The organism is Rhodococcus sp. T2V, from assembly GCF_029269925.1.
Lineage (GTDB): Bacteria > Actinomycetota > Actinomycetes > Mycobacteriales > Mycobacteriaceae > Rhodococcus_F > Rhodococcus_F koreensis.
Window position 1 is genome coordinate 56,754 of the sequence record NZ_JARJBD010000024.1, and the last position, 55,666, is coordinate 112,419.

Annotated in this window: 57 protein-coding genes, 2 pseudogenes and 1 riboswitch (1 of these 60 running past the window's edge); of the genes and pseudogenes, 29 read left to right on the forward strand and 30 right to left on the reverse strand. The window is 65.4% G+C overall.

Going from position 1 to position 55,666, the window contains the following annotated elements; translation table 11 throughout:
• The first annotated feature begins 35 nt into the window (after positions 1-35).
• Together P3H15_RS21050 and P3H15_RS21055 are read left to right on the forward strand one after the other, a co-directional pair.
• Positions 36-986, forward strand: a complete 951-nt coding sequence (locus P3H15_RS21050; RefSeq protein WP_276139035.1) for a YafY family protein — start codon at positions 36-38, stop codon at positions 984-986.
• Positions 987-1,025: 39 nt separating this feature from the next.
• On the forward strand, positions 1,026-1,463 hold the full coding sequence (locus P3H15_RS21055; protein ID WP_005244949.1) for an OsmC family protein: 438 nt from the start codon (positions 1,026-1,028) through the stop codon (positions 1,461-1,463).
• Between the two features lie 7 nt (positions 1,464-1,470).
• Here the strand turns inward: P3H15_RS21055 and P3H15_RS21060 are convergent, their stop codons facing one another.
• The 5 genes from P3H15_RS21060 to P3H15_RS21075 are packed head-to-tail and all read right to left on the reverse strand — an operon-like array spanning position 1,471 to position 3,445.
• Complete coding sequence (locus P3H15_RS21060) at positions 1,471-1,806, reverse strand: SH3-like domain-containing protein (protein WP_276139036.1); 336 nt, start codon at positions 1,804-1,806, stop codon at positions 1,471-1,473.
• Positions 1,803-2,492 carry a thiocyanate hydrolase subunit gamma gene (gene scnC / locus P3H15_RS21065; RefSeq protein ID WP_276139037.1) on the reverse strand — a complete coding sequence of 230 codons (690 nt, stop codon included), beginning with the start codon at positions 2,490-2,492 and terminating at the stop codon, positions 1,803-1,805. Before scnC ends, P3H15_RS21060 begins: the two co-directional genes overlap by 4 nt.
• Entirely contained in the window at positions 2,489-2,788 is a 300-nt protein-coding gene (locus P3H15_RS55520) for an SH3-like domain-containing protein (protein WP_095863001.1), read from the reverse strand. The genes scnC and P3H15_RS55520 overlap by 4 nt, the downstream gene beginning before the upstream one ends.
• Positions 2,785-3,228 carry a hypothetical protein gene (locus P3H15_RS55525; protein ID WP_346348791.1) on the reverse strand — a complete coding sequence of 148 codons (444 nt, stop codon included), beginning with the start codon at positions 3,226-3,228 and terminating at the stop codon, positions 2,785-2,787. The genes P3H15_RS55520 and P3H15_RS55525 overlap by 4 nt, the downstream gene beginning before the upstream one ends.
• 22 nt (positions 3,229-3,250) lie before the next feature.
• Complete coding sequence (locus tag P3H15_RS21075; protein WP_072947372.1) at positions 3,251-3,445, reverse strand: CbtB domain-containing protein; 195 nt, start codon at positions 3,443-3,445, stop codon at positions 3,251-3,253.
• A 236-nt stretch (positions 3,446-3,681) separates the two neighbouring features.
• On the opposite strand from P3H15_RS21075, the gene P3H15_RS21080 reads away from it, so the two are divergent.
• Positions 3,682-4,347, forward strand: coding sequence for a DsbA family protein (locus P3H15_RS21080; protein WP_276139038.1), 666 nt, complete (start codon positions 3,682-3,684; stop codon positions 4,345-4,347).
• Between the two features lie 71 nt (positions 4,348-4,418).
• Positions 4,419-5,363, forward strand: coding sequence for a DUF5996 family protein (locus tag P3H15_RS21085; protein ID WP_276139039.1), 945 nt, complete (start codon positions 4,419-4,421; stop codon positions 5,361-5,363).
• Between the two features lie 40 nt (positions 5,364-5,403).
• Here the strand turns inward: P3H15_RS21085 and P3H15_RS21090 are convergent, their stop codons facing one another.
• From P3H15_RS21090 to P3H15_RS21100, 3 genes are all read right to left on the reverse strand, one after another.
• A complete protein-coding gene (locus P3H15_RS21090; protein WP_276139040.1) occupies positions 5,404-6,198 on the reverse strand; it encodes a CbtA family protein in 795 nt (264 codons plus the stop codon).
• On the reverse strand, positions 6,189-6,383 hold the full coding sequence (locus tag P3H15_RS21095) for a CbtB domain-containing protein (protein WP_005244930.1): 195 nt from the start codon (positions 6,381-6,383) through the stop codon (positions 6,189-6,191). The genes P3H15_RS21090 and P3H15_RS21095 overlap by 10 nt, the downstream gene beginning before the upstream one ends.
• Positions 6,384-6,405: 22 nt before the next feature.
• A riboswitch (cobalamin riboswitch) is annotated at positions 6,406-6,539 on the reverse strand.
• Positions 6,540-6,589: 50 nt separating this feature from the next.
• Complete coding sequence (locus P3H15_RS21100; RefSeq protein ID WP_012691525.1) at positions 6,590-6,904, reverse strand: antibiotic biosynthesis monooxygenase; 315 nt, start codon at positions 6,902-6,904, stop codon at positions 6,590-6,592.
• A gap of 32 nt (positions 6,905-6,936) precedes the next feature.
• Here P3H15_RS21100 and P3H15_RS21105 point away from each other — a divergent pair, with 32 nt between their 5' ends.
• The 5 genes from P3H15_RS21105 to P3H15_RS21125 all read left to right on the forward strand — a co-directional run bounded on the left by P3H15_RS21105 (position 6,937) and on the right by P3H15_RS21125 (position 11,821).
• Positions 6,937-7,692, forward strand: a complete 756-nt coding sequence (locus P3H15_RS21105; RefSeq protein ID WP_276139041.1) for an alpha/beta fold hydrolase — start codon at positions 6,937-6,939, stop codon at positions 7,690-7,692.
• 62 nt (positions 7,693-7,754) lie between these two features.
• Positions 7,755-8,213, forward strand: a complete 459-nt coding sequence (locus P3H15_RS21110) for a helix-turn-helix domain-containing protein (protein WP_276139042.1) — start codon at positions 7,755-7,757, stop codon at positions 8,211-8,213.
• Positions 8,214-8,232: 19 nt separating this feature from the next.
• Positions 8,233-9,423 carry a PIN domain-containing protein gene (locus tag P3H15_RS21115; protein WP_276139043.1) on the forward strand — a complete coding sequence of 397 codons (1,191 nt, stop codon included), beginning with the start codon at positions 8,233-8,235 and terminating at the stop codon, positions 9,421-9,423.
• Positions 9,424-9,549: 126 nt separating this feature from the next.
• Positions 9,550-10,569 (forward strand): methyltransferase, encoded by a 1,020-nt coding sequence (locus tag P3H15_RS21120; RefSeq protein WP_276139044.1) that lies wholly within the window; start codon positions 9,550-9,552, stop codon positions 10,567-10,569.
• 58 nt (positions 10,570-10,627) lie between these two features.
• Entirely contained in the window at positions 10,628-11,821 is a 1,194-nt protein-coding gene (locus P3H15_RS21125; RefSeq protein WP_276139045.1) for an ATP-grasp domain-containing protein, read from the forward strand.
• A gap of 38 nt (positions 11,822-11,859) precedes the next feature.
• On the opposite strand, the gene P3H15_RS21130 is transcribed toward P3H15_RS21125, so the two are convergent.
• From P3H15_RS21130 to P3H15_RS21150, 5 genes are all read right to left on the reverse strand, one after another.
• Entirely contained in the window at positions 11,860-13,104 is a 1,245-nt protein-coding gene (locus P3H15_RS21130; protein WP_276139046.1) for an acetyl-CoA carboxylase biotin carboxylase subunit family protein, read from the reverse strand.
• 125 nt (positions 13,105-13,229) lie between these two features.
• Positions 13,230-14,084 (reverse strand): aminotransferase class IV, encoded by an 855-nt coding sequence (locus P3H15_RS21135; RefSeq protein ID WP_276139047.1) that lies wholly within the window; start codon positions 14,082-14,084, stop codon positions 13,230-13,232.
• A 1-nt stretch (position 14,085) separates the two neighbouring features.
• Positions 14,086-15,012 (reverse strand): hypothetical protein, encoded by a 927-nt coding sequence (locus P3H15_RS21140; RefSeq protein ID WP_276139048.1) that lies wholly within the window; start codon positions 15,010-15,012, stop codon positions 14,086-14,088.
• Positions 14,978-18,421, reverse strand: coding sequence for an ATP-binding cassette domain-containing protein (locus P3H15_RS21145; protein WP_346348792.1), 3,444 nt, complete (start codon positions 18,419-18,421; stop codon positions 14,978-14,980). Before P3H15_RS21145 ends, P3H15_RS21140 begins: the two co-directional genes overlap by 35 nt.
• Positions 18,415-19,467: a cupin domain-containing protein gene (locus tag P3H15_RS21150; RefSeq protein WP_276139050.1), complete on the reverse strand. Its 1,053-nt coding sequence runs from the start codon at positions 19,465-19,467 to the stop codon at positions 18,415-18,417. Before P3H15_RS21150 ends, P3H15_RS21145 begins: the two co-directional genes overlap by 7 nt.
• Before the next feature lie 217 nt (positions 19,468-19,684).
• Between P3H15_RS21150 and P3H15_RS21155 the strand changes: the two genes are divergently transcribed.
• The gene (locus P3H15_RS21155) at positions 19,685-20,941 is read left to right on the forward strand and encodes a hypothetical protein (protein ID WP_276139051.1); all 1,257 of its coding nucleotides are present in this window, start codon (positions 19,685-19,687) and stop codon (positions 20,939-20,941) included.
• A gap of 65 nt (positions 20,942-21,006) precedes the next feature.
• On the opposite strand, the gene P3H15_RS21160 is transcribed toward P3H15_RS21155, so the two are convergent.
• Positions 21,007-21,225, reverse strand: a complete 219-nt coding sequence (locus P3H15_RS21160) for a hypothetical protein (RefSeq protein ID WP_276139052.1) — start codon at positions 21,223-21,225, stop codon at positions 21,007-21,009.
• A 12-nt stretch (positions 21,226-21,237) separates the two neighbouring features.
• Here P3H15_RS21160 and P3H15_RS21165 point away from each other — a divergent pair, with 12 nt between their 5' ends.
• Positions 21,238-21,939, forward strand: a complete 702-nt coding sequence (locus P3H15_RS21165; RefSeq protein WP_276139053.1) for a methyltransferase — start codon at positions 21,238-21,240, stop codon at positions 21,937-21,939.
• 255 nt (positions 21,940-22,194) lie between these two features.
• Here the strand turns inward: P3H15_RS21165 and P3H15_RS21170 are convergent, their stop codons facing one another.
• The 7 genes from P3H15_RS21170 to P3H15_RS21200 are packed head-to-tail and all read right to left on the reverse strand — an operon-like array spanning position 22,195 to position 27,294.
• Positions 22,195-22,833 (reverse strand): 3,4-dihydroxy-2-butanone-4-phosphate synthase, encoded by a 639-nt coding sequence (locus P3H15_RS21170; protein WP_276139054.1) that lies wholly within the window; start codon positions 22,831-22,833, stop codon positions 22,195-22,197.
• The gene (locus tag P3H15_RS21175) at positions 22,830-23,219 is read right to left on the reverse strand and encodes a Dabb family protein (RefSeq protein ID WP_276139055.1); all 390 of its coding nucleotides are present in this window, start codon (positions 23,217-23,219) and stop codon (positions 22,830-22,832) included. The genes P3H15_RS21170 and P3H15_RS21175 overlap by 4 nt, the downstream gene beginning before the upstream one ends.
• Positions 23,216-24,322, reverse strand: coding sequence for a maleylacetate reductase (locus P3H15_RS21180; protein WP_276139056.1), 1,107 nt, complete (start codon positions 24,320-24,322; stop codon positions 23,216-23,218). The genes P3H15_RS21175 and P3H15_RS21180 overlap by 4 nt, the downstream gene beginning before the upstream one ends.
• Positions 24,312-25,211 carry a dioxygenase gene (locus P3H15_RS21185; protein ID WP_276139057.1) on the reverse strand — a complete coding sequence of 300 codons (900 nt, stop codon included), beginning with the start codon at positions 25,209-25,211 and terminating at the stop codon, positions 24,312-24,314. Before P3H15_RS21185 ends, P3H15_RS21180 begins: the two co-directional genes overlap by 11 nt.
• Positions 25,208-25,501, reverse strand: coding sequence for an antibiotic biosynthesis monooxygenase (locus tag P3H15_RS21190; protein WP_276139058.1), 294 nt, complete (start codon positions 25,499-25,501; stop codon positions 25,208-25,210). Before P3H15_RS21190 ends, P3H15_RS21185 begins: the two co-directional genes overlap by 4 nt.
• Positions 25,502-25,546: 45 nt before the next feature.
• The gene (locus tag P3H15_RS21195; RefSeq protein ID WP_276139059.1) at positions 25,547-26,065 is read right to left on the reverse strand and encodes a flavin reductase family protein; all 519 of its coding nucleotides are present in this window, start codon (positions 26,063-26,065) and stop codon (positions 25,547-25,549) included.
• A gap of 2 nt (positions 26,066-26,067) precedes the next feature.
• A complete protein-coding gene (locus tag P3H15_RS21200; RefSeq protein WP_276139060.1) occupies positions 26,068-27,294 on the reverse strand; it encodes an acyl-CoA dehydrogenase family protein in 1,227 nt (408 codons plus the stop codon).
• A 167-nt stretch (positions 27,295-27,461) separates the two neighbouring features.
• Between P3H15_RS21200 and P3H15_RS21205 the strand changes: the two genes are divergently transcribed.
• The 8 genes from P3H15_RS21205 to P3H15_RS21240 all read left to right on the forward strand — a co-directional run bounded on the left by P3H15_RS21205 (position 27,462) and on the right by P3H15_RS21240 (position 38,467).
• Positions 27,462-28,508, forward strand: a complete 1,047-nt coding sequence (locus P3H15_RS21205) for an AraC family transcriptional regulator (RefSeq protein WP_276139061.1) — start codon at positions 27,462-27,464, stop codon at positions 28,506-28,508.
• A 290-nt stretch (positions 28,509-28,798) separates the two neighbouring features.
• Positions 28,799-29,128, forward strand: a complete 330-nt coding sequence (locus tag P3H15_RS21210) for a WhiB family transcriptional regulator (protein ID WP_276139062.1) — start codon at positions 28,799-28,801, stop codon at positions 29,126-29,128.
• Positions 29,129-29,235: 107 nt separating this feature from the next.
• Complete coding sequence (locus P3H15_RS21215; protein ID WP_276139098.1) at positions 29,236-30,348, forward strand: NADP-dependent malic enzyme; 1,113 nt, start codon at positions 29,236-29,238, stop codon at positions 30,346-30,348.
• A 421-nt stretch (positions 30,349-30,769) separates the two neighbouring features.
• Positions 30,770-34,162, forward strand: coding sequence for a serine/threonine-protein kinase (locus P3H15_RS21220; protein ID WP_276139063.1), 3,393 nt, complete (start codon positions 30,770-30,772; stop codon positions 34,160-34,162).
• A gap of 249 nt (positions 34,163-34,411) precedes the next feature.
• Entirely contained in the window at positions 34,412-35,368 is a 957-nt protein-coding gene (locus P3H15_RS21225) for an AraC family transcriptional regulator (RefSeq protein ID WP_276139064.1), read from the forward strand.
• 302 nt (positions 35,369-35,670) lie between these two features.
• Positions 35,671-36,642, forward strand: coding sequence for a 2Fe-2S iron-sulfur cluster-binding protein (locus tag P3H15_RS21230; RefSeq protein WP_276139065.1), 972 nt, complete (start codon positions 35,671-35,673; stop codon positions 36,640-36,642).
• A gap of 82 nt (positions 36,643-36,724) precedes the next feature.
• Positions 36,725-38,044: a cytochrome P450 gene (locus tag P3H15_RS21235; RefSeq protein ID WP_276139066.1), complete on the forward strand. Its 1,320-nt coding sequence runs from the start codon at positions 36,725-36,727 to the stop codon at positions 38,042-38,044.
• Between the two features lie 117 nt (positions 38,045-38,161).
• Positions 38,162-38,467, forward strand: coding sequence for an EthD family reductase (locus tag P3H15_RS21240; protein ID WP_276139067.1), 306 nt, complete (start codon positions 38,162-38,164; stop codon positions 38,465-38,467).
• Positions 38,468-38,785: 318 nt separating this feature from the next.
• Here P3H15_RS21240 and P3H15_RS21245 read toward each other — a convergent pair.
• Positions 38,786-39,812 (reverse strand): annotated as a pseudogene (locus tag P3H15_RS21245) (NAD(P)-dependent alcohol dehydrogenase).
• A gap of 119 nt (positions 39,813-39,931) precedes the next feature.
• Here P3H15_RS21245 and P3H15_RS21250 point away from each other — a divergent pair.
• Complete coding sequence (locus P3H15_RS21250; RefSeq protein WP_276139068.1) at positions 39,932-40,231, forward strand: hypothetical protein; 300 nt, start codon at positions 39,932-39,934, stop codon at positions 40,229-40,231.
• A 30-nt stretch (positions 40,232-40,261) separates the two neighbouring features.
• Here P3H15_RS21250 and P3H15_RS21255 read toward each other — a convergent pair.
• Positions 40,262-40,342, reverse strand: a pseudogene (locus P3H15_RS21255) (MerR family DNA-binding transcriptional regulator); the annotation flags it as partial.
• Positions 40,343-40,449: 107 nt separating this feature from the next.
• Positions 40,450-41,328, reverse strand: a complete 879-nt coding sequence (locus tag P3H15_RS21260) for an A/G-specific adenine glycosylase (RefSeq protein ID WP_276139069.1) — start codon at positions 41,326-41,328, stop codon at positions 40,450-40,452.
• A 100-nt stretch (positions 41,329-41,428) separates the two neighbouring features.
• On the opposite strand from P3H15_RS21260, the gene P3H15_RS21265 reads away from it, so the two are divergent.
• Both P3H15_RS21265 and P3H15_RS21270 read left to right on the forward strand, forming a co-directional pair.
• Entirely contained in the window at positions 41,429-42,055 is a 627-nt protein-coding gene (locus P3H15_RS21265; protein ID WP_276139070.1) for a carbonic anhydrase, read from the forward strand.
• A 59-nt stretch (positions 42,056-42,114) separates the two neighbouring features.
• A complete protein-coding gene (locus P3H15_RS21270; RefSeq protein WP_276139071.1) occupies positions 42,115-42,882 on the forward strand; it encodes a hypothetical protein in 768 nt (255 codons plus the stop codon).
• Here the strand turns inward: P3H15_RS21270 and P3H15_RS21275 are convergent.
• From P3H15_RS21275 to P3H15_RS21285, 3 genes are read right to left on the reverse strand one after another with little or no spacing between them, the layout of a single operon-like run.
• A complete protein-coding gene (locus tag P3H15_RS21275) occupies positions 42,875-43,834 on the reverse strand; it encodes an asparaginase (protein WP_276139072.1) in 960 nt (319 codons plus the stop codon). The genes P3H15_RS21270 and P3H15_RS21275 overlap by 8 nt on opposite strands.
• Before the next feature lie 14 nt (positions 43,835-43,848).
• Complete coding sequence (locus P3H15_RS21280; RefSeq protein WP_276139073.1) at positions 43,849-45,291, reverse strand: amino acid permease; 1,443 nt, start codon at positions 45,289-45,291, stop codon at positions 43,849-43,851.
• Positions 45,288-46,736, reverse strand: coding sequence for an aspartate ammonia-lyase (locus P3H15_RS21285; RefSeq protein ID WP_276139074.1), 1,449 nt, complete (start codon positions 46,734-46,736; stop codon positions 45,288-45,290). The genes P3H15_RS21280 and P3H15_RS21285 overlap by 4 nt, the downstream gene beginning before the upstream one ends.
• Positions 46,737-46,955: 219 nt before the next feature.
• On the opposite strand from P3H15_RS21285, the gene P3H15_RS21290 reads away from it, so the two are divergent.
• The gene (locus P3H15_RS21290) at positions 46,956-47,675 is read left to right on the forward strand and encodes a FadR/GntR family transcriptional regulator (RefSeq protein ID WP_276139075.1); all 720 of its coding nucleotides are present in this window, start codon (positions 46,956-46,958) and stop codon (positions 47,673-47,675) included.
• Positions 47,676-47,692: 17 nt separating this feature from the next.
• Here P3H15_RS21290 and disA read toward each other — a convergent pair whose 3' ends face one another.
• Positions 47,693-48,778: a DNA integrity scanning diadenylate cyclase DisA gene (gene disA, locus P3H15_RS21295; protein WP_012691546.1), complete on the reverse strand. Its 1,086-nt coding sequence runs from the start codon at positions 48,776-48,778 to the stop codon at positions 47,693-47,695.
• Between the two features lie 85 nt (positions 48,779-48,863).
• Between disA and P3H15_RS21300 the strand changes: the two genes are divergently transcribed.
• Positions 48,864-49,427, forward strand: a complete 564-nt coding sequence (locus P3H15_RS21300; protein WP_276139076.1) for a PaaI family thioesterase — start codon at positions 48,864-48,866, stop codon at positions 49,425-49,427.
• 3 nt (positions 49,428-49,430) lie between these two features.
• Here the strand turns inward: P3H15_RS21300 and radA are convergent, their stop codons facing one another.
• Both radA and P3H15_RS21310 read right to left on the reverse strand, forming a co-directional pair.
• Positions 49,431-50,813: a DNA repair protein RadA gene (gene radA, locus P3H15_RS21305; RefSeq protein ID WP_276139077.1), complete on the reverse strand. Its 1,383-nt coding sequence runs from the start codon at positions 50,811-50,813 to the stop codon at positions 49,431-49,433.
• 46 nt (positions 50,814-50,859) lie between these two features.
• A complete protein-coding gene (locus P3H15_RS21310) occupies positions 50,860-51,492 on the reverse strand; it encodes a hypothetical protein (protein WP_276139078.1) in 633 nt (210 codons plus the stop codon).
• Between the two features lie 263 nt (positions 51,493-51,755).
• Between P3H15_RS21310 and carD the strand changes: the two genes are divergently transcribed.
• The 5 genes in view from carD to rlmB are tightly spaced (at most 18 nt apart) and all read left to right on the forward strand, a layout consistent with a single transcriptional unit that may run on beyond the window.
• Entirely contained in the window at positions 51,756-52,244 is a 489-nt protein-coding gene (carD, locus tag P3H15_RS21315) for an RNA polymerase-binding transcription factor CarD (RefSeq protein ID WP_005262216.1), read from the forward strand.
• An 18-nt stretch (positions 52,245-52,262) separates the two neighbouring features.
• Complete coding sequence (gene ispD, locus P3H15_RS21320) at positions 52,263-52,943, forward strand: 2-C-methyl-D-erythritol 4-phosphate cytidylyltransferase (protein WP_276139079.1); 681 nt, start codon at positions 52,263-52,265, stop codon at positions 52,941-52,943.
• A complete protein-coding gene (gene ispF, locus P3H15_RS21325; protein WP_276139080.1) occupies positions 52,943-53,419 on the forward strand; it encodes a 2-C-methyl-D-erythritol 2,4-cyclodiphosphate synthase in 477 nt (158 codons plus the stop codon). Before ispD ends, ispF begins: the two co-directional genes overlap by 1 nt.
• A gap of 11 nt (positions 53,420-53,430) precedes the next feature.
• A complete protein-coding gene (gene cysS, locus P3H15_RS21330; RefSeq protein WP_276139081.1) occupies positions 53,431-54,825 on the forward strand; it encodes a cysteine--tRNA ligase in 1,395 nt (464 codons plus the stop codon).
• 2 nt (positions 54,826-54,827) lie between these two features.
• Positions 54,828-55,666, forward strand: the 5' portion of a protein-coding gene (rlmB, locus tag P3H15_RS21335; protein WP_276139082.1) for a 23S rRNA (guanosine(2251)-2'-O)-methyltransferase RlmB. It continues 130 nt past the right edge of the window; 839 of the gene's 969 nt are visible here — the first part of the coding sequence; it begins with the start codon at positions 54,828-54,830; its stop codon lies off the right edge, out of view.

The following is a 55,666-nucleotide window of genomic DNA, read 5'->3' on the forward strand; positions in this document are numbered from 1 at the left end:
CATCCTCTGTCGTATATTTCTGACAGACTTTCCGCATGCGCGCCGACCGTCTGCTCTCGCTCGTCCTCCTGCTCCGCAACCGTGGGCGGATGTCGGCTGCGGCGCTGGCCCGCGAACTCGAGGTGTCGCCGCGCACCGTGCTGCGAGACATCGATGCGCTGTCGACGGCGGGGATCCCGGTGTACGCCGAACGCGGCCGGGACGGCGGTTTCGAGCTGCTTCCGGGATTCACCACCGACCTCACGGGCCTGACCGTCGACGAGGCCAAGGCCCTGCTGGCCGCGGGCTCCGCGGTGACCTCGGAGTCGCTGGGCATGGCGCCGGCGTTCGCGTCGGCGATGCGCAAGGTGGTCGCGGCGATGCCGGACGCGCACCGGGCTGCGGCGACGAAGGTGGCGGAGCGGGTGTTCGTCACCCAGGGTTCGTGGCTGACCGATCCGGAACCGGCCGACGACCACCTCGGCCTGATCCAGCAGGCGGTGTTCGTGGGCAGGCGCCTGAGCATCCTCTACCCGTCGCGGGGCAGCGAACCGGTGTGGCGCGTCATCGACCCGCAGGGTCTCATCCACGCGGGGGGACGGTGGTACCTGGTGGCGACGGACGCCGGCCGCGACCGGACGTACCGGCTCGAGCGGATCGAGGACGTCCGCGAACTCGACGAACCGGCGCAGCGACCGGCCGACATCGACCTCGCCGCGATCTGGGAGCGCCGCCGTTCGGCGTTCCGGGCGCGCGGCACACCGGTGGTCGTCGACGTTCTCGTCCGGCGGGAGCGCCGCGACGTTCTGGCGGAGCGTGCCTACGCCGTCCGGTCCGAGCAGCCCGCCGACGGCGACCGGGTGCGCCTGGAAGTGGTGTTCGGCGACGACTCCCACGCGAGCGGGGTGCTGTGGTCGCTCGGCGAGGACGCGGAAGTGCTGGCGCCGGACGATCTGCGGGCCGCCCTGCGTTCCCGGGCGCTGCGGATGTGCGCCAGGTACGAGTAGGTTCGACACGTAAACCGAAGAACCACGAGAGGATGTGGCATGCCGACACGTACCGCACGGACCGCTTGGAACGGATCACTCGAACAGGGAAGCGGCCAGGTGGAACTCACCAGTTCCGGTGTCGCGACCTTCGACGTCTCGTTCCCGAAGCGCGCGGCGGAGGAGGCGGGTGGAACCACCAGCCCGGAGGAGCTGATCGCGGCGGCGCATTCGTCCTGCTACGCGATGCAGCTGTCCGCACTCATCGCGGAGGCAGGCGGAACCCCGCAGAGCCTCGAGGTGAAGGCCGATGTCTCACTCGGGCCGGACAACCCGGGTTTCAAGCTCACCGGCATCAAGCTGACGGTCCGCGGTGAGGTGGACGGGCTCGACGCCGACGGCTTCGCCAAGGCCGCTCAGGCCGCGAAGGAGTCGTGCCCGGTGAGCAAGGCGCTCACCGGCGTCGAGATCACGTTGGACGCGGCACTCGAATCCTGAGTGCCGGCTACCGACGGTTGAACCGTGCGCGTATTTCCTCCATCTTCGCCTGGAGTTCGTCCGGGCTGATGACGCCCTTGTCCATCAGCGCGTGCGCGGTGGCGACGACGGACCGGGAGCGGACGGGGAAGTCGCGGTAGATGGTTTCGCCCAGCTGGTCCTCGGTGTGGCGCCTGTCGAGATTGTCCCAGGCGCCACGCCAGGACAGGCATTCCGCGGTGGCCTGCATGCTCGATTCCCACGGGTCGGGCTTGCGGTCGAGGTCCGGGAGCGTCACGTCGTCGCGAGTTGTCTCCGGCGTCAACGTGTTCAGGATGACGTCGTAGCCCCTGTCTGCCATCATCGTGCGGCTCCGCCGTTGTCCGAGGGGGGTGTGGTCGCCGTCCAGTCGACCTGCGGGACGGCGACGCCGATCATGGTGTCGCGGGTGACGATCGACGCCAGCTGTTCCTCGCTCCACCCCTCGGTGCCCTCGGGGCGCATCGGCATCACCATGAATCGCGATTTCTGATTCGAATCATGCACGCGCACTTCGACGTCCGACGGGAAGTGCAGGCCGAACTCCGCGATCACCTCACGGGGCCAGCGCACGAGCCGGCGGCGGTAGTTGGGTGTGCGGTACCAGTCCGGGGACATGCCGAGGACGGGCCGCGGATAGCACGAACACAACGTGCAGACGATGACGTTGTGCACTTTCGGGGTGTTCTCCAGCACGTAGAAGTACGTGTAGTCGCTCGGCGTGCCCGACCCGGTGGGGTCGCGCCAGTCGATCCCCACCTCCTTGCAGGTCTCGGTGCCGTCGGCCAGCAGGCGCTTCTTGAATTCCGGATCCACCCACGCCTTCGCCACCAACTTCGAACCACCCGACGGCCCTACCGATTCGGCCCATTCCGAGAACCGCCGGTGATCCTCGCGGGAGAACAGTCCGTGTTCGATGGACAGTTCCCGGATGGCGGTTTCCAGGATCTCGAATTCGCTGACCTCGTCCGAGGCCTGGATCGGGGCGTGATCGTCGTGCGAATGCGTCATGTGTCGGCCTCTCCTGCCGGCTCGAGCCAGCGCTCGGAGCACTCGGTTTCCAAGGTGTCGATCTCGTATCCGGTGTAGCGGGGCCAGAGGTCGGTCTGCTGGAAGCGGACGACGTAGAACGGCTCGGTCCGTCCGTCGTCGACGCGTCCCCACGCCTCGTCCTCGGGGATCACCCACTCCGGGCGGTGTTCGACGACGACGCCGGTGTGTCCGCGGATGAATGCCTGCGTGCGGGTGTGGAACATCGACGTCGCGTCCTTGACGGTGACGCGGTCGCCGATCTCGAACTTCGTCATGACAGGCCTCCAGTCGCTGTCCCGCCGGCGGTCCGGGCCCGCACTTCGTCGATCTTGGCGGAGAGTTCGTCCGGCGTGATCAGGCCCTTGTTGATGAGTGTCTTGGCGGCCACCGTGATCCACCGCGCGTAGTACGGCAATCCGAAGTAGAGCGTGGCACCCAGGTCGTTCTCGGCGCGGCGGCGTTCCTCCGAGTTCCACACCCCCCGCCAGCCGAGGCATTCGCACGTGACGTACGTGCTCATCTCCCAGTCCTCTTCGACCTTCTCCTCGTACGCGACGGGAAGGGCGGGCTGGCCGCCGACATCGTGCAGCACGTGCCGCAGCGCGTCGAACGCGGAATTGGGCAGGTAGTACGGCGAATCCATCTCTTCGTGATGGAGAGGGCCGTACCCCGCCACTCTGTTCGCCTGTGCTTCGAATTCTGCTGGAGAGTTCATCGCGCGCTCCGTAGGGGTGGAACTAGTGACAGGGAACTCCCAGGAGATGGCGTCCGTCGTGCATCAATTCGTGCAGGTACATGCCACTTCGGGAGATCGCACCCTGGTCGAAGCCGACCAGGTAGAGGGTGAGAAGTGAGAGCAGGACGACTCCGACGGCGATCAGCACGATTCCGACTGATTCGACGGACTTGCTCGGTGAAGAGACGTAAACCATGGCTACTCCTGGAGGAGTTCGGGTTCCGCAACAATCGGCCGTCGATAGTCCGGGCATCGCGACGAGCGCCCCTCGTTCAGCGGCACGATCGATACGACGTTACTCTCGCCGTGTCGACACCCTCACCGTACCGTTCGGTCGAATTCGGCGGGCGTAAATGCACCACGGCGAGCCAAGACACTCTCGGCGCGGAACGAGCCGGAACAGAATCCGGCACCGATCTGTTCCACTGAACTGTGACGACACAGCAGAAGCACGACGGCGACATCGAGATCGAGATCTGGTCCGACGTGGCCTGCCCCTGGTGCTACATCGGCAAGCGCCGTTTCCTGTCGGCCCTCGACGAGTTCGAGGGGCGCGACCGGGTCAGCGTGACGTGGCGGTCGTACCAGCTGTCCCCGGACACCCCGGTCGGGGAGCGGCGCACCGAACTCGACGCCCTGGTGGAGAGCAAGGGGCTGTCGGTCGAGCAGGTCCGTCAGATGTTCGGGCACGTTGCGCAGACGGCGGCCGACGAGGGTCTGCGACTGGACTTCGACACGGTCGTCGCCGCCAACACCTTCGACGCGCACCGGCTGATCCACCTCGCGGACGACAGGCGAGATGCCGTGGTGGAGGGACTGTTCCGCGCCCACTTCGGTGAGGGCGCCGTGATCGACGACCGCGAGGTGCTCGTCGACATCGCGGCGCGGGCCGGGCTCGACGCCGACACGGTCAGGGCCGCCCTCGAATCGGATGCCGGTGCGGACGCGGTCCGGGCCGATCTCGACACCGCTCGTGCGTTGCAGGTGTCGGGGGTGCCGTTCTTCGTCGCCAACCGCCGCGTCGCGGTGTCCGGTGCGCAGCCGAAGGACGTGTTCCTGCAGCTCCTGACGCAGGCGAGCGCGGCGCCGGTCTCCTGACCACCGGCATCGCTTGCCATCGCCCCCGACGGGGAGCACATTGAAAAGCACGTCGTCGGCAGGGAGGCACTGTGCGCGAGCAGACACGATCCGGAGATGCATGGCCGGCGTTGAAGGTGGACGAGTGGACGTCGACGAGGGACACCCTGCACATGTGGACGCAGATCGTCGGGAAGATCCGCCTGGCCCACGCACCGCTGATCAACCACTGGTGGCAGGTGCCGCTGTACGTGAGCCCCCGCGGTCTCACCACGTCGACCGTCCCGTACGGCGCCGAGTGTTTCGACATCGAATTCGACTTCGTCGACCATCGGCTGGTGATCCGCACGAGCGCGGGCGGCACCGGGACGGTTGCGCTCGAACCGAAGTCGGTGGCCGATTTCTATGCGGAGACGATGGACACGCTGGCCGAACTGGGCGTGACGACGACCATCCTGGCCAGGCCCAACGAGGTGGAGACGGCTGTCCCGTTCGCCGAGGACACGCGGCACTGCTCGTACGACGGTGAGTCGGTGCACCGGTTCTGGCGGCAGCTCGTGCAGGCGGATCGTGTGCTGCACGAGTTCCGTGCCCACTTCATCGGGAAGGTCAGTCCCGTGCACTTCTTCTGGGGTGCACTCGACCTGGCCTGTACCCGGTTCTCCGGTCGAAGCGCGCCCACTCACCCTGGCGGAGCGCCGAACTGCGGCGACTGGGTGATGGTCGAGGGCTACTCACACGAGCTGAGCAGCTGCGGATTCTGGCCCGGCGGCGGCGTCGAAGGCGCGTTCTACGCGTACGCCTATCCGGAACCGGACGGCTTCGCCGACTACCCGGTCGGGCCGGACGGCGCGTTCTACAGCGCGGAGTTCCGGCAATTCCTGCTGCCGTACGAGACGGTCCGCACCGCGGACGATCCCGATGCGGCCCTGCTGAAGTTCCTGCACAGCACGTACGATGCGGCCGCCGAGCGGGGCGGCTGGGACCGGGCTGCCCTGGAGACGGACCCGGCCCGTTGGGACGCCCACCCCATGTGAGTGGCACGGTGTGCTCCAGCACACCGTGCCACTCACATGGTCAGGCGGCGTTCGCCGACGCGGGCGCCGTGGCCCGGGTGGCACGCTCCGTGAGGAACGCGAACACGAGTCCGAGAACCAGCCACAGCGTGGCCTGCGTCGCGAGGGACGACAGCCGGAACTGCCACAGCAGCACCGCGGGGAAGTCGTCACCCACTTCGTTGATCGTGGGCAGCACGAGGTATCCGATGGTCGCCACCACGAGGAAAGCGACAACCGGCGCCGCGATCCGCACCGACAGGAACTCCTGCGCGGCGACGGCCTTCGCCGCGAAGACGGACGCCACCACGGCGAGCAGGCCCAGCGCGACTGCGGCAAGCCACAGCCAGGTGCGCTGGTTGATCGTCTCGGGGTCTCCGACAGCCGGCGGGTTGGCCGGGTACTTGAAGAACGGCACCGCCTCGATTGCCAGCCAGCCGAAGGCGGCCAGGCTCAGGCCGAGCAAGGGTCCCGACAGCGTCGTCACCCGACGTGCGTAATTCGCGACGACGGCAAAGATCGCTCCGAGAGCCAGTCCGGCGAGGGACGTGGCGAGGAACAGCCCGAAGCGCTGCCCGTCGCGGCTGACCAGTGCGTCTTCCTCGTCGTGCGAGTGCCCGGCAGGCTCGTCCGCCGCGGCGGCGTCGTGCGAGTGGCCCTCGGGTTCGGCGGCGCTGTGCGATTCCTCGATCGCGATGGCCGCGTCGATGTGCGACTCACCGAGAACGAACGCGACGCCACCGGCCAGGATGCCTGCGATGAGGCCGGCCAGCAGACCGCGGATGAGGAGTTTCGTGAAGGAATCGGTCAGTGGCATGGGAGACCCAGGAGGTGGCGGCCGTCGTGCATCAATTCATGCATGTACATGCCACTGCGCGAGATCGCGCCCTGGTCGAATCCCACGAGATAGAGGGCGAGCATCGCGAACAGAACGATCGCGAAAGAGATGACGGCGAGACGGGTCGTGTCGACCGACGAGCCGGGTGCGTAGGCGAGTGCCATAGTTCCTCCTGGGATTTCGCGTCCCCTAGGTCCAGGCGATGGCCGCAGTATCTGGCTGTCGAGGTGGTTCCCGTGCGGGACTACTCCGATTTACAGTGGCGCGACCGCTCCGGGATTGCACCGGATTCCTGCCGAACCATCGCATTGTCCTGCGAACTTTTGCACCCGGCGGGCCGTCGTGTCAATCCTCGGCCCGCCCCTGCCGCTCAGCTCTTGTTCGCCGCCGCGACGTCGAGTACGACCTCGAACTCCAGCAGCGACGCCCCGGATGCCACCGGCTTCTTCCGCTCGCCCGCGTGTGCCTCCCGGGCCGGACCGTCGCGCCACGCCGCGAATGCCTCTTCGCTCTCCCACTGCGTGACGACGAAGTAGCGGTTCTCGCCCTGCACCGGACGCAGGAGCTGGAAGCCGAGGAAGCCGGGAGAGTTCTCCACGGCATGCGCGCGCGCCGCGAAGCGCTTCTCGAGTTCGGGCCCCGCACCCTCGGGGATTTCGATTGCGTTGATCTTCACCACTGCCATGCGGGCGAGGTTACTCCGCTAGCGTCGGAGTGGTGGCGGGTGAGAGTGCGTTGCACGACGAGGGTGGGACGGGACAGCCGATTCTGCTGCTGCACGGACTGATGGGCAGTGCCCGGACTTGGGGACGGCACGTGCCGTGGCTGCGCGAGCACGGCCACGTCTTCACGTTCGACGCCGCGGGCCACGGCAGGCCTGCGCCGTCGCGGTTGACGACGGAAGCGTTCGTCGCCGACCTGTCCGCGGCGCTCGCGCCCTTCGCCGGGCCGTGGGTGGTGATCGGCCATTCGATGGGCGCCCTGCACGCCTGGTGCCTGGCGGCGGAGCACCCGGAGAAGGTGTCGGCGCTCGTCCTCGAAGACATGGCCCCCGACTTCCGTGGCCGCACCGCCGACGACTGGGCGGCGATGATCTCGAACTGGCCGCAGCCGTTCGCCACCAGGGAGGATGTGTTCGAGTTCTTCGGTCCGGTTGCCGGACAGTACTTCCTGGATTCGTTCGAGAAGCGCGCCGACGGCTGGTACCTGCACGGGGAGGTCGACACGTTCCGCGACATCTCGGCGGAGTGGGGTGACAGGCACTTCTGGGACCAGTGGGCGTCGATCACGGTTCCGGCTCTGCTGATCGAGGGGGAGTTCACCATCACCCCGGACGGCCAGATGCGGACCATGGCGGAGCGGCATCCCGGCGCCGAGTACGTCCGCATCGCGCAGGCCGGGCACCTCGTCCACGACGACCAGCCGGAGCAGTACCGGAAAGTGGTCGAAGAGTTCCTCGACGGGCTGGGCTGAGAGCCACCTCGTCCGCTGCGCACGACATTGTGTGTTCGTTTTTTTCGTTTTATGGTTGAGGTATGGCCGCTCTGATGAACCACACGGTGCTGCCGCCGGGCGCCGACGATCGGGACCTTCTCACCGCGTTGAAGTATGTTCTCGCTGGTCAGGTCGATGTGACGATCTCGACCCCGGTGGGTTCGGCGCCGTTGCCGGACAGTGTCCGGGGGTTGCTCGTCGACGCGGTCACGGCTCTGGATCGGGGGCAGGCGGTGACGGTGGAGCCGCATCGGACGGTGTTGACGACGCAGGAGGCCGCCGAACTGCTGGGCATTACCCGGCCGACGTTGGTGCGGTTGCTGGAGGCCGGGAAGATTCCGTACTCGTCGCCGGGCAGGCATCGGCGGGTGGAGTTGACGGATGTGCTGGCCTTTCGACAACACGAGCGCGCGCGGCGCGGTCAGGTGTTCGAGGAGATGGCAAACGAGGAAACCCCGGACCCCGGCGACGCCGCTGACGGCTTCGTCTCGACCCGCTGATCGAGGGGCAGGGCAACCGGTGGCTGCCTTTCGGGTGGTTCTCGACGCGTGCGTCCTGCTTCCGCAGGCTCTGAACAACCTGCTGCTCACCCTGGCCGATGCCGAGTTGTTCCGGCCGGTGTGGACGCCGGATCTGCTCGACGAGGTGGAGCGCAACCTGGCCGGGGAGAGGTTCGGCAAGTCGCCGGAGCAGGCGGCGCGGCGGATCCAGCAGATGCGCAGAACGTTCCCGTTCGCGGAGGAGGAGTCACGCGGGTACCGCGAGTTGATTCCCGCGATGACCAACGATCCGAAGGACCGGCACGTCCTGGCCGCGGCGGTACGGTCCGGTGCGGCATTGATCGTGACCGCGAATCCGAAGGACTTCCCGCCTGCGGCCCTCGACCCATTCGACGTCGAGGCGATCCACCCCGACGAATTCCTCTGCGATCAGCTCGATCTCGACTCGGAAACGGTGTTCGAGCGGATACACCTGCTGGTAGCCCGGAATGCGCTCCCGCCGCGCACGGTGGGGGAGCTGCTCGAGTTACTCGACCGGCTGACCCCACGGTTCGTCGACGCGGTCCGGGCATTGCTGGTCGGCCGGGACGACGCCTCGGACCGCGATGCGGTGCCGGCGGTGTCCGCCCTTCCGGAGCTGACCGACGAGCAGATCGACTCGTTGCCGCCCGAGGTGCGGCAGACGTACCGGCAGCTTCGTGCGGTGGACCCGGCCGAACTGGTGCGGTTTCTCGGGCACACAGATCTGGTGAATGCGGCGTGGGCATTCCTTATGCCGGTGTGTGTGGACGGGGATCTGCTGTCGGTATGGCCGAACGTGGATCCCGACTTCCGGGCGGTACTCGCGCAGAAGTGGGTGCGTGACAACCACTATCAGATGACTGTTGACGGTTGGGACGGTGAGGCGGTCGAGGCGGCCCTTGCCGGGCCGGTGCCGGATCATCCGCTGTGGGTGCATTTCGAGCGCGTGCATCTGCGCTCGTTCCGGGCGATGCTGCCGGATCCGGCGACGTGGGGAATCGGATCAGCCACCAGGATGGTCGCCCCGGGGGTCGAGGCGCTCTACGTACTCGACGCCTCGGCGCTGGAGGGCGGCCTGTGGCAGCCTCACGATTCCCGGTATGTGTGCCCGGTCCTCATGCATCTCGTCGACGGGCGTTGGCTGGTGCGAAATCTGGGGTCGGAGTCGGACCCCGCGACTACCACCTGAACCTATGTCGGTGCGGGCGGGGGTGGCGGGGGTGAATGGTTGCCAGCCCCTGGGTAGCTATCGCGCGACGCGGTGAAGCCTCACGATGGTCGAAGGCGTACTCCACAACCTATTCGAAGGCGCACAATGTATTTCGATTTCCGCGACAAGCCCGACCGTCTCTGTGTCAAAGAAATGGTTCACGGCTACAACATATCCAGCTGCCTGTTCGTAGCCGTCGAGCTGGAGCTCGCCGATCTGCTGGCGGGAGGCCCACTGGCGCTTGTCGATCTCGCCCGACGAAGCGGAACTGATCCCGATGCGCTGAAGCGGATCCTCCGCCTACTCATGAGCGCGGGGATCTTCTCCGTGGACGAGCAGGACAGATGGGCACTCACGCCGCGAGCCGAATTCTTGCGCAGGGACAATCCGGAATCGATCGCAAGCGAGGTGGAGCTCTTCGCCGGCGCAGAAACGTACCTGGCCTGGAGTGAGCTGCTCCAATGCGCTCGTACGGGACAGACGGGATTCGGCCAGTTCTTCGGCAAATCCCTCTTCGAGTACCTGGCCGAGCACCCCGACTCCGCCCAGCGCTTCCATCTGGGCTGGCACGAGATCTCGATCCGCGCCGGTCTCGAGACCGCGGAGGCGATCGATTTCGCGGACAATCGGCACGTCGTCGATGTCGGCGGTGGTTACGGCATCGTGACCGCCCAGCTGTTGCGCAAATACGATCATCTGCGGGGCACGATTTACGACCTGGAGTTCTCGCTGGCCAGGGCCGGTCACACCTTGCGGGAATACGGCGTCGATGAGCGGTGTGGCATCGTGCCCGGCGACGGTTTCACAGTGGTGCCTGGCGGGGGCGACGTCCACCTGCTCAAGAGCGTTCTTCACACGATGAACGACGACGACTCGGTACGTGTCCTCACCAATTGCGCGAACGCACTCGAGCCCGGCGGCAGGATCCTGGTGCTGGAGCGGGTGATCAGCGAGGACGGCGGATATGTCTGGGGAAATGTGGTGGACGTCGCCATGCTGGTCATGACGGGCGGCCGGGAGCGAACGATTCAGGACTACGCGCGCCTCTACGAGCGCGCAGGCCTCGGACTCACCGGCAGTACGCTCCTGCCCTGCGGCTTCAGCGTGATCGAGGGCCGGAAGTGAGACCGGCCGGACGAGCGCGACCTCCGGGAATCAGCGGACCTCGAGGAGCTGGGTCGGCATGGCTCACATCTTGATCGTCGGCGGACATGACGAGACTTTCCGAATGATCGAGGATCTACCGGTCGAGCTGTCTGTGTTTCAGAATTCCGAATCGGTCACCGCGCAGCAGTCCAGGCGCGCCCACCGGCTGTGCGTATTCGACTACCGCAACCAGGCAGAGGCGCTCAGCATGGCGCGGGAGCTGCACGAGGTCACACCCGTCGATGCCGTCGTGTCATTCACCGAGCACGGCCTCCTGCCGGCCGCCGTGATCAAGGAGGCATTGCGCATCAAGGGCAATGCGCTGGAAGCCGTCCGGTTGACCCGCGACAAGATCGCCATGCGCGATCACCTCGCCGGCCGTGATCTCGGAGCTGTGCTGACCCGGAGCTGCCGTTCGGCCGCCGACGTACGGAGCTTTCTTCAGTCAGTGGGCGGCCCGATCATCGTCAAGCCGGCTGAAGGCGCCGGCAGCTCCGGTGTTCTTCGCGTCTCCAGCCTTGACCAGATCGAATCCGCATTCGCCTGCTCGCGCGGCGAGTACCCCGGGCCGACCCTCGTCGAAGAGTTCATCGACGGCCCCGAATACAGCGTCGAATCCTTCACTATGGATGGCCGGCACGACATCATCGCGGTGACCGCCAAAACCACCACTGGCCCGCCACGGTATATCGAAACCGGTCATCTGATGCCGGCCGTGCTCGCGGCATCGGCCCTTGCCGAGCTCCGCGGTCTCGTCACCGATTTCCTCGGTTCGATCGGTCATTCCTTCGGGCCGGCCCATACCGAAGTGCGCTTCGGTTCGGCCGGGCCCCGGATCATCGAGGGCAATACCCGTCCGGGAGGCGATTTCATTTGGGAGCTGGTGCACCGTGCGATGGGGCGCGATCTGGTCCGGGAGTCGATCTGTCATCTTGCCGGGCTGCCGCCGCAATCGCGAACACCCGGGAGCGGGGCGGGTTGCGTCGCATTCTTTGCCTACGAGAATGTGGTGATCGAACGGGTGCAGGGCATCGAGGCCGCGCGTCAGGCCGAGGGGATAATCCGGTTGCAGTGTTCTCTCGAACCAGGGCAACGCCTCGGCCCGCTCCGATCCTCCGCGGATCGTCAAGGTGTCATTGTCGCGGTCGGCACCGATCTCGTGGATGCCGAGCGCCGGTTGGCTGACGCGCAGGCTCGGATTGTGGTGGAGACGAGCCCGCTCCCGCACTGACAGGGCGGGAGCGGGCTCCCCGGTCGGTCAGATGTCGGTCATTGCATGGGCTCCTCGACGGGCACTACTTGCACCGTCGTCAAGATTTCGCGAATGAGTGAAGTCACGTCAGAACTCGACCGCCCGGCGACGATGCCGCTGACGGGCAATTCGAAGTCGAAATAACTCACAGTCTCCGGAAGAGAAGCGCCCGCGTCCAGCTCCTTCCATCGAACCACATCGGGGTGGCCTTGGAATCGTTCTCCACCCGATATCGCGCAGTACCGCGACGCAAGCAGGTGACCCGGGAACATGAAATCCCCGTAGACCGTGCTGCTCGCCGTCCTCTCGAACCACCGTTTCAGTGGATTGACGTCGAGAGGTGACCAATCGAGGTTGCAGGCCAAACCGGCCGCGACCAAGTCGATGCCTGTGGCAAGCCGGAACGTCTCCTTGATATGTCCGCCGCCGGGGCGGGCGCCGACCTCCAGGAAAACCATTCCATCCGCGGCCTCGATCATTTCGAGATGAAATGGGCCATTGTCGATACCCACGGCCCGAAGGTACTCGACCGCTACCGTGCAACGCCCGCCGTCGTCGTCGACCTGAATCGATCCCTGCGGAACTCCCTGGGCGAACTCGAGACAAGTGCCCAGATATCTGCTGGCGACGATCGCCACCGGCGCACCGGCAAGCATCACGCCATCGAAGTGGAAGATCGGCCCCTCCACATATTCTTCGAGCTGGAAGCGTTCCGGATCCCAGTCCTCCAGACCTTCAGGGTGATTGAGAATCGCAGTGCCGGCGTCAGCGTAGGTGGCGAAAACGAAAACATCCTTGCTGGCGGTTCCATCGAGTGGTTTGAGCACCGTCTTCCCAGCCCAAGGAGTGACATCGGCGGACGAAGCGGTGAGCGCCTCGTCGCAGCGAACGAATCTGGGCACGCGAAGTCCGCATCCTTCGACTGCGGCTTTCATCGCTACCTTGTCGTTCACGATGTGGACCTGCTCCGGTGATACTCCTTCTACTCCGAGGCTCCGTCTTATCTGCGCCGCCTCCATCATCTCGTATTGGGAGACGCTGATGACCCGGTCGAAGGAATCGTCGGGGGAGAACAGGGTGCGAACCTCCTCGGCCAGACCTGCTCGACCCGGGCGTTCAACCCTCGTGCAGGGAAGGTTGGGCGGCAGGGTCGCAAGTTGCGCACTCGTGCCCACGTAGACGACATCATGGATTCCATGATCGATGACACGATGGTATTCGATGAAGGAATACGGAACGCGATGGAGGATGAGCAGTTTCATTCGGAAGACCCCGCTGGATGGAATACCGTTCGGCAAATTGGACTTTCACCTTCCCGAATTATCCCAAGCCGACGGCAGCGAAGCCAGGAACCCTGGGGGGAACGATCGCCCACCTTCCGCGGTCGTCATCGGATCGCGGACCGGCCGTTGGTCAAGTGCCGATACTCGGTCGCAATCGCATCGACCACTGCGGACTTCGCATACCGGATCTCGTCGATGCCGGAAACCCCCATGATTTCGATCGCAGTGCCACACAGAAATGCGGCGTCGAACGATCCGATCTCGCCGTAGGCGATATCGCGTTCCGTCACCGAGAGCTTCAGCCGCGGACACAACTCATCGATGACCACCCTCCGGGTAATCCCGTCGAGGGCCAATTCGGCAGTGGGCGTGAACAATGCGTCTCCCTTGACGAAGAACACATTCGAGCCGCTCGACTCGCACACAGTGTCGGCTGTCGAGAGGAAGAGCACGTCATCGTAGCCGTCGGCCCGCCCGCGGTGGCTCAAGTAGCTCAACGCGTAGGTAGACGACGTTTTCGCCTGATACGGGTGGCACGAGGCGGGTGCACGCCGCCACGTGGCCGTCGAGAGCCGATAGTGCTCCGCGGCCGAATTCGAAGGAAAGGGCAGGGCAAACAGGACCACCTTGCTGGAAGAGCCCTGTGCCTTGAAACTCACATCGGTGTCGTCATAGAAGACCAGGCACTTGATGTATGCATCGGCCAGATCGTTGGCCCTCACCAGTTCGCGGCACGCGTCGGCCAAGTCCGCATCCGAATAGTGCACGGTGTGCCCGAACAACTCGGCGGACCGCCGCAACCTCGCTATGTGGCCGTCACATTTGAAGATGTTTCCGCCGTACGTGCGGATACCGTCGAACACCGACGTGCCATACGACAACCCGTGGGTGGCAGGCGACAGGAGCACCTCGTCGAATCGCACGCATCGCCCATCTGCCCAAGCTATTTCGCTGATCATCTCAGTCTCCGTGTCGCGATCTCGCGTAGTCCTGCATCGCCTGTGTGCGCCGCGTGTTGACCGGAATCAGCCAGTTGTCCAGGTCGGCAATGTGAATTGCGCCTACCCGGACCTTCGCGTCGATGGCACCTCGGCCGAGACAGATGTCCGCGAAACCCAGCCGATCCGCGAAATGATACATGTGGTAGTAGTCGGCGATATACAGATTCAATCCGCGCGGAATTCGGTCATGGTCCAGTCCCCGAACGAGTTTCGTAAACACGCCACGGTGATCGTCGGCGTAGCTCAGTGATCCGGCCAACGGAGTATTCGAATACTTGTCGTAGTCCAGCTTCACGAAGTATTTCTCACCTTCGGACGAGCGTGCCAGCATATGCAGCACATCGCTCGTATAGAGGTTCTTGGCGTGTCCGTATTTGGCCACATTCAAGGCCTGAAGGCAGGCGAAATCGCGCAGGACCCGATTGTCTTCTGCCACGTCCGAGAGACGGTGTATCTCGGTAGTGCACGCCGCCTCGGCCTTCCTCGTGATCCTGACGATCGACTTGTATTGACTGGCTCCTACCGCTGTGCGCAGGGCGAGGTCCACACTTCGCGAAGACCGGAAGAATGCCGCCTTCATGAAGGGAACTGCAATGACGTCGGCGCGCCGTCGGCGATCGGATCTGCGAAGGGAAGGGACCAGCAACCAGTCGGCGGTTGACGCCAGGCTCGACAACTCCGCCAGCGTCGAATCGTCGGGTTCGTCGCACACGGGCATGTAGAAGTATCCGGGTGCGACGTACGCCCGCTCGTGATGCAGGGCGTCATCGCTGCTCACGCTGCCTTGGAGCACCGCGTTCCAGTGCGCGATGTTCCTCAGCGGAAGTTGTGGCCGTGGAACGTTGTGACTGTTACAGAACGCATCGCGTTGGGGCAGCCATTCCATGGTCTTCCTCCTTTCCGTTCCAGTTCCGATCGGCTGTCGTGTGCGACTGGCCGGAATTCTCGAGGAGGCGTCGCTCGCCGTTGAAGTGGAAGACTCGGCTGGCGAGTTCGGTCAGCCCGGGATTGTGCGTGATGATGAAGAAGAGCGTGTCCGGCAAGGCCGAGATCACGGCCTGCAATATCGAGAGCTCCGCTGCTGTACTCAACTCGGACGTTGCTTCGTCGAGAATTGCGACCGCCGGGCGATCGATCAACAGGTCGAGAAGCGCCAGCCGCTGCAGTTCCGTCTTGCTCAGATTCAATTGACCGGTGGCGGGAACGAGCTCGTCGAATCCGGACGGTAGTCGCTCGACAACGTCTGCCACGTCGAGATAGTCGACGACGCGAGCCAAGTCGAGCGGTGACGGGCTGTTGAAGTGTTCGATCAATCTGCCTGGCTTGAAGATCGGACTCGACGTCAGGAGGAGGATGTCTTCGGCGTGGGAATTCGAGACGTATCCCGTCGTCCGGCCCAATGTCGAGAGGACGCCTGTTGTCGGCTGCAGACTGCCCACAACCAGCTTCGCAAATGTCGACTTACCGACCCCGCTCGGGCCCATGATGACCACGACGTCTCGGCTGGCAAAGGACTCGGAAAGCTCTTCCAGCAGCACCGCCCCGGTGTGCGGCGCGACGTACGTTACCTCCGAAAACGACACGAGCGCTGCGTCGTCACCCGCTGAGCCGGTCCAGCACGGCGCCGGGCCGGCCGGAGGCGTGAGGAGGCGATCCGCGCTGTCGAGAACCTGTCTGAGGTCCACCAGGCAACGGCCCACTCGGGCGAAAACAGCGATGAGGCTGTACGAGAGACTGAGCGCGAGAACACCGCTGAGGCCGGGTCCGCCGCCGACCTGGACAAACACGGTGGAACCGATGACGACCGACAGGAAGAGCACACCCATCAAATCGAGCTTGTAATTGAACCAGCGGCGCGCGCCCGCATTGTCCATCGAAGCGAAGGCGCGATTCATCAGACTCTTGTTCAGCCATGTGACCAGGGCCGAGTTGTCGCGTGCCAAGTCGAATCTCGCGGAGCTCCAGGTAATGGCCTCGACCCGCTCCAACACGGTCGACGTCGTACCGATCTCTCTCTCGTTGAAGTCCTGCAGTCGCCTTCCCGATCGCTTCGAACTGTGCCAGTAGGCGAAGCACATCGCGGCAAGGGGCAGCAGGACGAAAATGTTCTTGCTCAATACGAACGCGGCGGTCGTGAGCAGCAATGTCACCGCACCCAGCGTGTTCAGAAGTACTTCTGGCAGAAGTTCGTCGATACGTCGTTGATCCCATGTCAGTTTGCTCTGATAGTCCAGGTCGGCCTCGTCGAAGGCCGACCTGGAGGGCTTGGGACTCATGACGGTCGAGAAATAGTTCCGGCATTTTCGGGATGCCGCCATGATGCTGCGTTTGACTATGAACAGGGAGGTGAACATCGACAGGAGTGCCCCGGCGGACAGTGCGGCGATGAGGATTGTCGCTGCTGTCCGCGCATTCGTGGTCGAAATTCCGCTGGCAGCTGTGTAGTCACCGACAATCGTCAGAACGTCGCGGCACGCAAACAGGACGCATGCGACAACCGCGACCTTCGCGACGCCCAGGCTCATCAGACTGCGGCGAGACGAGGTCGAGATTTCCGGTCGGTCCACGCCCTGGGGACGGCGAGCGATCGACCGATCCTCGTGAGCGAGTGCCCTTTTGCGGTCTCGAACAGGATTCGCCGTACGCGGTGTGAGGTTTTGCATCACCTCCACGACCTCGCCTCCGGCCACTACCCATATCTCGTCTGCGGCATCTTTCTCATCGGGCTTGTCCGTTGCATAAATGACCGTGGTGTCGTGCCACGGCCCGCGCAGAAGGGCGGCCAGCAGCCCATTCGCCAGGTCGTCGTCCAGCCCCGCTGTCGGCTGATCCAGGTACACGAACTTCGGTTCGGCCAATATTGCCCGTGCGAGTTCCAGTCGCTTTCCCTGCCCGCGGGACACGTTCCAGCCCTCGGTCCGGTCGCGTGACTTGCTCGCGAGGTAGTCGCCGTAGAAGGTTTCGGGAAGTCGGGACAGTGTCAAGGCTCGACGGGCCTCGTCGTCGGTGAATTCGCTTCGATAGAGACACAGATTCTCGTAGAGCCCGCCAGGGAATATCCACGGTTCGTCCGGTACGAAGAACGTTTTGCTGTTCACCTGGCTGCTGTGGCGTGCACCGATTTTCAGAACGGATGTCTTGCCACTGCCTGCGGCGCCGACGACGGCGATGTGCTTCGCCGTTGTTGCCGGTAGGCGCGTTGCGGTCGCATCGGTGTCCAGCGGGTGTGGACTGGACAGATACTTCGCAACGTTGGTGTGCCCGACAATGCCCTGGGACAGGCTCTGAACAATGAAGGGGATATTGTTGGCGACGGATTTCAAGCCTCCGACCAGCGCCATTGTGGACAATAGGCCTGCTGGATCGACGTAACCAAGGTGGGCCAGCTGGGTGAACACCGCGGCGAGCATGGCAACGATCGGAGTGAGCGTCGATATGAGGTTGATCCGCGCGATGAGACGCGCCGCTTTCAGGAGCGCGCGCTCCTCTCCATCTCGCTTGTCGGCATAGCGCCGAGACAGTTCGTCGTTCCAGTTCTTGAGCCACGCGAGCAGGCGATGGTTCAGCGAGAACAGGCCGACTTCGATGCGATCTGCCGCCGTCGCCGACAGTGCAGCGTGCGCGGCATTCAATTGTTTGGCGTTCCAGTAGATCACCGCGGAACTGACGAGAATCACCGACAGTGCCGCCAGAGCGCTCAGTCCCAACGCCACGAAGAAGTACGCGGACGTAAAGGTGATTGTTGCGAGTGCCAGAATGATGAAAATGAGCCCTGACCACGCGTTTTCGATGCGTGCTGCCTCCCGGTCCAGCAGCGTGACCAGGTCGGCCGGTTGGTCGGAAGGGGCAATGCTGCGCTTCTTGTGCAGCAGCCTTTGTTCGATGTATGTCCGGGCTCCGATTCCTACCACGTCGGCTTGCATGAAGGTGTGATTCAAGGCAAGCCACGCCAAGTAGGTCAGCACGATGCAGGTGATACCGAGCGTGAGGTTCGTCGTGAGTGTTGAATCGCCGGTGACGAGGTGCTGGATCAGCGATTTCAGCGTGATCGCAGCACCGAAGGCGCATCCTGCGTTGATCGCGATGGCCACGAGCCCGAGCATGATGTCACGACGAAGTCCGCCGAAGACGGATCTGCTCAGTCGCTCGCCTCGGGGCGCGTTCACGCTGTCCCGCTGCGCCGCGTCACACCACCGCTGCCATCTGGCAAGGTGCGAGGCGTTGGGCACAGGGTCGAGTCGAGTTCGGGGTGTGGGAGCCTCGAACCAGACGACTTTCCTGAGGACGCTCAGCATGTGGAGTACGTGGGGACCGCCGTGTCGGCCAGGGCGATCGACGCGATTCTGTCGCACAATTGCGTGATCATCTTCCATCCCTCGGCAAGTGCTTCGCGGAGTTCTCGGATCTCGGCCGGCGTTGCTCGATCGAGCAGATCGATCCCCATACTCACGTGCGCGCCGTCGTCTTCTCCGTGTTCTTGGAAGTGCGGAATTGCCGGAAACGCTCGCGCCGCTTCCCGGTGCCAGATTTCACCACTACCTTCCAGCACCACATGCATCAGCAGAGTGCGCACCATGTCGCTTCGGTACAGCATTTGATGCCTGAACCATTCCATTGTCGATACGAACGTCTCATCGGTGACCGGCGCGTGCGCTGATCCCCGTTGGTTGCGCAGGTTGTCGTTGTGGCCCAGTTCCTCGACCAGATGGTCGAGCGCTACCTGCTTGTGCGCCGTATCGGTAGTCATCGCGACACGCAGGTGCAGCAGGTCCTGAAACACGTCCGACCAGGTCTGCTGACAGTCGAGCAGCCGTTCCCGAACGTGGGGGTTGTCGAACGAGGGGTCGTCGATCAGCCGCAACAGGTTGCTGGTTCCGAATTGCTGCAGGTACTTCTCGTTGTCCGCCAGGAGCACAGCCGCCCGATTCGGTACCTCGCCTGCAAACACCGCGTTGGGCTTCTCGGCGTCCTCGTAGAGTGCCTTGCCGTTGAACTGGATCGAGAGCGCCCAGAAACCGTCCCGGGTTCCTGCGAAACCGTGCCAGGAGTCGCCGGGGACGAGGATCATGTCTCCCGCACCGACCTCCTGCTCTGCACTGCCCATCGTTCGTCCGGAACCCTCGCAGATCAGGATCAGGCTGGGCTCGGGGTGCTTGTGCACCGCAAGTTCCTCACCGCACTCCAACCTGACCCAGCTGATCGCCACATTGCTGGAAGCAGGAATGAATTGCGCCAACTGAGGGTGTTGGCTGAATATCTTGACGACACCCAGGTTGTGGACGCTCCCGCCGACAACGGCTTCGTTGATCGTCTCGAGTGCGCTTCTGGCGATTATGTGCATAGATTTCTTCCTTCTGTGGGATCGACCTGCCTCGAGTTCTGTATCGCTCCCAATCCTGGGCACGTGTCTGCGGGCGGAACAGGCACCCCAGGGTTGAAAACGTCACCCCTCCAGCGGAAAGGGTGTCGAGAAGTCTCCCTAGGGTGTGTATCCGCATTCGCCGCGCGCCCTCGAAGATTGCTTGACACGGCAATAAGGATGAGAGGCGAGTTTCGCGTTGATTTCCGAAACGTTGCTCGAAGCCGAGCAGAAATTTGTTGGTTCCGGCGTGATCGGCGTCGGGGGTGCGTGTCTTCAGGCTGCTGAAGCGACGACCGATGAATTGTCCGGCCGCAATATCGAGAATGCGCTCAGGCAATGGGAGGCGGGACACGCGGAGTTTCCCCATGCGGCTGTCGCGGCCCATTATCAGACGGTCGGGCGTAACGGGGTCCGGCCCCACCTGGTCGCCATGCTGCAAAACTTCCATGACAACAACCGTGGGCATCATGTTCTCGGTGCCTGGCTACCGATGACGTTCGATGCGCAGAATGGCGACTATCTGTCATATGTCGGGCTCGACTATTTCGACCAGGTCGTCCGGTCCGACGACGCGCAGCGCGTGGACGCATTCGTTGCTGCCGCGGCCATGGACCTCGCGTTGCTGGAGGCGCGAGCACTCGGGAGGTCGGCACACGCACCCCAGGTGGTCCGGACGCGCGCAGTGACACGGGTCGTGACCCAACTCGACAGGCTCGCACCCGATTTCTCGCTCGATCCTTCCGTCGCTGCGACCGGTCTTGCGGCGCTGGCTCAGCCGGGCGCCGACTACAGTTCGTTTGCCTCAGTCGCCGCGCCGGCGCTGAACGGTGTCCCCGAAGAGATCGGGAGTGCAGTTCGGCTGACGTTGCTGCCGACGACGCGCCTGCACGACGAGCAGATGTTCATCCGCTGCATCCAGATCTTCGAAGGTCTGTATCGGCAAGTCGCGACAGCGATTTCGACGGCGATCCGCGACCTGCGCCACGGCCTGGCCGCAGCGGCAACGGATCGCCTGGACCGGGCGTCGATCCGCCTCGAAGCGGTGCCTGCGCTCTTCCGGGTTCTCACGACGATGCCGGTCGACGCCTTCTCGATCATTCGCGGCTTCACGCATGGGCGGAGCGCGGTGCAGTCGCGGGCGTTTCGTGAGGTCGAGTTCGCGTGCGCTCCAAATGATTCCCGTGGCTTCGAGCACGTTGGGAAAATCGATGTGGGGGAGGATACGTTGCAGGACGTCTATCTCGCGATGCGCAAGACACATCCGGATGCACGCGTTCTCGAGGAGGCGATGCGGCGCCTGGACCGTGCGTGGGTTGCGATGAAGCGCGGCCACTGGGGCATCACCCTGAAAGTCATCGGAACGGTGCCGGGTACCGGCGGGACGGCAGGCGCGTCGTATTTGAAGAAAGCTGCCGAGATGTCGCTCTTCCCGCGGCTGTCGGAGGTGGCGTGAACATGAGCGATATCAACCACCGAGTGAGAAAACAGATCATGGGGTACATCGTGTCCCAATCCATTTCAGCCGTTTGCGAACTGGGCGTGCCCGACAGATTGGCGGACGATGCGTGCTTGCTCGGCGATCTCGCGGCGAGCGTGGGCGCCGACGCCGACGCCCTCGGTCGATTCCTGCGGGTACTCGTCGCGGAAGGCTTGTTTGCGGAAGACGGTGGCGGACGATTTGCGTTGACGGAGGCCGGTGAGCTTCTGCGGGCGGACACTCCGGGCTCGCTTCGTCATTTGGTCGGCTTGATGTCGAACGAGGCCTACCACGTGTGGGGGCACGCAGCGCATTCGATCCGAACGGGGAAGGAATCGTTTTCAGCGGCCTTCGGCAAACCGTACTTCGAATGGTTGTCCGACAATCCGTCGGCAGCCGATGAGTTCGCACAGGGTCAAGCAGGGCTGGTCGAGCTGCGTTTGCTGCCTTTGCTCGACCACGACTGGTCTGACGTGGGAACGGTCGTCGACGTCGGTGGCGGGACCGGCGCGCTGATCACCCGGTTGCTCGAACGGCACCCGCATCTACGCGGAATTCTGTTCGATCTGCCCCATGTGGTCGCGGAAGCGCCGTCGACGTTCGGTTCGGCCGGCATCGGTGAACGAACGACAGTCGTGGGGGGAAGTTTCTTCGAAAACGTCCCCGGGAATGGTGACGTGTACGTGCTGTCTCAGATTCTGCACGACTGGGACGACGCGTCCGCGGGCGAGATCCTCAGCAGTTGCCGGCACGCGATCCCGGCAAGCGGACGATTGATGATCGTCGAGCAGGTCCTGCCGGAATCGGCGACAACCCACCCGATGGCTCTGCTGGATCTCCACATGCTGGTTCTCCTGGGAGGTCGCGAGCGCACGATCACCGAATGGCGCCGACTGTTGACCGACCACGGATTCACGCTGGATTCGATCACGCAAGGTCCCCGGTCATCCGTCATCGAGGCGGTTCCGGTGTGAGTCCGCAGGCTCGGCAACGCTCGAGACCGGCTCCGTCTCGAGTCGGACGACCTGCTGGTCAAGGCGGTGGAAGCGCACACCGACACCGCCTGGTGAAGTTATGTTGGCGAACCTGTTCTTGCACTACGCGTTCGATGTCAGGATGGTCCCGGAGTTTCCGGGGGTCTGGTTTGAACGCTATGCGGACGACGCTGTGCTGCACTGCGTCACCGAGCGTCAGGCCCGTCAGGTGCCGACTGCGCTCGGGGGTAGGTCTTAGGTCGTCCCTCCGTCGAAGAACATTCGCAGGCAATGGGTTTCTGCGAAGATCGTCGCTTCGCGTTCGTCGGCCATATCCCGGTGGCGTTGTTCACTGATTAGATCCGCGAAGACCAGGCCGCCGAGTCCCGATTCCGCCAACTGCAACGTCAAATGGGGAACGACCTGCCTGCCAGAATGGCCCGGATCCACCGCGACAACCATGAGATGTCCGGGTCGGATCAGGTCGCTTGGTGCGGTGTGTGAGGCGACGAGGATTCGCGCTGTTCGCGCACGATCGGCGGCCGATATTCCGGTAGTGGTTCCTTGCGCGGCATCGACACCGATGCATTGCCGATAGCCTTCCTCGTTCGGCCGTGCCGGTAGCGCCGGTGTCGCCGGGATCAGAAGTCGGTCGCAGAGAGGAGTCGGCAGGGCAATTTGGAGGAATCCGGACGTGTGACGGATGACGAAGGCGGTGTGCGTCGTGCTCGCGGTCGCGGCGGCGTGTCCCAGTCGGGCCCGGCTTCCGTCCCAGACGACGATCGTCTGTCCCCGCACCAAGCCTTCTACCGCGGATGTGGATGCTGATCCGGTGATAGTGCCTGCTCGTGGACCCATCGCGGTGTGGACGGGGGCGTCGATGTGGATGGTCATGTCGCTCCGAACGGGTGTGGTGCGGGGAGGGCGGTGGTGTCGAGTGAGAAGTCAGGAGGGAGTGCGATCTGGGTCGAGGTTCGTGCTCGAGCTCGCGGGGCGATGAGTTCGTCGATGATGGCGTGGTGGCCTTGGTCGGCGGCGTAGGCCTGGTAGTGGGTGGCAGTGTCGAAGACTGCGACGATTCCGAAGTTCGCGGTGTTTTCGCGCAGCGCGAGATCTGTTCCAGCCCTGTAGAACAGGAGACCGGGGACAGTGGCGGCGTAGGTGTTGAGTGCTTCGGCGACGCGGGTGCCATGATCGGGGTCCACGTCGTCGTTCCAGGTGATGTGAACGCTGTGGAGCACTGTTGCTGGGAAGGGTGCGGTCGGGTGAAAATTGTTCACGAGGACTCCTCGCTGAGGACTCGGTAGGAGTGGATGGTTGATGGATCGGGCTGGTGGCCAGCCCAGGCCCGCACGAGCAGGGTGTGAAGGTCGTCCCCGGTGATCGGGCGTGGATTGTGGTAGGGGTTGGCCGTCGCCTGATGGACCACTTCGGGTATGTCGCTTTCCCGGAGCCCGACGTCGGCCAAAGCCAGGGGCATCGGTAGCGACTGCTGTAGTTGCCACAGCGCCGTCCAGGGATCGCCGTCGCCGAAGACGCCGGTGAGGGCGGAGACCATGTCTGGGGCGAAGGGGGCGTTGAATGCCAGCACATGGGGTAGCACGATCGCGTGTGTGTGGGCGTGAGGGAGATTGAAGGTGCCGCCGAGGACGTGGCAGAGCTTGTGGTGCAGCGACATCGTGGTGGCGCCGAGGACCGCTCCGCAGAGCCAGGCACCGTAGAGTGCCTCGCTCCGGGCGCCGTGGTCGGTGAGGTCGTTGACGAGCAGCGGTAGGGCTGCGGCCAATGCTCGCGCACCCTCACGCGCCATCAGGGACACGATCGGGGATCGGTCCGGTGCGTACAGCCCTTCCATCGCGTGGGAGATTGCGTTCATCCCGCTGGTGACCGAGATGTTGACAGGGAGGTCGGTGGTCAGGTTCGGGTCGTAGATGACCGTGCGTGGAAGCACCACGCGATCCCGCCCGGTGCGTTTGACCCGATTTTCGGTGATTCCCCACACCGAGCTCATCTCCGAACCGGCATACGTGGTGGGGACGGCGATGATCGGCGCGCCGCTCCGCAGCGCGAGGGCCTTGGCCAACCCGATCGCGGATCCGCCGCCCACCGCGATGTAGCCGTCGCAGGTCAGGTTTCGGCACTGCTGTTCGCACCGGTCGACGAGGTCGGCCGGCCCGTGCATCACAGCCTCGGCCAGCACCCCGGCTGCGGCGGTGCCGATGGTGTCCGCGACCGTCTGCGCGAGTTGTCGGCGGTCGGGAGAACAGATGACCAGTGCCCGGCTGATTCCCAGCGCGCGCACCTCCTCGGCGAGCGGGGCGAGACCCTGCCCGAAGATCACCCGCATCGGTTGCCCGGTGTAGGAGAAACAGTCAGAGAACATCGGCGCTCCCGGAAGGAGTGGGAGCGAGCACCAAATCAACCGTGGCAATGGGTGATCCGACACCGACACCGAACTGCGCGGCATGCCCGGCGTCGGCGGTGCCGAGGTCCCCGATGAGGGAGCCTTTGACCGCGAAGACGGCGTCCGAATCCAGGTAGGGGCTGCCGGGGACGAAGATGTGGGTCGTCAGTGGGCGATGCTGGTCGGCGTGGGCGATGAAGTGGATATGCGCCGGCCGGTACGGATGCCGATGGGTGGCGTCGAGAAGGGTGCCCACCGGGCCGTCGGTCGGGATGGGATAGTGACTCGGTGTCACGGTGCGGAACCAGAACCGTCCGAGCTCGTCGGTGGTGAACAGCCCACGCCCGTTGCCGGCCGGCTGGATGTCTGGTTGCTGGACATCGTAGAAGCCCTCCTCGTTGCACTGCCACACATCGACAGTGGCGTGGGGGAGCAGATCTCCGTTGGTGTTTCGCACCGTTCCGGTGACCAGTAGGTGGTTCGGGTTTCCGACTTCGTCGATGGTGTCGCCGAGGTGGCGGGTGGGGGATTCGGTCATGTGGAACGGGCCGAGTACCGTGCTGTCCGTCGCCCCGGGTGCCTGCTGATCGTTGATCGTCTCGACGAGCATCGAGACGCCGAGGACGTCGGAGAGTAGGACGAATTCTTGCCGAACCGGGTCGCACTTCTGGCCGACCGCGGTGAGGAATTCAATCGCGGACTCCCACTCCGCGAGGGAGGGTTCTATGTCGCGGACAAAGGCGTGCAGGTGGTGTACAAGGGCCGTCAGGATGGTCTGGGTGCGGGTGTCGGGTGTGCCGTCGAAGGACCGGATCACCTCGTCGGTGAGTGCCTGGGCGTCGACGTCGCCGATCTGCGTCGAGGTCATACCGCGGTGTCCTCGAAGTGGATGACTTGTGGTGTCTCGATGAAGAAGTGGCCGATGGCCTCACCGAGGTTCTTTCCGTTCGTCGACGAGGCGAACAACTCGGTGTGGTCCTCGACGGAGTCCCAGCCGACGCGTAGCAGGTAGAGCCCGGGATGGTCGACACTGCGGACGATCTCGGCGGTCTTGCCACCGTTGGCGTCGAGAAGATACTTCTTCGCGCGGGTGAAGACATCTTCGAACTCGGTGCGGTTGCCGGCGTCGACGGTGACGTAGGCGTGTTCGTAGATCATGGTTCCTCCGTAAGTAGTGGTTTCGGGTAGTGACCTCGGCCTGGGTCAGGCGCTGACGAGGTGATCGAGGTTGAGGAAGGCGCCCTGGTGGTACACCAGCGGCAGGTCCTCGCGCAGGACGTGCAACTTCGTCACTTCGCCGACCACCTGAAGGTGGTCACCGAGCCAGCGGGTGGAGTGCTTGATGCATTCGAGGACCACCGACGCGTCGGCGAAGATCGGGTCTCCCTCGTCGGAAGGCACCCAGTCGACACCGGCGAACCGGTCGACGCCCTTCCCTGAGAAGGTGCGGCAGCGTTCCGCTTTGCCGTGGCCGAGGATGTTGACAGTGAAAGTATCCGAGTCCTGCATCCGCGGCCACGTGGTCGAGGATTTGTCGACGAAGAACGTCACGAGCGCGGGCTCGAGCGACACCGAGGTGAACGATCCGACGGTCAGACCGACCGGCGCTCCCCGGACAGTGGTGGTGACGATGGCGACCGGGGTGGGGACGTGTCGCATCGCACCGCGGAATGCCGTCGGATCAACCCGTGTCGCCGCGGCGACGATCATGTTCTCATTCATCGCTACACATCCATCGTGAGGGCGTCGTCCGCCCCGATCAGCAGACGCCCGTAGACCTCTTTACCGACCTCAGGGGTGACGTAGGCGTGCCGTCCGGCGATCTCGGCGTCACGCCAGATCTGGTTGAGAATGTTTGCGTCGGCGAATGATCCGGCCCCGTTGGTCGTCATCAAGATGTCGATGCCGTCCTTGATCAGTTCCGCGATGATGCCGGTGTTGTTGCGAATCCGACCGCGGGTGATCATGTCCGGCAGCTCGCCGCGGGCGGCGGCGTTGTCGATGTCCGAGGCCGCCTGCTGCATCAGAAGCTCCGCCAGATTGAACTTGGTTGCGGCATCGGCCACACCGAGCTGATGCGTCGGCGAGTTCTTCGCCGCCGTGTACTTGGTGTAGGCGACCCTCTTGTTCGGAAGCTTCGCAAGAGTCAGCTCCATCGCGTGCCGGGCCAGCCCGAGCTGCGCGCCGACGAGAATAAGGGCTGCGACCGGGATGAATGCCATGTTCGAATTGCGTTCCTCGCCCTTGTGCGGGGTGGCGAACTCCGCCTCCCGCATCGCAACGAACCGCTGGATCCGGTGATCGGGAACGAAATGATCCTCCACGACGATGGTGTCGCTGCCCGAACCCTGCATCCCGGCCACGAACCAGGTCGGCTTGATCGTCCACGCCTCCTTGGGAATGAGTGCGAGCGCCCGCGGGTCCTCGCCCTCCGGCACGTCGAGGGCGATTCCGAGGGTGCCCCAGTCCGCGGCGAAGGAGCCGGAGGAGTACGGCCACTGGCCGCTGACAAGGTAGCCACCCTCCACTCGCTGGGCTTTGCTGCCGGGCGTGAAGATGCCGCAGCACTTCGCGTCCGGATCGGCCCCGAACACCTCGTCCTGTGCCTGCTGGGAAAAGGTGGTGCCGAACCACGTGCACACGTTGAGCAGCGCGACCGCCCACGCGGTGGAGCCGTCACCGCGGGCGACCTCGGCGATCGTCTCCATCGCCGTCCGCAGGTTTTCTTCGTAGCCGCCGTAGCGGCGCGGAACGAACAGCTTGAACAGGCCCTCGGCCTCGAGCGCGGCCATCACTTCCGGTGCGGCGCGGCGCTCGGTCGTTCCCTGCTCGGCGTACTCGCGGATCATCGGAATGAGCGCGGTGGCCTTGGCGACGATGTCCCAGTTCGGTCGTGAGGCATCGATGTCGGTGACCGTCCGGGAGGTCGTGGGTTCGAGCGTCTGCGTCATGATGGGTCTCCTCTACACTGATTCGTATATGTGACCGGTGCCACTGTGGAATCGACGGTAGTAATGGCCAACGACTCACGAAATCCGCTTTACGTGATCGGATATCCGCTACCGGAAACGCCGATAACGGCGGGAACAAGGCCACACGCGACGTACGAGGTTGAACGATGACAGGCAACGCGCTAAACCAACGCGGCGACGAACCGGGCGCACACTTCGCGTTGTCACCGATGGCCGATTCTGCTCTGCGCTGCGTCACCGAAGACATCGACGAGTTTCGGCGCAGCTTGAACAGCGTCTTCTACCCGGCCGAGGTCAACCTGGTCGGTGCCCACGTGCCGGCAGCCACTGCGGAGCTGTCCGCGGTGCGGCTGAACCACCTCACCATCGGCCGCGCCCGGTTCGGGAACGAGGCTCTGGTCGATCCCGGCGACTTGGGCACCTACCACGTGAACGTGCCGGTCACCGGTGAAGTGGTCTCGTGGTGCGGCGATCAGCAGACCATTGCGACGCCCCGGCGCGCAGCGGTCTTCACCCCGAACGAACACACCATTCTCCCGCTCTGGCACGCTGACGCCACCCAGATCTGCATCAAGATCGACCGGGCCGGCCTCGAGGGCGAACTGGCCCACATCCTCGGTCGGCCCGTCGACAAGCACGTCCGCTTCGATCTCGAGATGGACCTCACCAGCCCGGCCGGAGCGCGCTGGCTCTCGACGCTCAAACTCCTCCTCGACACGCTCGACGACCCCACCCTCACACCGAACCCGGGGCTCATCGCGCAGATCGAGTACCTCGAGCGGGCCCTGATTTCGGGTCTGCTCGTACAACAGCCGCACTCGATGACCGCACAGCTCTACGCGCCCGGCGAGGCGAGCAAGCCCCGAGCAGTGCAAAAGGTCCTCGACCACATCGAGACCTTCCCCGGGGCGCAGTACACCATCGGGGACCTCGCCGTCATCGCCGGCGTCGGCGCGCGCCAACTTCAGAACCTCTTCCAGGAACAATTCGGAATGTCCCCGACCACCTACATCCGGCAGATACGTCTCGAGGGCGTGCGCACGGACCTCCAACACGGCGACGGCACCACCAGAATCAGTGACGTGGCTTTCAGTTGGGGATTCAACCATCTGGGCCGGTTCGCCAATCATTACGAACGCAAGTTCGGAGAGTCGCCCTCTCAGACACTGCGGGCGGCGCTCAAGTCGTCTTAAGATAATTGCTCGCCAAGAGTGGAACGACCGGTCACCGCGAGGGCACAGCGACACCAGACCTCGCCGGTTTCGCGTGGCGGATAGTCGATGTCGTTAAATGGATTTCCGTCGCCCTTCGCCGGGTTTACGGTCAACCTGGATGCACGGACATCGCGACCGGCGAAATCGCCAAACGTGCCGATGAGCCACTGAGATAACAGTTTCGGCCATCGCGCTGGCGTCGTTCTTGTTCAATCGCGACTCGTCGAGTGCACGCTTGACGATCGCATGCGAGGACTGGAGTTCGTCCCATGGAACCACGACAGAACCTGCCAAGATTGTTACCGAACGCCGAGGCCTGGGCGTGGCAGGAACGAGCCCGGTGCCGATCGATGGATACGGAGTTCTTCTTCTCCGGCGACGGTGAAGCGCGCGGCGCCCGGGCTCGGAGAGAGCAAGCCGCCAAACAGATCTGCCTCGCGTGCCCGGTCCGACACGAATGCCGAAGCCACGCGATCGCGACCGGCGAGTACGGCGTATGGGGCGCAACTTCGGAGAACGACCGACGCACGACCTCTGACCCACAGCCGGGGCGGCACCGCTGTTCTACCCCACCCCGCCGCTCCGTCAGAAACACCTGATCGCAAACCCCCGTCCTTCACCCATGACGATCCGATCCCAGGAGTATCCAGTGCCGTCAACAATCGCCACGCAACAACCTCTCCCGACAATCACCGAGGACGACATCATGACCGCCCACCGCGGCGGCAAACTCACGGTTGACACCGTTCTACCCCTCGACTCGCGTAGAGACCTCTCGATTGCCTACACCCCGGGCGTCGCCCGCGTCAGCCGGGCAATCGCCGCGAATCCCGCGCTGGTCCGGCAGTACACCTGGACCGATCGGCTCGTGGCCGTCGTCTCCGACGGCAGCGCCGTACTGGGACTGGGCGACATCGGGGCACAGGCCTCCCTGCCGGTGATGGAAGGCAAGAGTGCACTGTTCAAGCGGTTCGCGGGCCTGAACTCGATACCCCTCGTCATCGACAGCAAGGACCCCGACCACATCATCGAAACGTTGACTCGTCTCCGACACAGCTTCGGGGCAATCAATCTCGAGGACATCGCGGCACCGCGCTGTTTCGACATCGAACGCCGCCTCATCGAAGCTCTCGACTGCCCTGTGATGCACGACGATCAGCACGGGACCGCGATCGTCGTACTCGCTGCCCTCATCACCGCCGCACGGGTCCAACGGCGCGACATCACGACACTGCGCACCGTCATCGCCGGAGCCGGAGCAGCCGGAGTCGCGTGCGCCCACATATTGCTGCAGTACGGCATCACGGACGTCACCGTCACCGACTCTCGCGGAATCGTCTCCCCAGACCGCGATGATCTGAACCCCTACAAGGCCGACCTAGCGGCCATCACGAATCCCCGACGACTCGTCGGATCGGTCGCCGACGCGCTCGTCGACGCAGACGTGTTCATCGGCGTGTCCGGCGGCACGGTGCCCGAACGCGTACTGACCACGATGGCGGCGCAACCGATCGTGTTCGCGCTCTCGAATCCCGACCCTGAGATCCACCCGGATATCGCCTCCCGCCACGCTGCCATCGTCGCGACCGGACGAAGCGACTACCCAAACCAGATCAACAACGTGCTCGCCTTCCCCGGTGTCTTCCTGGGCGCCTTCGACGCAGGCGCCACACGGATCACGGAACCAATGAAACTTGCAGCAGCGCAGGCGATAGCCTCCGTGGTACACGCCGACATGGCCGTCGACCGCATCGTGCCGAGCGCACTCGACCCGCGCGTGGCGCCGGCCGTAGCCGAAGCTGTAGCCGCCGCGGTATAGAGGGGATGCGCTCCCGAACTCCGTCGCCGACATCGAGGCGTACCGATCAATGATTCTCGGACCGGGCAGGATGGCCGCGATCGAGACTGGCGAGCGGCACTCGATCGACTGCCGCGGCAATCCAATGTTCCTAGGACCCGGCGAGGGACTTTCCCACCGAGACAGCCGACCGACGTCACCAAAAATCTGCGGACACGATCCCATCTCGATGAACTGGACGCCGTCGTGCGTCGCGAGTGATGGGCGTCGAACATGCTGCGGCCACAGGATCCTCTTCCTGAGTCAATCGTTCGCCGGGAGGAACTCCCGATGGCTTCGAGGAGTCTTCGACGCCGTCATTGACGTCGGCGACGTATTCTTGCCTGTGGGTGACCAGCGCCGGTCGCCCGGCCGGCAGGTGTGGCCCGCCAACGGAGACCTGATGTCGGAGATCGAACCGGAGAGTACGCAACGCGATGTCGGGCTCGGTATCGCTCTCGAGCTGGCGGCTGAGGGATTCGAGGATGCGCAAGAGGTAGGCCGCGGCGGCTTCGGGGTGGTGTACCGGTGCGAGCAGCCATCGCTGGACCGAACGGTTGCCGTCAAGGTGCTGACCGCAGGCGTCGATCGGGACGACCGTGACCGTTTCGTCCGCGAGCAGCGCGCGATGGGCAAGCTGTCCGGTCATCCGAACATCGTGCAGGTGCTAGAGGCCGGCGTCACCGGCGCAGGTCATCCGTACATTGTGATGCCCTTCCACGCCCTCGACTCGTTGGAGGCCGACGTCCGCCGCCGCGGTCCATTGCCGTGGCAGGACGCGCTGACAGTCGGGGTGAAACTCGCAGGCGCGCTCGAGACCGCGCACCGTTTCGGCATCCTGCACCGGGACGTCAAACCGGCGAACATCCTGATCACCGACTACGGGGAACCGCAATTGACGGACTTCGGCATCGCCCGGGTCGGTGGTGCGTTCCAGACCTCGACGGGGAATATCGCAGGATCGCCGGCTTTCACCGCGCCGGAGGTCCTCTCCGGAAAGCCGCCGAATCCGGTGTCCGACGTGTACGGGCTGGGCGCGACGTTGTTCTGTGTGCTCACCGGACATGCGGCGTTCGAGCGTCGGTCCGGTGAAGGTGTCGTCGCTCAGTTCGTACGCATCACGACCGGCCCGATTCCCGACCTTCACGAGCACGGACTGCCGGAGGACGTGAGCAGCGTCGTCGAACATGCGATGGCACGCGATCCCGCCGACCGTCTGGAGTCGGCGGAGCGACTCGGTGACGAACTCCGGAGAGTTCAGGAGCGGCATGGACTGAGCGCCGCGCCGATGGCACTTCGGACCACCGCCCGCCTCCGGGCGTCCGGAGGTGCTTCAGCATCCGGCGCCGCCGGCTGGAGGCCCCGGGCCGCCGCGCTCACACCTCCGAGCGCGTCGACGAAGTTCCGTCCCCCGACCTCGGCGCGGCCACTGGTGGAACGCCGTCGGCTGATCGACACCCTGCGTACCGGTGAGCGCCGCCGGCTGGTGGTGATCCACGGACCGGCTGGTTTCGGGAAGAGCACACTGGCATCCCAGTGGCGCGACGTCCTGGTCGCCGAAGGGGTGGCCGTCGCGTGGATGAGCATCGACCGCGACGACGACAACGTCGTGTGGTTTCTCGCGCATCTGGTGGAGGCGATCCGGCAGGTGCGGCCCGACGGGGTCCGCGACCTCGGCGAAATCTTGGAGGGACATTCCGCCGACATCGCCCGGTACGTGCTCACATCGCTGATCAATCAGGTCCACCAGAGCGGCGAGCGTATGGCCGTCATCATCGACGACTGGCATCGTGCCACCGCGGCCGAGACGATCGCGGCAATGGAATTTCTGCTCGCCAACGGTTGTCATCACCTCCAGGTGATCGTGACCAGCCGCACGCAGGCCGGTCTTCCGCTGAGCCGCATGCGGGTGCAGGACGAGCTGGTCGAAATCGATTCGATCGCGCTGCGTTTCGATGCTGCCGAGTCCGAAAAGTTCCTGCTCGACGTCAACGGACTTGACCTCGGCGGAACGGATGTGGTCGCCCTGACCGCCTCGACCGAGGGGTGGGTGGCGGCACTGCAGTTGGCGTCGCTGTCGCTGCGAGGCCGCGAGAATCCGACGGACTTCATCCGGCATCTGTCGGGCCGTCATCATGCGATCGGCGACTACCTCGTCGACAACGTCCTGAACACGCTCGACCCCGCGATCGTGGATTTTCTGATGGCCACCTCGATCACGGAGAAGACCTGCGGACCGCTGGCCGGACAGTTGACCGATACATCGTCCGCGCAGACTCTCCTCGAGGAGACGGAAGCACAGGATCTGTTCCTGCGCAGCATCGACGACGACAAGGATTGGTTCCGCTACCACCCCCTGTTCTCAGACTTCCTGCAACGCCGCCTCGAACGCAGCGACCCTCAACGCGTCTTCGAGCTGCACCGGATCGCGTCGGAATGGTTCGCCGAACACGAGATGGTCAGCGAGGCACTAGATCACGCACTCGCGGCCCGGCAACGGGACCGTGCCGTCGCCCTCGTCGAGTCGACCGGGATGCGGTTGATTCAGGATTCCAAGATGTCCACCTTGCTGGGCCTGGTCGCGAAACTGCCGCCGGAGATCGCGCGAGCGCGGCCCGGACTGCAAATGATGGTCGCCTGGGGCAACGTGCTGCTGCAACACCCCACCGCCACCGCGGCGGCACTCGAGCGGGTTTACACCCTCCTCGACGAGCAGGCGGTCGGTGACGACGACCGTCGTCGTCTGCGAACCGAGGCCGATTTCATCCAAGCCGTGGCGAAGGTGTTCTCCGACCGCATCGACGGTGTGGACGAGCTGATCGCGGAATGCATTCGTCACCCGGACGTGGTGGGGCCCTTCGTCGCCTCCGGCGTCGGCAATGTGGCCGCATTCCGCGCGATCCACGACTTCGACTTCGACGGTGCGCGCCGATGGCAGGAGCGGGCAGCCCCGTATCACGAGCAGACCAGTGGGCCCTTCAGCGTGATGTACGGGCACGTCATCGCCGGGCAAGCGGCGTACGAGCAGCTCGACGTCACCGCCGCCGAAGCGAGTTACCGCACGGCCTACGAACTCGGACTGACCGGCGGCGCACATGGATACGCTGCTCGGCTGTCCGGCGCGCTGCTCGGTGAACTGCTCTTCGACATGAACCAGGTCGACGAAGCGGAGGTCCTGCTCGATCGCAGCAACGAACTCGGCCCGGAAGGTGGCATCGTCGACATCCTGCTTGCCACCTACGGTGCCGGCGCGCGGATCAAACTTGCCCGCGGCGACCGGGACTGCGCCCGAAGGCGGCTCGAGGAAGGCACCCGAATCGCGGCGACACTGCGACTTCCGCGGCTGGCCGCGCGGATGATCAATGAGAAGGTGCGCGCCGGGTTCCCACTCGACCCGCAACACGAAGCAGAGCTGCGAACAGCATCCCCACACGAGGTCGACCCGGACGGGATCCGAGAACAAACCGCGCAACTCGACGAGGATTCAACGATTCGATTACTTCTGTCGGACAACACACCCGAGTCCATGCAGAGCGCACTCGACCGGGCGCGACGGCTCGGCTTAGTCGTCGACAGCCAACGGCGGCCCCGCGCACTACTACAGGCGCGGTTGCTGATCGTGGAGTGCCTCGCAGTGAACGAGCAGATCGCTGAGGCGACGCGCCTCTTGGCACCCGTCGCCGCGCAGTGCACCGAACTGGGCCTATCCCGAATCCTGATGAGCGGGGGTCCCCACATCGCTGACGTGCTGAACTGCCTCACCGGCCGGGCGGGCACAGGCCCGACGAGTCGTTGAGACTGCAGGCCGCAGCGGATCGGGCGACCGTCGCCCTTCGTAAACAGAGGGGAGTGATCTTTGACAGAGGATCGCATCGAGAACATACTCGTCGCACATCCTTCATACGCCTGCATTTAGCTCTACCGGAGACTGCGTAGGTTAGGAGACAATTTTGCCTCAGGCGGCCGTCAAGGAAGCCTCTCCGTCCCGAGAAGGGCACCCACGATGAGGCCGCCGTACGATTCACCGCGCAACGATCCAGGCTGTGTGCCGGTCCTCCTGCACAGTGGAGATGTCGACGAGGCAACCGCAGCGGTGAGTGCGGTGTTTCATCCCCATGAACTGACACGGGTCGGAACGGTGTCCCGCTTCGAGGCAGACCTGCAGGCCGTAGCGACCAACTCGATGGTCACCGGGCAGGTGCGTTACAACAGCAACAGCGATCTGTTCTGTCCGTCGATCGACGGCTACCACGTGAACATCCCCTTGACGGGCGGATTGGTGTCCGTCGCTCAAGGCGAACGCACCATCGTCGAAGAAGGCAACGCTGTCGTCTATCAAACGGGTTCCGACGCTCGGATCCTGACCCCACCGAACAGCCAGTTGAACATGTTCGGGATGAAACTGGCCCGCTCGGCCGTACACACGACGATAGAGAATCTTCTCGACAGGCCCGTCGCCGATCCCATCACGATGCACGGGAAACTGGACCTGACGGGCGCTGATGGCCAGGCTTGGCGGGCTCTGGTCCTGCATACCTACCAGAGCCAGCTTGCGGGAACGATGATGGCAAATCCGATGCTGGCCGAACCGCTGACACACGCAATTGTGACGGGACTGCTGTCGCTGACCGAGCATCAGTACTCGGAGGAGCTAGAGAGACCGGCCGCCCTGACGGCGCCTGTGACGATCCGTCACGCCCTCGAGTACATCAATTCAACTGCGGCACTGCCCCTCTCACCGACCAGTATTGCCCGGGAAGTAGGGTTGAGCGTTCGGGCGCTTCACCGCGGTTTTCAGGAGTTCGTGCATACGACTCCGATGGAGTATGTGCGCAACGTGCGAATGCGAAGGGTGCACGAGGAGTTGGTGCGCACGGACCCGGACACCGACACAGTCGCTGCGGTCGCGGGCCGATGGGGCTTCTATCACTACGGCAGGTTCTCGCAGGACTACCGACGACAGTACGGAGTCAGCCCTTCCAAGACCCTCCGCCACGGCTGACGCGGTTTCACCCCATCGAACGCTTCGCCGTCGCGGTCCTCGCCGATCCACGCCAGCACGCGAGAGGCAATCGACGGTACCGCGTGGGTGTGCTGTCGCTGATTCCTGATCTCGTTGCACCGTGGCGCTCTGTGGCTACTTCGAGGCACTGGATGGATAGATAAGAGAGCTGCAACTTCCTAACTTGGAAGTGAGACAGAACACAGTGCCGATGCAACCGAGGCGGGTTTGCTCGCCCGGTCTCCTCGGGACCGGTACCCAAACGAGAATCCGCCCGCTCCCCACGCCCCATGGAGACAGCTATGTCAACCGACGTGTCCCGCCCCTTGCCCCTGTTGCACCTGATCGTCGATGAAGTCCGCAGAGAATGCGACGACGTGCTCACCCTGGGTCTCGTCGACAGCGCGGGAACGAACCTTCCTCGATGGGAAGCGGGCGCCCACATCGACCTTCATCTTCCCGGCGACATCACGCGACAGTATTCACTCTGCTCTGATCCGAGCGACCGAACTCGGTACGAGGTGGCAATCCTTCGTGACCCGGAAAGCCGCGGAGGATCCGAGCACATTCACAACGAAATCCGAAAGGGCGCGATGCTCACGACATCGCCTCCACGGAACAATTTCCCACTCAAACCGGCCGACGAATACCTGTTTATCGCCGGCGGCATCGGGATCACCCCGATGCTTCCCATGATGCAGGCCGCCGCCGAGATGAAGCGCCCAAATCGGCTCCTCTACGCGGGACGATCCCGAACCAGGATGGCCTTCGTCGAGCAACTCTCCGACAAGGACAATGTTCGATTCTGCGTGTCCGACGAAGGCACCCGCCTCGAGGTTGCCGAAACGATCGGCCCGCACCTCGGCCCGGGGGTGCACATCTACAGCTGTGGCCCCGAAAGTCTCCTGGACGAGGTCACTGCCCGCTGCGCCGAGACCGACCTGTCACAGCAACTGCATGTCGAACACTTTTCGGGATCAGCTCTGGTTCTCGATCCCGAAATCGAGAATGCGTTCGAGGTTGAACTGTCACGGTCAGGGCGGACACTGACCGTCGGCCCCGACCAGACCATCCTCGACTCGGTTCTTGCGTGCGGCATCAAGGTAGCCAACAGCTGTGCCGAGGGAGTGTGCGGATCCTGCGAGACGACGGTCCTCGACGGAGAAGTCGATCATCGAGATCACATCCTCGACGAGGACGAACAGGCCGAAAACGACGTCATGATGATCTGCTGCTCCCGCGCCCGATCACCAAGGCTGGTCCTCGATTTATAACGGCCAGTGCGGTTTACACAAATCCACATTCGCCGCAGCCCGGCGTTCCCATTCATCACACAACACGAAAGAGAGAATCGGCATGACCGAAACAACCGAAGCAACGCAAGAATCGACGAAACCAGGCACGTGTCCGGTTAGTCAATTCGCGGCGTCGTTCAACCCCTTCGACGAAGACTATCTGCAGGATCCCTACGCTGCGTTCACCCGCGCCCGAAACGAAGAGCCGGTGTTCTACAGCCCGGAGATCGACTACTGGGTGGTGAGCAAGTTCGACGACGTCGTGGAAATCTTCCGAGACACCGAGTCGTACAGTGCCACCGCAGCAGGGGAACTGATCAAGCCGCCGTGTCCAGCGGCACTGGAGGTGCTTGCCGAGATCGACTACGTTCCCTCGACCTACCTCGTCGACGAAGACGCCCCGCTCCACCCGAAGCGGCGCAGAGTGCTGCGCAAAGGCGTCACCGATGACCGCGTAGCGGAAATCGAGCCCCTCACACGCCGATTCGTCGGCGAATGCCTCGACAAGATCGTCAAGACCGGCAATGCGGACCTGGTCACGAAACTGACGTTCGAGGTCCCCGCGCTTACCGCGTTCATCCTGATGGGTGTACCCGAGGCGGAGGTTGCGCGGGTCCGCGGATACGCATCCCGGTTCGCGCTGTGGATCTGGGGGCGTCCCGCCGACGAGCAGCAGGTCACGTTGGCGAAGGAGTTCGCGGCCTATCTCGAGTACGCCCGCGAACACATCGATCGACTCATCGACAACCCCGGCGACGACTACATGAGTAATGCGATCAAGGCCTGGCAGAAGGCCGGCAACGACGACGTCTGGGACAAGACGTACCTCGCGTCCATCATGCAGGGCCACCTGTACGCATCCCACGAAACCACCACGAACGCGACAGCGAGCGGCTTCAAAGCGCTGCTCGCGCACCGGGACCAATGGGCCATGCTATGCAACGATCCTTCGCTCATTCCGAACGCCGTCGAGGAGATCCTGCGTTACGCGTCGTCGGTGCCGACGTGGCGGCGGGTAACGAAACGGCCGGTGACGATCGGGGGGTTCGACATTCCCGCAGGCGAGCGGATTCTCCTGCTGACCGGATCAGCCAATCACGATGAGACCAAGTTCGCAGGTGGCGACGACTTCGACATCACTCGGAAGAACGCCGATGAGCACCTGGCATTCGGGTGGGGCGTGCACCACTGCCTCGGACAGGGGCTGGCGCGGATGGAAATGCGGGTGATGCTCGAAGAGACGACCAAACGGTTGCCTCACCTACATTTGGTGGAAGACCAGAAGTGGGCCTACTCGCCTAACACCTCGTTTCGCGGGCCGGAGCACGTTTACGTTCAGTGGGACCCCAGCCAGAACCCCATGGCGGACGATCGCCCGTGATCGAGCACCGACCAGATCTGATTCGGCGCCCAACCCACTGCAGCGACATGAGGGTCGTCGAGTCGCCGGAACAGACCTCGTGACCACCCCACCGCCGAGCTGACGAAAGAAGAATCGATGCATACCCTGATGGTGCTCTACGGTCCGCCGACAGACGCCGAAGCATTTCGCACGTACTACCAGGACAGCCATCTTCCCCTGGCGCGAAAACTTCCTGGCGTCCGCGCTGTCCGCCACTCGCTGAACGTTTCCGCGACCGAAGGCACCGCGCCTTTCACCGCGCTTTTCGAGGCCGACTTCGACTCGGCCGAGGCGATGTTCGCGGCGCTGACGTCACCCGAAGGCGCCGCCGCCCGTGCCGACGTACCCAACTTCGCCACCGGTGAAGTGCAGATCCTGCACTTCGAGACAATCGCACCCTGATCCGGACGGCCGAACCACCACCCGTTCGCCAATCATGCTGGCGGAGAAGTGCTGACACATCAACGCGGGCACCGCGAGCGGGAGGGGACCTCGGGTAACTGCCGCCATACCCGCACAGAGTTGCGGGTATGGCGGGACGTTGGCCGCGTCCCGGAGATGGTCAAAGCCACCACCAGCTTGGGGCGGGCACGAATTGCTCCACCAGGGCTATCGACATTCGTTGGCGCGGACCCCGCGGTGGTCGAGCAGCCGAGATTCGGTTGTACATCTTCCCGGACGCCCGCCGGAACCTGGTTCCGGCGGGCGCCGCTGGTGAGGTCAGTTCAGGGTGGAGGTGTCGATGACGAACGGTATCGGACGTCGGAGGCGAGGACTCGTTCGTAGGCCAGGTTGATCCGGTCGGCGGGGATCACCCCGATTTCGGATCCAATGCCGTGTGTGGCGCAGAAGTCGAGCATTTCCTGGGTCAGTGCGATGCCGCCGATCATCGATCCGGCGAAATTGCGGCACCCGCCGATCAGCGACATCACGTTCAGGCTGAGCGGTTCGGCGGGGGCGCCGACGTTGACCAGGGTGCCGTCGACGGTGAGGAGACCGAGGTAGGCGGTGAGGTCGATGCCGGCGCTGACGGTGTTGATGATGAGGTCGAACCGCCCGGCGAGTTGTTCGAAGGTGTTCGGGTCGGACGTGGCGTAGTACGCGTCGGCGCCGAGGCGCAGGCCGTCCTCCTGCTACTTCAGCGACTGGGACAGCACCGTGACCTCGGCGCCCAGGGCGTGCGCGATTTCGACGGCCATGTGCCCGAGTCCGCCGAGGCCGACGATGGCGACCTTCTTGCCGGGGCCGGCGCCCCATTGGCGCAGCGGGGCGTACGTGGTGATCCCTGCACACAGCAGCGGGGCCGCGGCGGCCGGGTCGAGGCTCTCCGGGACGGACAGGACATGGTCGCCGTCGACGACGACATGGGTGGAGTAGCCGCCCTGGGTGGTGGTGCCGTCACGTTCGACGCCGGCGTAGGTGGGGACCATGCCGTTGGCGCAGTACTGCTCGTCGCCGCGCTGGCAGTGGACGCAGTCGCCGCAGGAGTTGACCAGGCAGCCGACGCCGACGCGGTCACCGACCTTGTAGCGCGTGACGTCGACGACGACGCCGACGATCTCGTGGCCGGGCACGACCGGGAAGGGTTGCGGGCCCTAGTCGCCGTTGACGGTGTGGATGTCGGAGTGGCAGATTCCGGCGTACTGGATCTCGATGAGGACGTCGTGGGGACCGACGTCACGGCGCTCGATGGTCGTGGGGCCAGCGGCCGGCCCGCGGCGGGGGCGGCGTACGCGTGAACATGCATGGCAGATCTTCCTTCGTCTCTGGTGGTCGTTTCGGTCGTGAGCAGGGCAGGGCTCAGTGCCCGGTGGCGTGTCGAGGGCGCACCGGTCGAGGGGAGTGGGGTCAGCCCCGCTTGGCGTTGTGGAGTTCGTCCGCCAGTGCGCTCGCCTCGGCGGCAAGGTGTGCGGCCCGGGGCTCGTCGCCCGCGTCGATCGCGCGCCAGTAGTCGATCTCGAGGTCGACGTAGCGTTGCCGGAGTGCGATCTGCTGGGCCTCGAGCGCGAGTTGTGCCTACGCTCGGTCAGCAACTCGATCTGTGAGGGGGCGGCTGCGGCCCCGAGTTGTCCGTCGGCGACGTATTCCTTCATGTCGTGCACCGACATCCCGGTGGCCGCCAGGCACGCGATTTCCAACAACTGGCCCAGGTTGTTCTCGTCGTAAATCCTGTGCCTGCTGGTCTCCCCGCGGTATGATCGGTGCGATCACCCCGACCGACTCGTAGTACCGCAGCGTGCTGGCCGGAAGTCCGGTCAGAGTGGCGACGTCCTTGATGGTGTAGTCGCGGGGGCGGTTCGTGCACTCATCTGATGAACGCTAAGAACTTCGAGTACTTGAAGTCAAAGGTCGGATGGGTCACACCGCCCACGGGCCGGCCACATCTAGCTGCCCTCGCCCGCGAGGGCGAAGAGCCCGTCGTCGGTCTGCTCGACGAGGCCGTCGATCAGCAGGGAGTGGAGGGCGCGGTCGCGTTGCCCGGGGTCGTCGAGCCACACCTGGTCGAGCAGGACGCGTTCGACGGGCGCGGTGCTTTCGCGGAGTACGGCCATGAGCTTGCCGCGCACCTGACGGTCGGTGCCTGCGAATTTCTGCACCTTCCGGCGCTCCCCGGTGTGCGCGGGACGTCCGGCGTCGACCCAGGCGCAGTTCGGCAGCGGGCAGCGGGTGCATTCGGGGGAGCGGGCGGTGCAGACGGTGGCGCCGAGTTCCATCAGGGCCGCGGAGAACGTGGCGGCCCGGGCACGCGTCCGGGGGAGCAGGGTGGACACGTCGGCGAGGTCGCGGGTCGTCGACGGGTTCCCGGGCTCGGCGCTGCCGTGGACCGCCCTGGCGACCACCCGCCGGACGTTCGTGTCGACGACGGGGACCCGCTGCCCGTAGGCGAAGCAGGCGACGGCCCGCGCGGTGTAGGCGCCGATGCCGGGCAGGCCGAGGAGGGTGTCGACGTCGCTCGGCACCACGTCGCCGTGTTCGGAGGCGAGCACTCCGGCGCATTCGTGGAGTCTCAGCGCACGACGCGGGTAGCCGAGCTTGCCCCACGCGCGCAGGACGTCGGCCTGGCTCGACGCGGCCATGCGGGAGGGGACGGGCCAGCGCTGCACCCATTCCTCCCAGATAGGGGCCACCCGGACGACCGGTGTCTGCTGCAGCATGATCTCGCTCATCAGGATGTGCCAGGCGGTGACGCCGTCGCGACGCCACGGCAGATCCCGGGCCTGGGCCGCGTACCAGTTGATCAGCGCGGAGGAGTCAACGGCCACTTCGTCCTCACAAGTCCCTTCGTTCACGGGTGAAACAGAATTTCCGGGGTCGTCATCATCCCGTCGCGACGGTGCCACACGCCCGGTGCACAATGATCCCATGCCTAATTCGAACCCGGTGTCCGCGTGGAAAGCCCTTCGTCAGGGTAACGACAGATTCGTCAGCGGCACCTCGCTCCATCCCAGCCAGGGCGTCGCCGATCGGGCGAAGCTCGTCGGCGGCCAGCACCCCACGGCCGTCCTGTTCGGTTGCGGAGACTCCCGCGTTGCCGCCGAGATCATCTTCGATCAGGGTCTGGGCGACATGTTCGTCGTCCGCACCGCGGGTCACGTGATCGACGACGCCGTGCTCGGGTCCATCGAGTACGCGGTCGGCGTGCTGAACGTGCCGCTGATCGTCGTGCTCGGTCACGACAGCTGCGGTGCCGTGAAGGCGACGCTCGACGCCCTCGACGACGGCAACGTGCCGCCCGGCTTCATCCGCAGCATCGTGGAACGCGTCGCCCCGTCGATCCTCCAGGGACGCCGCGAGGGTCTCAGCAGCGTCGACGAACTCGAAGGTCGCCACGTTGTGGAGACCGGCGCACTGCTCATGCAGCGTTCGCGGATCATCGCGGAGAAGGTGGAGAGCGGCGCGTGCGCCATCGCGGGCGTCACGTACAAGCTGTCCGACGGCCGCACCCACCTGCAGGGCGCTGTCGGGGACATCGGTGAGCTCACGGACTGACCGCGACACGCCGCAGCCGCTGAGCCGTAGCCGCGCGACGCCGAACTACCGTTGACGTCGTGCTGGAACCGAATGGACCGTTGCCCCCCGAGATTTACTGGCGCCGCAGGGCGCTGGCGATCGGCGGCGCCCTCGTCGTGTTGCTGCTCGTGGTGTGGCTGATCAACTCGCTGCGTGGTGGCGGTGACTCCGAGACGGATCCGGCGGCAGCGAGTTCGTCGTTGACCACTCCTGTGTCGATTTCCCCGACAGCCTCGGGTTCGTCCACGTCCAGCGGTGGTTCGGGCGGTTCCGGTGGTGGCGGCGGCGGTGGCGCCGCTGCCGCCGGCGGCGAGGCGTCGTCGGGCACATCCGGTTCGTCGGGGGCGTCGCGTAGCGGCACGTCGAGCAGCGCCGCTCCCAGCGGTCAGCCGGTCGCTGCGGGACAGTGCCCGGATCAGTCGCTGGCCATCAAGGTGGCGGCAGACAAGCCGACGTACCTGCCCGGTGAGGAGCCGAGTTTCACGACGGTCGTCACCAACATCGGCACCACGCCGTGCGAACGCGATCTGGGCAGCAGCTTGCAGCAGGTGCTCGTCTACACGATCGACGGCGCGGTGCGCCTGTGGTCCAACATCGACTGCTTCCCGCAGTCCGCGGCCGATGTGCGCACCCTCGCCGCGGGCGAGCAGGCCCAGTTCACCGTGAAGTGGTCGGCCAAGACGTCCGCGCCCGACTGCCTCACGCAGCCGGAACCCCAGCGTGATCCGGTGGGGCCCGGCGCGTACACGGTGGTCGGGCAGCTCGGTCAGCTCCGCAGTGCGCCGGAGCCGTTCAACCTCAGCTGATCCTCGGTGCGGGGTCGATGCGTGAGCGTCGATCGAATTCCTTGTCGAGCTCGGTGAGGTCGGGGTCGGCGAGCAGCGCGGCGAGCAGGATGCGGGCCTGACCTGCCCTGAGGTCGGTGGAGAACAGTGCCCCCGCCGAGACGAGGTCGTGTCCGCCGCCCCCGCCGCCATACGTGGCGGAGGTCGGGCCGTGCGGCACCCGGGTGGTGACCACGACCGGGATTCCGGCGGACGTGCAGTCCCGGACCGCCTCGACGATCGCGGGGTTCGCGTTCCCGGATCCGAGCCCGTCGAGCACCAGGCCCCGGGCCCCGGCCGCGCGGCACGCGTCGATCTGGACGCGATCCGCGCCCGGATAGGCGGCCACGATGTCGACGCGGGTTCCGGAGATCGGATGCCACGACAGCGGATCGAGACGTTGCGGCAGGTCGCCGGTGGGGTGGACGGATCGGAACGCGTCGAGGGACGTCGTGTCCGCCTTGCGGGTTCCGGACGCCCGGTGCAGGGCACCACCGAACGCGATGAGGACACCCGCTCCGCGCAGGGCCGGGTTCGTTCCCGCGGCGATCGCGTCGGCCAGGTTGGCGCGGGCGTCGGATTCCGGATGGTCGAAGGTGCGCTGCGCACCCGTGAAGACCACCGGCCGCGGGTCGGCGTGGTGGAGGTCGACCAGGAATGCGGTCTCCTCCATGGTGTCGGTTCCGTGTAGCACGACCACCGCGTCGAGATCGGGGTCGCTCAGCTCCGAGGTGACGGTGTCGCGTACCCGGTCCATATCGGCGAACGTCATGCTCGAACTGTCCTTCGACATCACGTCGACGACACGGATTTCCGTTCCGGTTCGGGTACTGCCCAGCAGATCGGAGCCTGCGACCACGGGCCTGCTGACACCCTTCCCGTCCCGCGTGCTGGCGATGGTGCCTCCGGTGGTGACGACGGCGACTTTCGGCACTGTTGTCCTTCCTGCTAGGCGTTGGGGCGGTCGGATGCCAGGGTCCGGATGCGGTTCCTCGCGCCGTACCATCCCATCACCAGCAGCGGGGCGATGATCACGATGGATCCGACGGTCCAGGTTCCGACCGGGTGATCGAATGCCATCAGTATGACGACGCCTCCGAGGAAGACCAGGGTGAGGAGCCCGGTGTAGGGGGCGCCGAACATCCGGAAGCCGGGGCGGGTGAGGGTGCCGTCCTTCGCGAGTTTCCACAGTTTCAGCTGGCACAGCACGATGACGGCCCAGGCGCTGATGATCCCGAGTGCGGCGAGGTTCAGAACGATCTCGAATGCCTGCGTGGGAACGACGGCGTTGAGTCCGACGCCGAGCAGGATGACGAATCCGGTGAGGGCGATGCCGCCGTACGGAACTCCGGCCTTGTTCATCCGGGCGGCGAACGACGGCGCCGACCCGGCCATGGCCATCGAATGCAGTATTCGTCCGGTGGAGTACAGACCGGCGTTGAGAGACGACAACGCGGCCGTGAGCACCACGAGGTTCATGATCGCGTCGGCGCCCTGCACGTTGATGGAACCGAAGAACGTGACGAACGGGCTTTCGCCGGCGTGGTACTCGGTGTACGGAAGCAGCAGCGACAGCAGCAGCACGGATCCGACGTAGAAGACGAGGATCCGGACGATGACCGTGTTGATCGCCTTGGGAATGACCCTCTGGGGGTTCTTCGTCTCGCCGGCGGTGGTGCCCACGAGTTCGATCGAGGCGTACGCGAACACGACGCCCTGGATCACCACGACGGCGGGCAGCAGGCCGTTGGGGAAGAGTCCGCCGTTGTCGGCGATCATGCTGAATCCCGAGGAGTGTCCTTCGATCGGCGTCCCGAACAGCACGAAGTAGATGCCGAACCCGAGGAACGCGGCCAGGGCGACGACCTTGATGAGCGCGAACCAGAATTCCAGTTCACCGAACACCTTGACGGACACGAGGTTCAGTCCGAGGACGAGCACTACGGCGGCCAAGGCGAAGACCCATTGGTCGACGTTTCCGAGCGGTGCCCAGTACTTCTTGAAGAAATTCATGTACAGCGCGACGGCGGTGACGTCGACGACGGCCGTCATCGCCCAGTTCATCCAGTACAGCCAGCCCGCGGCGAAGGCCATCTTCTCGCCGAAGAATTCGCGGGAGTACGACACGAACGACCCGGAGGTGGGCCGGTGCATGACGAGTTCGCCGAGGGCCCGCAGGATCAGGAACGCGAAGAACCCGCAGAGGGCGTAGACGAGGACGAGTGCGGGCCCGGCCTGCTGGAGGCGTCCGCCTGCGCCCATGAACAGGCCGGTGCCGATCGCTCCGCCGATCGCGATCATCTGGATCTGTCTCGGGCCGAGCGCTTTCCGGTAGCCGAGGTCTTCCTCGACGAAGATGTCTCCCGAGGTGTCGTCCTTCTCGATCGTCACGAGACCACCTCCGCGGTCGCGGCGACGGGTTTCTGCCGTGGCGAACCGGACGCTCTCAGGTTGGCGAGATGCTCGGGGCTCAGGAGCCGGTCGAGTTCGTCCCGGTCGAGCAGGCCCGCCTCGATCACGAGGTCCGCGACCTTGCGGCCGGATATCAGGGCCTCCTGCGCGATCCGGGTCGAGGCGGTATACCCGATGTGCGGGTTGAGCGCGGTGACGAGCCCGATGGAGTCCTCGACCCGGGCCCGCAGCAGATCGGTGTTGGCCGTGATGCCGAGCACGCATTTGTCGGCCAGGATCCGGCAGGCGGCGCCGAGGTGGCGCATCCCCTCGGACAGGGAGTGCACGATGATCGGTTCGAACGCGTTGAGCTGCAGCTGGCCGGATTCGGCGGCCATCGTGATGGTGACGTCGTTGCCGATGACCTCGTAGGCCACCTGGTTGAGGGCCTCGGGGATCACCGGATTGACCTTGCCGGGCATGATCGACGAACCGGCCTGTACCGGTGGGAGATTGATCTCGTTCAGGCCCGCCCGCGGTCCCGACGACAGCAGGCGGAGGTCGTTGCACACCTTGGACAGCTTGACGGCGATCCGCTTGAGCACGCCGGAGAGGTGGACGAACTGACCGACGTCCTGGGTGGCCTCGACCAGGTCCGTTGCGAGCACGAGGGGGAGTCCGGTGAGGTCCCGCAGCGTGTCGCACGCGGCCTCGGCGTAGCCGGAGGGTGCGTTCAGGCCCGTGCCGATCGCGGTGGCGCCGAGGTTGATCTCATGGACGAGGAGAGCCGCCTCGCCGAGGCGGGCGCGGTCCTCGTCGATCATCACCGAGTAGGTGGCGAACTCCTGGCCGAGTGTCATCGGCACCGCGTCCTGGAGTTGGGTGCGCCCCATCTTCACGGTGTCGGCGAACTCCACGGCCTTGGTCGCGAAGGCCTCCTGCAGGACCCGCAGCGCGTCGAGGAGGTCGTCGATCGCGAAGATCGTCGCGATGTTGACCGCGGTGGGGTAGACGTCGTTGGTCGACTGGCTGAGGTTGACGTGCTCGTTGGGGTGGAGTTCCGCGTAGTCCCCGCGTCCGTGGCCGAGGATCTCGAGTGCCCGGTTGGCGATCACCTCGTTGGCGTTCATGTTGGTCGACGTGCCGGCGCCGCCCTGGATGACGTCGACGACGAACTGCTCGTGCCAGCGGCCGTCGACGATCTCCCGGCAAGCCTGCCCGATAGCGTCGGCGCGGCGGTGGTCGAGGATCCTGAGTTTCTCGTTGGCGCTCGCCGCGGCCCATTTGACGTATGCGAGTCCGCGGATGAGGTACGGGTTGGTGGAGATGGTGCGACCGGTGATCGGGAAGTTCTCGACGGCCCGCAGCGTGTGGATTCCCCAGTAGGAATCCGCAGGCACTTGGCGGTCGCCGAGCAGCTCGTGTTCTGTTCGCGTTTCGAGCACTTGATCAATTCCTCACGGGGATTCGCGCGAGCGTTGCTCTGCACGGATGCGGTGGACGGAGTCTGCTGCTCGAAGAGGGTGGATTCTCGGTCGAGCCACCCGGCTATCCACCTGCCAGGCTGTCAGACAGGTGCAATTGTTACCTCGCTCACTCGCAGCCGTCAACCCGGGACCCGCGCCGTGTTGACGCCGCCGCCGGGGCATGAGCAGAATATCCCCATGAACCTGTCAGACAGCTGGGCAGCCAGGCGTCCTGTCACGGCGCGGGTCAGTGCCGCCGAGGCGGTCCTCGCGGATCTACGTGACGCGATCACCTCGGGTGAGCTGTCGGTCGGTGAGCGACTTCCGTCCGAAGCGTCCCTCGCGGCGCGGCACGGAGTCAGCAGGTCGGTGATCCGGGAGGCCCTGCGCTCCTGCCACGCGCTCGGACTCACGGAGACGAAGTCGGGCCTCGGGACTTTCGTCGTCAGCGATTCGATCGCCCGCGACCTCGACTTCGGGAACTACGCGGCCAACGAACTCGTCGAGGCGCGCCCCCACGTGGAGATTCCCGCCGCCGGATGGGCGGCGCAGCGGCACATCGCCGAGGACCTGGCCGCCCTGCGTGGCCTGGTGGACCAGATGCGGGACGAGGACGATCCGCTCGTGTGGGTGTCGCTGGATGCGCAGTTCCACGCGTACATCGCCCGGACGAGCCGGAACCGCGTATTCGAATCCGTGATCGTCGACATCCGCGAAGCCCTCACCCGCCAGTCCGAAACGCTGAATCTGGTTGCGGGACGGCAGCAGAAGTCGAACGACGAGCACGACCGGATCGTGGACGGCATCGCATCAGGAAGCTACGACAAGGCCGCCCGCGCCATGGCCGAACACCTGGACGCGGTGCGGGTCGCACTGGAATCCGTTGTCGGAGAAGGCGGCCCGGACCACCGGCGGTGAGCTGCGACCACCGACGACTAGTCGTACGGGCCGGAGATCGACGTCTCGGCGAGCCGGGACAGGCCCTCGCGGATGTGGCGCGCCCACAGCCCGCCGATCCCCTCCACCGACTGCAGGTCGGCGGCCGTCGCGGCCAGCAGTGACTGCAGTGTTCCGAACGAGCCGACGAGCCGGTGAATCTGGTTGAACTGCAACCGGGGAACGCGAGTGAGGACGCGGTAGCCGCGGGGGCTCATCGGCGCCTCGAGCGCCTCGATGGTGCCCGGGTAGCCGAACGCCCGCGCCAGCGTCGTGAGGTCGAGAAGGTCTGCGTCCGTGATCCTGTCGAGCGCGGTGAGCGACTTCTCGACGTCCTCGGCGGGCGCCGGGCCGGAACCGGCCAGATAGTCGCGCACGATGAGTTCCCTCGCCACGTCGTTGTCGCCGACGAGTTCCTCGAGTTGCAGTGCGAGCTGCCGCCCGTCCGTCCCGAGTTCGAGCACGTCCTGCTCGATCTCGACGGACACGCGCCGCACCATCTCCAGGCGCTGCACCACGGTCAGGGCGTCGCGGAGCGTGACGAAATCCTCGATCTCCACCACCGACAGCTGGCGGGTCACCTCGTCGAGCCGCGCCTTGTACCGCTCGAGGGTGGCCACCGCCTGATTGGCGCGCGACAGGATCGTGGCGGACCCGTCGATGACGTGCCGGATGCCGCCGACGTACACGCTGACGATGCTCATCGACTGGCTGACCGACACCACGGGGTATCCGGTCTGCATGGCCGTCCGCTCGGCGGCGCGGTGACGGGTGCCGGACTCGACGGTCGGGATCTTGTGGTCGGGCACCAGTTGGACGTTGGCGCGCACGATGCGGGACCCGTCGGTGGACAGCACCACGGCGCCGTCCATCTTCGACAGCTCGCGCAGACGGGTCGGGGCGAACTCCACGTCGAGCTCGAAGCCGCCGTCGCAGATCTCTTCCATCTGCTCGTCGTAGCCGAGGACGATCAACGCACCGGTGCGGCCGCGCAGAATGCGTTCCAGACCGTCGCGAAGTGCAGTTCCGGGAGCCAGCCGGGCAATCGTTTCGCGCAGTGCAGACGACGACTCGGCATCGTTCATCGCGCAATACTCCCGCTGAGGTAGACGTCACTTGTCGGGGACCGCCGCGGAAACACGTCCGGACCCGCGTTTAGATTACCTATCCATGAGTGGTACCTGGACTTTGCCCGACGACCTGGCCCTGCCCGGCCGGGTCGGCAGCTTTCCCGCCGCAGGTCAGCCGGTGCCGCACCACTGGTCGAGGTGCTTCGGGTGCGGAGACCAGTCGCCCGCCGGCATGTCGATGCGCTTCACTGCCGGGGACGGTCTCGACGTGTGGGGGCGCCTCGAGGTGGCACCCCGTTACCAGGGCGGTCCGGGAGTGATCCACGGCGGCATTCTGTCGACAGCGTTCGACGAGGCGCTGGGCATGGTGTGCCGGTCGATCGTCGACGGACCGGTGGTCACCGGGCATCTCGAAATCGACTTCGCCAGGCCCATCCCACTGGGTTCCGTCCTCGAATTCCACGCGCGGGTCGACGGGTCGATCCGCCGCAAGGTGTATGCGAGCGCCGAGGCGCGCATCGTCGAGGGGCCGACGGCCGACCCGGAGGTGGTGGTGGCGACGTCGCGGGGGCTGTTCCTCACCGTCACGGCCGAGCACTTCGAGAAGACGAAGGACTTCGTGGACGGCGTGCCGGAGCGCCCGTTCGGAACGTCGTCGATCTGAGCGTCACCGCAGCGACGCTATCGCTGCTCCCAGGTTCCCGACCTCGGTGACCTTCATGCCCTTCGGGGCCGCCCCGGAGTCGAGGGGAACGATCGCGCGGGTGAACCCGAGGCGGTGCGCCTCGGCGAGCCTGCGCCCGACGCCGGGCACCCGGCGAACCTCACCGGCCAGTCCCACTTCGCCGAGGATCACGAGCCCGTCGGGAACGGGACGGTCCTTCACCGCGGACGCGACGGCGAGGGCCAACGCCAGGTCGGCGGACGGCTCGGACATCCGCATCCCGCCGACGGTGGCGGCGTAGACGTCGTTCTTCGCGATCGGCACCCCGCACCGGCGGTCGAGCACGGCCAGGACCATGGCCACCCGGGCGCTGTCGAGTCCGCTGACGGCACGGCGGGGTGCGGGCATGGACGTGGCGGCGACGAGTGCCTGCACCTCACCGAGGAGTGGCCGTTTGCCGTCCATCATGACGGTGACGGCGGTTCCGGGAACGGCTTCGGCGCGGTGGTGGAGGAACAGTCCGGACGGGTCGCTGATTCCGGCGATGCCGTCTTCGCGCAGTTCGAAGCAACCGACCTCGTCGGCGGCACCGAAACGGTTCTTGACGCCGCGCACCATCCGCAGCGTGGAATGCTTGTCGCCCTCGAAGTGCAGCACCACGTCGACGAGATGCTCGAGCGACCGCGGACCGGCGACCGCACCGTCCTTGGTGACGTGGCCGATGAGGAGCACCGGCACGCCGCTGGCCTTCGCGAGTGAGGTGAGGGCGCTGGTGACGGCCTTCACCTGGGTGACGCCGCCGACCACGCCGTCGACGTCGGCGGCCAGCATGGTCTGCACGGAGTCGACGATCAGCAGGGTGGGACGCACCTGCTCGACGTGACCGAGGATGGTCGCGAGGTCGGATTCGGCGGCGAGATAGACCCGCTCGTGGACGGCGCCGGTGCGGTCGGCCCGCAGTCGCACCTGCCCGGCGGATTCCTCACCGGTGACGTAGAGCGACCGGTCGTCCGGGCCGCGCCGGGCCCACTGGTGGACCACCTCGAGAAGCAGGGTCGACTTGCCGACGCCGGGTTCGCCTGCGAGGAGAACGACCGAACCGGGCACCACACCGCCGCCGAGAACACGGTCGAGTTCGTCGATGCCGGTGGGCTTGGCTCGGGTGGACGTGCTGTCGATCCGCGTGATCGGAGTGGCCGGGGTGGACGGAAGGACCGCTCCGGCTCCCGCCTTCGCGAGCGAGGCGCCGGGGCGGCTCGCGACGGCCGCGACGATCGGGGCCTCGTCCATCGAGCCCCAGCTACCGCATTCGGGGCACCGCCCGACCCATTTGGGAACCGTGCACTGGCACGACGAGCAGCGGAAGCTGGATTTGAGTTTGGCCACCCGGCCAGCCTAGGTATCGGGTCCGACAGCGGACCCGAGCCTGCTGCTAGTGTCCGCCGCCCTCGGCTTCGGTGCCGGGCGACTTGTCGGAGACGTGCCGCTCGGTCTCGTGGCCCGCGTCGACGGGAACGGACACGGTGATGTCTCCGGCCTTCTCGAACGAGAACGTGACGGGGAAGGTGAGGCCCGGGCGGACGCCTTCCTTCAGGCTGTTCAGCGTCACCAGGACGACGTCGGTCGGCGCGTCGGCGGTCTCGTCCGTCTCGGCGGCGGCGTCCGCGCTTGCTTCCGCGTCCCCGACCGGCAGGCCGGCGACGAGCGCGCTCTGCGGCGGGATCTCGAGCCCGCCGGACTTCTCGCCGAGCGTGACGGACTGCGCGAAGTCGGTGCTGATGCGGGTCAGCGTGTCCGGGGTGTCCTCGTTGTTGTTGATCGCGGTGAACGCCAGGACGGCGTTGCTCCCCGGCTCGAGGCTGTACTCGGCGGAGTTGGGGTAGACGACATGCACGTTGCGCAGGGCGATCGATCCGGCCTCCGCGCTGTTGCCGTTGACCGCGGCGACCTGACTCGACGTCTGGGTGATCTGGCCCGCACTGCACGCGGACAGCACGAGGGCTGCGCCGGCAGCGAGAGCGACGGCGGTAGCGACTCGGCGAGTCGACTTGTCGAGAGCAGTCACGAGTTGTCCTCCGGTGTCAGGTTCGCACTTCAACTAGGCAGAGTAGTAGTTCCCCCGCGTGGCCTGCTCGCTGGGTACTCACAATGGTTGTCTGCGTGCGGTTTCGGTGCCGGAGAACGGCCGGATCGGGGTGTCCGGAATGCACGTATCGGGACCCCTGTCAACCCCTAGGGTCAGGCCATGATGCCCCTGACCTGCACCGTTGATGCGACCAGGATCCGGACACGTGTTAAACTCGAATGATCGAAAGGGGCACGGGACAGATGATTTTTAAGGTCGGAGACACCGTCGTATACCCCCATCACGGTGCGGCGCTGATCGAAGCTATTGAAACCCGCACCATCAAGGGTGAGCAGAAGGAATATCTCGTTCTCAAGGTTGCTCAGGGCGATCTCACCGTACGGGTTCCCGCAGACAACGCAGAGTACGTGGGCGTGCGCGACGTCGTCGGCCAGGAAGGTCTCGACAAGGTCTTCCAGGTACTGCGGGCTCCGCACACCGAAGAACCCACCAACTGGTCACGCCGCTACAAGGCGAATCTCGAAAAGCTCGCGTCCGGTGACGTCAACAAGGTCGCCGAGGTCGTTCGCGACCTGTGGCGTCGTGAGCAGGACCGCGGTCTGTCCGCGGGAGAGAAGCGCATGCTCGCGAAGGCGCGGCAGATCCTCGTCGGCGAACTCGCACTCGCCGAAGGCACCGACAGCGACAAGGCCGAGACCATCCTCGACGAGGTCCTCGCGGCCGCGTCCTAGACAGTCGCGATACACACAGTGGCCGAGGGACGAGGTCCTGTAGTCGCGCTGGTTCCCGCCGCAGGTCAGGGAGTGCGTTTGGGTGAGAACAAGCCCAAGGCATTCGTTGATCTCGGTGGGACGACCATGCTGACACGCGCGGTCGACGGGCTCCTGCAGTCGGGGGCTGTCGACCGCGTCGTCGTGATCGTCCCGGAGGACCTCGTCGAGTCGACGCGCAGCCTCCTCCCCGGTGACGTCATCGTTGTCGCCGGTGGGAGTGAGCGGACCGATTCGGTTCGCGCCGGACTCGCCGTCGCGGACGACGCCGAATACGTCCTCGTGCACGACGCCGCCCGCGCCCTGACGCCGCCGTCGCTCATCGCACGCGTCGTCGCGGAGCTGCGGTGCGGCCGCACCGCGGTCATCCCCGTCCTCCCGGTGGCGGACACCATCAAGACCGTCGACGTTCTCGGCGCGGTCACCGGCACACCCGAACGGTCCGAACTGCGGGCCGTGCAGACTCCGCAGGGTTTCACCGCGGAACTGCTCCGCCGCGCGTACGCCGCCGCCGACGGCATCGCCACGGACGACGCCGGCCTGGTGGAGCGGCTCGGCGAACGGGTCCGCAGCATCGTCGGAGAACCCACAGCATTCAAGATCACCACGCCGCTGGACCTCGTCCTGGCCCGCGCGCTGGTGGAAGAGGGAGCGCGCTAGTGCGAGTCGGAATCGGGACGGACGTCCACCCGATCGAGCAGGGACGGCCGTGCTGGATGGCAGGTCTGCTGTTCGAGGACGAGAACGGCTGCGCAGGTCACTCCGACGGCGACGTGGCCGTCCACGCACTCTGCGACGCGCTGCTCTCCGCCGCCGGCCTCGGCGATCTCGGCTCCGTCTTCGGAACCGGCAGGCCCGAGTGGTCCGGGGTGAGCGGCGCCGCGATGCTCGCGGAAGTCCGCCGACTCCTGGAGGAGGACGACTTCGGTGTCGCCAACGCCGCGGTCCAGGTGATCGGGAACCGGCCGAAGATCGGCCCGCGCCGGCACGAGGCGCAGAAGGTGCTCAGCGACATTCTGGGAGCGCCGGTTTCGGTGTCCGCGACCACCACGGATGGGCTCGGTCTCACCGGCCGCGGCGAGGGGATCGCCGCGATGGCCACCGCATTGGTCATTCCCGATCGAAGCGCCAGGTAGGATCGCTGGTCGTGACCCTGCGCCTATTCGACACCGAGACGCGGGCCTTGCGTGACTTCGCTCCGCTGGCCCCTGGACACGCATCGGTGTACCTGTGTGGCGCCACGGTGCAGGGCGACCCCCACATCGGTCACGTACGCAGCGGCGTCGCCTTCGACGTGCTGCGACGCTGGCTGCTCGCCCACGACTACGACGTGGCGTTCGTCCGCAATGTCACGGACATCGAAGACAAGATCCTGAACAAGGCCGCCGAGGCGGGCAGGCCGTGGTGGGAGTGGGCCGCCACGTTCGAGCGGTCCTTCACGTGGGCCTACCAGCAACTGGGTGTGCTGCCGCCGTCCGTCGAGCCGCGCGCCACCGGGCACATCACGCAGATGGTCGAGATGATGCAGCGCCTCATCGACAACGGCCACGCGTACGCGGCGGGCGGCGACGTCTACTTCGACGTCCGCAGCTACCCCCGGTACGGCAGCCTGTCCGGGCACAAGCTGGACGACGTGCACCAGGGCGAGAGCGCCGGCGAATGCAAGCGCGACCCCCGCGACTTCACGTTGTGGAAGGCGGAGAAGCCGGGTGAGCCGTCGTGGCCGACGCCGTGGGGCCGCGGCAGGCCGGGCTGGCACCTCGAGTGCTCCGCGATGGCCGAGTTCTATCTCGGGGCGGCGTTCGACATCCACTGCGGTGGCCTGGACCTGGTGTTCCCGCACCACGAGAACGAAATCGCGCAGGCCAAGTGCGCCGGCGACGACTTCGCGCAGTACTGGCTGCACAACGGCTGGGTCACCATGGGTGGCGAGAAGATGTCGAAGTCGCTCGGCAACGTTCTCTCGGTGCCGAACGTGCTGAAAAAGGTTCGGCCGCAAGAGCTTCGGTACTACCTCGGCAGTGCCCACTACCGGTCGATGCTCGAGTACTCCGACACCGCGCTCGACGAGGGCGCGGCCGCGTACCGCCGCATCGAATCGTTCGTCACGCGCACGCAGGAGCGCGCCGGTGAGGTCGAGGTCGGCCGGTGGACGGACGCGTTCGCTCGCGCTCTCGACGACGACCTCGCCGTCCCCGCCGCACTCGCCGAGGTGCACGGCAAGGTCCGCGAGGGCAACATCGCGCTCGACGGGGGAGATCTCGAGGGCGCGCGGGCGATCGCGTCGCAGGTCCGGGCCATGCTCGGAATCCTCGGCGTCGACCCGCTCGACGAGCACTGGACTCAGGAGACCGCGGACGCGTCCGCGGCAACCGATGCCCTGGACGTTCTGGTCCGGGCCGAACTCGAGCGCAGGCAGACTGCCCGTGCCGAGAAGAACTGGGCTGTGGCCGACGAGGTGCGTGACCGTCTCATCCGGGCAGGCATCGAGGTCACCGATACCCCCAACGGGCCCGAGTGGTCTCTCAAGGCAGGACAGTAGTAATGGCTGGAAATTCGAGTAGGCGCGGAGCCGTCCGCAAGGCCGGCACCAAGAAGGGGCAGGTCACCGGATCCGGTGGCCAGCGGCGCAAGGGGCTGGAAGGCCGTGGCGCCACGCCGCCCGCGGAGGCCCGCACCAAGCACCCCGCCGCCAAGCGTGCCGCCCGTGCCGCCCGGGAGGCGGAGAAGCAGCCGGGTCGCGGTCGTCAGACCGCAGGTCGCAAGGTGCTCGACGGCCCCGAGACCGTGCTGGGCCGCAACCCCGTCGTCGAGTGCCTGCGTGCCGGTGTCCCTGCAACCGCGCTGTACGTCGCGGTCGGGACCGAGAGCGACGACCGTCTGAAGGAATCCGTCCAGCGGGCGGCCGACGCGGGCATCTCCATCCTCGAGGTTCCCCGCACGGATCTCGACCGGCTCAGCGCCAACGGCATGCACCAGGGCGTCGCGCTGCAGGTGCCGCCGTACCGCTACGCGCACCCCGACGACCTGATCGCGGAGGCCCGCAAGCACCAGGAGGCGCCGCTGCTGGTGGCCCTCGACAACATCACCGACCCCCGCAACCTCGGTGCCGTCGTGCGGTCGGTGGCTGCGTTCGGTGGTCACGGCGTGGTCATCCCCGAGCGGCGCAGTGCGTCGGTCACGGCGGTGGCGTGGCGCACGAGCGCCGGTGCCGCGGCGCGACTGCCGATCGCGCGTGCCACCAATCTCACTCGCACGCTGAAGGATTGGGCGTCCAAGGGCGTCCAGGTGGTCGGGCTCGACGCAGGTGGCGACACCACGCTCGACGAGTTCGACGGCAGCGGCCCGGTGGTCGTCGTGGTCGGCTCCGAGGGCAAGGGACT

What these genes read in the sequence shown, in the direction of transcription:
- P3H15_RS21050 (WP_276139035.1), top strand. Translation starts at nt 36, where the DNA reads ATGCGCGCCGACCGTCTGCTCTCGCTCGTCCTCCTGCTCCGCAACCGT.
- P3H15_RS21055 (WP_005244949.1), top strand. Translation starts at nt 1,026, where the DNA reads ATGCCGACACGTACCGCACGGACCGCTTGGAACGGATCACTCGAACAG.
- P3H15_RS21060 (WP_276139036.1), bottom strand. Translation starts at nt 1,806, where the DNA reads ATGATGGCAGACAGGGGCTACGACGTCATCCTGAACACGTTGACGCCG.
- scnC (WP_276139037.1), bottom strand. Translation starts at nt 2,492, where the DNA reads ATGACGCATTCGCACGACGATCACGCCCCGATCCAGGCCTCGGACGAG.
- P3H15_RS55520 (WP_095863001.1), bottom strand. Translation starts at nt 2,788, where the DNA reads ATGACGAAGTTCGAGATCGGCGACCGCGTCACCGTCAAGGACGCGACG.
- P3H15_RS55525 (WP_346348791.1), bottom strand. Translation starts at nt 3,228, where the DNA reads ATGAACTCTCCAGCAGAATTCGAAGCACAGGCGAACAGAGTGGCGGGG.
- P3H15_RS21075 (WP_072947372.1), bottom strand. Translation starts at nt 3,445, where the DNA reads ATGGTTTACGTCTCTTCACCGAGCAAGTCCGTCGAATCAGTCGGAATC.
- P3H15_RS21090 (WP_276139040.1), bottom strand. Translation starts at nt 6,198, where the DNA reads ATGCCACTGACCGATTCCTTCACGAAACTCCTCATCCGCGGTCTGCTG.
- P3H15_RS21095 (WP_005244930.1), bottom strand. Translation starts at nt 6,383, where the DNA reads ATGGCACTCGCCTACGCACCCGGCTCGTCGGTCGACACGACCCGTCTC.
- P3H15_RS21100 (WP_012691525.1), bottom strand. Translation starts at nt 6,904, where the DNA reads ATGGCAGTGGTGAAGATCAACGCAATCGAAATCCCCGAGGGTGCGGGG.
- P3H15_RS21110 (WP_276139042.1), top strand. Translation starts at nt 7,755, where the DNA reads ATGGCCGCTCTGATGAACCACACGGTGCTGCCGCCGGGCGCCGACGAT.
- P3H15_RS21120 (WP_276139044.1), top strand. Translation starts at nt 9,550, where the DNA reads ATGTATTTCGATTTCCGCGACAAGCCCGACCGTCTCTGTGTCAAAGAA.
- P3H15_RS21125 (WP_276139045.1), top strand. Translation starts at nt 10,628, where the DNA reads ATGGCTCACATCTTGATCGTCGGCGGACATGACGAGACTTTCCGAATG.
- P3H15_RS21130 (WP_276139046.1), bottom strand. Translation starts at nt 13,104, where the DNA reads ATGAAACTGCTCATCCTCCATCGCGTTCCGTATTCCTTCATCGAATAC.
- P3H15_RS21135 (WP_276139047.1), bottom strand. Translation starts at nt 14,084, where the DNA reads ATGATCAGCGAAATAGCTTGGGCAGATGGGCGATGCGTGCGATTCGAC.
- P3H15_RS21140 (WP_276139048.1), bottom strand. Translation starts at nt 15,012, where the DNA reads ATGGAATGGCTGCCCCAACGCGATGCGTTCTGTAACAGTCACAACGTT.
- P3H15_RS21145 (WP_346348792.1), bottom strand. Translation starts at nt 18,421, where the DNA reads ATGCTGAGCGTCCTCAGGAAAGTCGTCTGGTTCGAGGCTCCCACACCC.
- P3H15_RS21150 (WP_276139050.1), bottom strand. Translation starts at nt 19,467, where the DNA reads ATGCACATAATCGCCAGAAGCGCACTCGAGACGATCAACGAAGCCGTT.
- P3H15_RS21160 (WP_276139052.1), bottom strand. Translation starts at nt 21,225, where the DNA reads ATGACGAAGCGAGCCCGGAGTGTCCGCCCGCAGAAGCTCACCGGCCTC.
- P3H15_RS21165 (WP_276139053.1), top strand. Translation starts at nt 21,238, where the DNA reads ATGTCGAACGAGGCCTACCACGTGTGGGGGCACGCAGCGCATTCGATC.
- P3H15_RS21170 (WP_276139054.1), bottom strand. Translation starts at nt 22,833, where the DNA reads ATGACCATCCACATCGACGCCCCCGTCCACACCGCGATGGGTCCACGA.
- P3H15_RS21180 (WP_276139056.1), bottom strand. Translation starts at nt 24,322, where the DNA reads ATGTTCTCTGACTGTTTCTCCTACACCGGGCAACCGATGCGGGTGATC.
- P3H15_RS21185 (WP_276139057.1), bottom strand. Translation starts at nt 25,211, where the DNA reads ATGACCTCGACGCAGATCGGCGACGTCGACGCCCAGGCACTCACCGAC.
- P3H15_RS21190 (WP_276139058.1), bottom strand. Translation starts at nt 25,501, where the DNA reads ATGATCTACGAACACGCCTACGTCACCGTCGACGCCGGCAACCGCACC.
- P3H15_RS21195 (WP_276139059.1), bottom strand. Translation starts at nt 26,065, where the DNA reads ATGAATGAGAACATGATCGTCGCCGCGGCGACACGGGTTGATCCGACG.
- P3H15_RS21200 (WP_276139060.1), bottom strand. Translation starts at nt 27,294, where the DNA reads ATGACGCAGACGCTCGAACCCACGACCTCCCGGACGGTCACCGACATC.
- P3H15_RS21205 (WP_276139061.1), top strand. Translation starts at nt 27,462, where the DNA reads ATGACAGGCAACGCGCTAAACCAACGCGGCGACGAACCGGGCGCACAC.
- P3H15_RS21210 (WP_276139062.1), top strand. Translation starts at nt 28,799, where the DNA reads ATGGAACCACGACAGAACCTGCCAAGATTGTTACCGAACGCCGAGGCC.
- P3H15_RS21215 (WP_276139098.1), top strand. Translation starts at nt 29,236, where the DNA reads ATGACCGCCCACCGCGGCGGCAAACTCACGGTTGACACCGTTCTACCC.
- P3H15_RS21220 (WP_276139063.1), top strand. Translation starts at nt 30,770, where the DNA reads ATGTCGGAGATCGAACCGGAGAGTACGCAACGCGATGTCGGGCTCGGT.
- P3H15_RS21230 (WP_276139065.1), top strand. Translation starts at nt 35,671, where the DNA reads ATGTCAACCGACGTGTCCCGCCCCTTGCCCCTGTTGCACCTGATCGTC.
- P3H15_RS21235 (WP_276139066.1), top strand. Translation starts at nt 36,725, where the DNA reads ATGACCGAAACAACCGAAGCAACGCAAGAATCGACGAAACCAGGCACG.
- P3H15_RS21240 (WP_276139067.1), top strand. Translation starts at nt 38,162, where the DNA reads ATGCATACCCTGATGGTGCTCTACGGTCCGCCGACAGACGCCGAAGCA.
- P3H15_RS21265 (WP_276139070.1), top strand. Translation starts at nt 41,429, where the DNA reads ATGCCTAATTCGAACCCGGTGTCCGCGTGGAAAGCCCTTCGTCAGGGT.
- P3H15_RS21290 (WP_276139075.1), top strand. Translation starts at nt 46,956, where the DNA reads ATGAACCTGTCAGACAGCTGGGCAGCCAGGCGTCCTGTCACGGCGCGG.
- disA (WP_012691546.1), bottom strand. Translation starts at nt 48,778, where the DNA reads ATGAACGATGCCGAGTCGTCGTCTGCACTGCGCGAAACGATTGCCCGG.
- P3H15_RS21300 (WP_276139076.1), top strand. Translation starts at nt 48,864, where the DNA reads ATGAGTGGTACCTGGACTTTGCCCGACGACCTGGCCCTGCCCGGCCGG.
- carD (WP_005262216.1), top strand. Translation starts at nt 51,756, where the DNA reads ATGATTTTTAAGGTCGGAGACACCGTCGTATACCCCCATCACGGTGCG.